Below are 48,995 nucleotides of genomic sequence, written 5' to 3'. Positions count from 1 at the left end.
CCACCAGACGCCGTGGACGAAGGCCGCGATGCCGCTGGTGAAGACGGGTTTGGAGATGTCGGCGGACGCGGCCCACTCCTCCTCGTAGAAGGCGGCCTGGTCCATGTCGAGCCAGCCCAGGGCAGCCCCTTCGTCATCGACCAGCAGGAAGTGTCCGTTGTTCGTCTGCTGGAGGTAGTCCGCGGCCCGGGTGCTCTCCAGCCCCTTCCATTTCTGGCGATGGGTTCCGCTCTTCTCCTCATAGGTGTGCGCCAGCAGCACCTTCCAAGGGCCCTGCCGTGGGTCCAGCACGCGCAGCGAGGAGTCGGCCCGGCCGGGCCAGGCGGTGAGCACCTGGGGCCGCAGGATGAACACCTGCCCGGGGCTGTAGCGGGTGGGCTTGAGCTTCTCGCTCCCCTCGGGGGTCTTCCCCCACACCAGCCCGCCGACGAGCACTCCGCGGCTGTCCAGCTTCACCAGCGCGGCGTCTACACAATCGAGGACTTCCCGGGGTTGTCCCTCGGTGGCCTTCTGGAGTTCGCGGACGGCGGCATCCTGCGCCTCCGCCTCGCTGGCCGATAGGAACGCCTCCACCTTGGGTTGGAGCTCCACGGGCAGCCGGGCGACGCACTCCAGTGCCCTGGCTTCGTGCCGCGCCAGGAAGTCGTTGTAGGTGCCGGGCTTGAGCTTCCGCAGTCTCTTGGCAAGGGACTTGTTGTCTTTGCGAATCTCCGCGGCGTACCAGTCATGGAGCGCTTGGGCGACGGTGGGCACGGCGAGCGCGACCGGGGCCACTTCGGGAGCCAGGGATACCGCTGCCGGACCCGCGTATCTGGCGCTGTAGCTCTTCTGGATGCGCTCCACGAGGGGTGCGCTCCCACTCCCAGAGGCCACGTCCGGAGCTTCCTCCGTGCGCTTGTCCACCTGGAGCCCCTCTGGCCCGAGCTCGGGCTGCTCCCGTTGCGTCTCGGTGGGGTCTGCCGCGGTCGTAGCGAGCACGAGGAGAATCAGAAGCGTTCGCATCTTCGATGGCCCTGACGAAGTGTTGCCAGCGCATCGATGCTCCCATGCACATTCGGCGGCTGTCCAGGCACGGGATTCGTCCTGGCCGTCTGCGCCCACACCTCCTGCCCGTGGGAGAGGGCGCGGGTCGAGGGGCGCGGACTCGCCAGAGGTCCTACGGGTTCTGCTTGGGGATTCTGGGACGGCTCCTGCGCCGGAGGAGGAGCGCTCATCGCGGCGGCGGCGCGCCTGATCATCTCATTCTGGGTGTGGTCCTCCTTGCGGGTGGCGAGCTGCCAGTCGTGGCCGAACAGGTCGACGACACGGCTCGAGTTGCTACTCTTCTCGGTTGATGAAGGGATGGTTGCTGTCGGCCATGGCGCTCTCACGACTCAGCGTATCCGGTAGAGCTTCTTGAGCGTTGTCCTGGCGTTCGCCGCCTTCAGCTCATAGTGGAGTCGGCCTTCGTGGGCCGTGAGGCGGCCAAGCTCTTCGTCGTGGTGCCAGGTGAAGCCATTGTCCTCCCGGGATTCAGCACTCAGACCGAGCTCTTCTTCTGGGCGTAGGGCGCTCGAATAGCGTGGTTTGCCTTGATAAAGCTTGCGGAGTTGGCGAATCCGCAAGAACTCGGGATAGGGCTCGCGGATGGATACGGCCCGCTGGCTCGTCTCCAGCTTGACCAGACGAAGGAAGTCGATGACGTAGATGGGGTTCTGGTAGCGGGTCGTCGTCATGCCTCCGGCGCCACCCGCCTCGGTGAAGCCGTCCGGATCCCACCAGACGCCGTGGACGAAGGCCGCGATGCCGCTGGTGAAGACGGGTTTGGAGATGTCGGCGGACGCGGCCCACTCCTCCTCGTAGAAGGCGGCCTGGTCCATGTCGAGCCAGCCCAGGGCGGCCCCTTCGTCATCGACCAGCAGGAAGTGTCCGTTGTTCGTCTGCTGGAGATAGTCCGCAGCCCGGGTGGTCTCCAGCCCCTTCCATTTCTGGCGATGGGTTCCGCTCTTCTCTTCATAGGTGTGCGCCAGCAGCACCGTCCAGGGGCCTTGGCGTGGGTCCAGCACGCGCAGCGCGGAGTCGGCCCGGCCGGGCCAGGCGGTGAGCACCTGGGGCCGCAGGATGAACACCCGCCCGGGGCTGTAGCGGGTCGGCTTGAGCTTCTCGCTTCCCTCGGGGGTCTTCCCCCACACCAGCCCGCCGACGAGCACTCCGCGGCTGTCCAGCTTCACCAGCGCGGCGTCCATGCAGTCGAGGACTTCCCGGGGTTGTCCCTCGGTGGCCTTCTGGAGTTCGCGGACGGCGGCATCCTGCGCCTCCGCCTCGCTGGCCGATAGGAACGTGTCTATTTTGGGTTGGAGCTCCGCGGGCAGCCGGGCGGCGCACTCCAGTGCCCTGGTTTTGTGCTGTGTCAGGAAGCCGTTGTAGGCGCCGGGCTTGAGCTTCCGCAGTCTCTTGGCAAGGGCCGTGTTGTCCTTGCGAATCTCCGCGGCGTACCAGTCATGGAGCGCTCGGGCGACGGGGGGCACGGCGAGCGCAACAGGCGCCACTTCGGGAGCCAGTGATACCGCTGCCGGACCCGCGTAGCTGGCGCCGTAGCTCTTCTGGATGCGCTCCACGAGGGGTGCGCTCCCATTCCCAGAGGCCGTTTCCGGAGCTTCCTCCGTGCGCTTGTCCACCGGGAGCCCCTCTGGCCCGAGCTCGGGCTGCTCCCGTTGCGTCTCGGTGGGGTCTGCCGCGGTCGTGGCGAGCACGAGGAGAATCAGAAGCGTTCGCATCTTCGATGGCCCTGACGAAGTGCTGGGCGGGCATCGACGAGCCCATGAGCATTGGACGGTTGTCCAGGTGCCGTTCCCCGAGCCAGACCGCAGTATTCCATGGGATGCACGGGCGAGCGCGCCTGGACCCTGACCAGGCGCGAGTATTTGCATCGAGTCCCTCCCTGAGCCCACACCCCCTCCCAGCTCGGGAGAGGGCGGGTGAGGGTCCCGGGGAGCCCGGGTTGTCTACGGGTTCTGCTGGGGATTCTGCGACGGCTTCTGCTGGGAATCCTGGGGAGCGGACTGGCCCGGAGGAGGAGCGCTCATCGCGGCCTGGGCGCGCTTGGCCATCTCCTTCGGGGTGAGGTCCTCCTTGTGGGTGGCGAGCTGCCAGTCGTGGCCGAACGGGTCGGCGACGCGGCCGTAGCGATCGCCCCAGAACATGTCGGAGAGGGGCATGGACACCTTGGCGCCGGCGGCGATGGCCTGGTTGAAGAGCGCGTCCACGTCACGCGTGTAGATCATCAGGCTGGAAGCCCGGCCGTTGAGGGACAGCGGCGAGGTGGCGCCCATCTGGGGGAACTCGTCGCTGAGCATCACGATGGAGTCGCCGATGCGGATCTCCGCGTGCAGCAGCTTGCCGTCGGGCCCGGGCATGCGGTTGAGCTCCTTGGCGCCGAAGGCCTTCTTGTAGAACTCGATGGCCTCGGCCGCGCCGCGCACCACGATGCTCGGCGTCACCACGTGATAGCCCTTGGGAATGGGCAGGGCCTTCTTCGCGCGCGCCGCCTTCCTGGCGGGGACCTTCTTGGCCACCTTCGTCGCCACCTTCTTGGCCGCTGCCTTGACCTTCTGCGCTGCCTTCTTGACCGCCTTCTTCATCGCCATGGTTCACGCCTCCGGAAATTCACGTTGAGTCCCGATCCTCTCGGGCAGGCGCGCTGTCTTTCCCTCGCGCCACCCCGACGCACCGTGAAGGCGCAGCATGAAACGAAGCGCGGCCCGCTGACAACGTGAACCGCACCAGGCTCACGAGCCCGCGGGCGCCACGAGGACATCCAGGGACACCGCGCCGGGGCATCCATCCACGTCCTGGACCTTCCAACGCCCGACGTAGCCCGAGCCCTCGTAGTGGGCCTCGGCCTCTCCCGGCTCCGACTCGCCGCCCGTGAGGCGGAAGCCCGCGGCGGGCAGCTCGCGCTCGAGGAAGCGGGCCACGGCCTTCGCGTCCGAGGGCGCGAGCGTGTGCAGGATGAGGCGCCCGCCGCTGCGGCGCTCCTCGGAGGTCATCACCGCGCCGGGGGGCAGCGGAAAGGCCGCCGGGAAGTCCGGGGGGCGCTCGATGCGTGTGCCAGGCCCGGCGCACCCGGGCAGCGTGCCGGTGCTGGCCTGGGCGGTGGACGCCGCCGGGGGCTCCGCGCCCCGGTTCGCTTGCTGACTGGCACAGCCCGCCGACACGAGCGCGAGCAGGACGAGGTGCATCCGCTTCATCCGAGAACCCTCCCAAGGAGTGTGATGCTTCAAACAAAGACACCGCCCCGGAGGAGCCCGGGGCGGTGCCGCCCTCCACCCGATTCGAGCCGTGTGGCCCTTACGGCACCGGGCGCGGGGTGCGGAACAGGCGCTCGCCGCCCGACTGACGGGCGATGGTGGCGACCTGGCTGAAGGAGTTCGCGCCGCCCTGCACGCACGCGCCGACGCAGCCATCCGCGTAGCCGACCAGCACCCGGCCCTCGCGGTCCACGGTGATGTCCATGAAGTCGAGCAGGTTGCGGTCATTGCCGCACGTGGTGCCGCCCGTGCAGATGGAGCCGCGCTGGACGGGGTCGTTCGGGGTGGTGTCGGTGGTCTTCCACGTCTTCCCGCCGTCGTAGGTATGGGCGACGTAGAGGTGCCACGCGCCCTGGAAGTTGGCGGCGTCCTGGTAGTTGCCGCCCGAGGGCGTGCCGATGAAGGCGAACGCCGCGCGGTCCGCGTCGCCGGCCACCACCGCGGGGAACACGACGTTCTGGATGCCGAGCGCGTAGCCCACGTCCTGGTCATCGCTCCAGGTGAGGCCCTGGTCGCGGGACACGGCCACGCGGGGGTGCCCGTTGGCGTTCTGGTAGCCGAAGTACACCGTGCCATCGGCGCCGATGCCCACCGACGGGTCGCTCTCGCCCGCGAGGCTGCCGGGGACGGTGCGCACGCTCCAGGTCAGGCCGTTGTCGGTGGAGACGGCCACGCCCTGCTGGCCGTTGCAGCCCTTGTTGGGGACGTACACGGTGCCGTCCGGGGCGACCTTCACGTGCCCGTGCAGGCCGCCGCACTGCAGCAGGCTGTACATGGGGACGGCCACGCCGAAGGTGAGGCCGCCGTCACGGCTGAGCGCGCACGAGGCATCCGCGATGTCCTGCGAGCAGTAGTAGACGGCGTGCGGATAGGAGGTGAGGGGGCCCAGGACGCCGAGCGGTCCGTTCTTCGAGAAGGGGCCGCCGCCGACGGTCTGATGGTCCACGCCCGAGTTGATGCCGCTGCCCATGCTCGGCAGCCAGGACTCGCCGTCGCCGTCGCTGTAGGACATGAGGCTGGCCTTGCCGGCGAGCTGCGACTCGAAGGTGCGGCCCGTGACGGAGTCGGTGAAGAGGATGGGGTCGAGGCTCACCACCGCGGTGCTGGAGCTCTTCTCGAGCCAGGTGGCCGTGGCGGGCTGGGAGGTGTCGTTGAAGCTCACCCGGTAGGTGGACAGGTTGGACTGGTAGAGCGCCACGCCCGTCTTCCAGTTGGCGCCGATGGAGGGCTCACCGGCCTGGTCCCGGCGGTTGAGCGCCTCGGGGGCGGTGAAGGTGTCGTAGGCGGCCGCCGGGAACTGGGAGACGGGAGGCGGCGGCGGAAGCGCCTGGAGGGACGCGGTGGCGCTGAGGCTGCTGCCGAGCGGGAGGAAGGGCACCGCCCGGAGGGTGTAGTTGCCCGCGCGCGCCGGCAGCAGGACGGTCTCCGGGTTGCTCTGGGACGCCGCGGTGGACAGCACCGCGCCCGTCGCATCGAGCACGTAGAGGTCGAAGTCGGCGGCGGTGTTGCTCCAGGACACCTTGATGGAGAGGGTGTGGTCCGCCTCGTAACCGGCGGGCACGGAGACGCTCAGCTTGAAGTCGTCGCAGGGGCTGAGCGCGTTGCAGCTCAGGGTGCCCGCGGTCGCGCTGGCGTTGGGCACCAGGAAGGGCCCCGCGGAATAGGTGATGGACGAGGAGGTCGAGCTGACGGTGCCCGAGGACGGAGTGGCCGCCTGCGTCATGGGCGCCGCCAGCGCCGCCGCGAGCATCAGCACCGGGCGCAGCACGGACAGTGACGGGTGCGATTCTCTACGAGGGCGAAGCATCCGGACGGTCATGGGTCGATACCTGTTCTTCCCGAAGGGAGGGAAATCCGAGGGTTTTCCCTGACAATTGCCGCGAGGCGCTCGAATTGGATCGCGTAGTAGCGTGTCCAACACCATGCACATCCACTCCAGGCTCATCGCCGTCCTGCTCGGGCTCGCCGCGGGTACAGCCAGCGCGACGACGGCCGACGAGCTCATCACCCAGAACCTCGAGGCCCGAGGCGGGCTCGCCAACATCAAGGCGCTCCAGGCGCTGCGCACCACCGGGAAGATGCAGATCTCCGGCGACAGCTTCTCCATGGAGATGGCCTGGTCCGCGCTCACCCGGCAGGGCGGAATGCGCCGCACCGAGGTCTCCCTCCAGGGCCTCACCGCCGTCACCGCCTATGACGGCAAGGAGGCCTGGCAGATCCAACCCTTCCAGGGCCGCAAGGAGCCCGAGCGCCTCTCCGCCGATGACGCCAAGCCCCTGGCCCGCGAGGCGGACCTCGAGGGGCCGCTCGTCGACTACGCGCGCAAGGGCCACAAGGTCGAGTACCTCGGCACCGAGGACGTGGATGGCACCGGCGCGCACAAGCTCAAGGTCACGACCCGGGACGGCGACGTCCAATACATCTACCTGGATCCGGACCACTTCCTGGAGATCCGCGTGGTGACCCAGATGCGCCTGCGCGGCGTCGAGTACGTGCAGGAGATCGACCTGGGCAACTACGAGAAGGTGGCCGGCGTGTACGTGCCCTTCTCCATCGAGACCGGGCCCAAGGGGGGCCGCAAGTACCAGAAGATCACCATCTCGTCGGCCGAGCCCAACGTGAAGCTCGACGAGGCGCTGTTCCACCTTCCGGCGAAGCCCGGGAAGCCCACTGAGAAGACGGCCGCGGAGGTGAAGTGATGGGCCGCCAGGAGAAGAGCACGTTCATGCGACGCAGCATGCTGTTCACGGCCCTATGGGCCACCACGTCCCTGGCCGGCACGCCGGCCGCGAGCCCCACTGCGGCGGCCCCGGTGGTGCGCTTCGACTCGGGCACGGTGTCCGGCCTGGGCGCGCGCAACATCGGCTCGGCGGCGATGAGCGGGCGCGTGGCGGCGATCGCCGCGCACCTGGAGGACGGCAAGACGACCGTCTACGTCGGCGCGGCGAGCGGCGGCGTGTGGAAGTCCACCGACGGCGGCACCACCTTCAAGCCCGTCTTCGACAAGCAGCCGGTGCAGGCCATCGGCGCCATCACGCTCGACCCGAGCAACCCCGAGGTGGTGTGGGTGGGCACGGGCGAGTCGTGGACGCGCAACTCGGTGTCGGTGGGCAACGGCCTCTACAAGTCCACCGACGGCGGAGAAACGTGGACGCACATGGGCCTGCCCGAGTCCGAGCGCATCAACCGGATTCTGGTGCACCCGAAGAACCCGGACGTGGTCTACGTCTGCGTGCCGGGCAAGCTGTGGAGCGACTCGGCGGAGCGCGGCCTCTACAAGACGGCCGACGGCGGCAAGAGCTGGTCCCTGGTGCTCAAGGGCAAGAACCTGTCCACGGGCTGCTCGGGCCTCACCATGGACCCGGGCAATCCGGACGTGCTGTTCGCCGGCCTCTGGGACTTCCGCCGCAAGGGCTGGACGTTCCGCTCGGGCGGCGAGGGCCCCGACGCGGCGAGCGGCAGCGGCCTGTTCCGCACCAGCGACGGCGGCAAGACGTGGACGGCGCTGACGCGTGACACCGCGAGTGGCCTCCCGAAGCAGCCCTGGGGCCGCCTCGAGGTGGAGATCGCTCCGTCCAATCCCAACCGCGTGTATGCCTTCATCGAGTCCACCGGCTCCGCGCTCTACGTCTCGGACGACGGCGGCAAGAGCTGGGAGGAGCGGGACAAGAGCCAGATGATGGTCTGGCGGCCGTTCTACTTCGCCAACCTCGTGGTGGATCCGGCGAACCCGGACCGCCTGTTCAAGATGAACCTCGGCCTCATCGTGTCCGAGGACGGGGGCCGGAGCTTCAGCGGCAGCGGCGGCGGCTCGCACGGCGACTGGCACGACCTGTGGATCAACCCCCAGAATCCCAAGCACCTCATCGGCGGCGACGACGGCGGACTCTGGACGTCCTACGACGGGGGCAATCGCTGGTGGAAGAACAGCAACCTGCCCATCTCGCAGTTCTACCACGTGAGCACGGACAACCAGGACCCGTACCAGGTGTACGGCGGCCTGCAGGACAACAGCTCGTGGGTGGGTGACTCGGCGTACCCGGGTGGCATCACCAACAACCGCTGGGAGAACCTGTACGGCGGCGACGGCTTCTGGGTGTTCCCGGACCCCTCGGACCCGGACTACGTCTACGCCGAGTCGCAGGGCGGCTACGTGGGGCGCGTCAACCGCCGCACGCACGCCTCGCGCGACCTCCAGCCCAAGGCGGGCTACGGCGAGAAGCTGCGCTTCAACTGGAACACGCCCCTGCACCTGAGCCCCAATGAGAAGGGCACGCTGTACATCGGCGCGCAGTTCCTGTTCCGCACGCGCGACCACGGCCAGTCCTGGGAGCGCATCTCTCCGGACCTCACCACCAACGACCCGCAGAAGCAGAAGCAGGAGCAGTCCGGCGGAGTCACCGTGGACAACTCGTCCGCGGAGATGCACACCACCATTTACTCCATCAGCGAGTCGCCCCGGAATGGCGGCGTCATCTGGGTGGGCACCGACGACGGCAACGTCCAGCTCACCCGCGACGGCGGCAAGACGTGGACGAATGTGACGGGCAACCTCAAGGGCGTGCCGAAGGCCTCGTGGGTGTCTTGGGTCGAGGCCAGCCGCTTCGACGAGGGCACTGCCTACGTGACGCTCGACCGGCACACCTTCGGGGACGTGGCGCCGTACGTGTTCAAGACCACGGACTTCGGCAAGACGTGGACGCGCATCGCCGGCCCGCAGCAGGGGCTGCGCGGCTACGCCCACGTGGTGAAGGAGGACGTGCTCGAGAAGGACCTGTTGTTCGTCGGCACCGAGTACGGCCTGTGGATCTCCATCGACGGCGGCAAGCGCTGGGCCGAGTTCAAGGGCGGCAACTTCCCGAGCGTCGCGGTGAGGGACCTGGTGGTGCACGGCCGCGAGAACGACGTGGTGCTGGCCACACACGGCCGCGGCATCTGGATCATCGACGACCTCACACCGCTGCGGGAGCTCTCCGACGGGCTGCTGGAGAAGGACGCGGCGTTCCTATCGGCGAGGCCGGTGCAGCAGCGCATGCCGGGCTCGGGCGGCTGGGTGGAGGGCGACGCCAGCTTCTCCGGCGAGAACCCGCCGGGCGGCGCGGTCATCACCTACTACCAGAAGACGCGCCACCTCTTCGGGCCCATCAAGCTGGAGATTCTCGACCCGGAGGGCAAGGTCATCGACACCATCCCCGCGAGCAAGCGCCGGGGCATCAACCGCGTGAGCTGGTCCATGCGGGTGGCGCCTCCTCGCTCGCCCAGGGCGGCCCAGCTGGCGTACAACGCGACCCAGGGGCCTCGCGTGCTCCCGGGCTCGTACACGGTGCGCCTGACCAAGGGCGACAAGGTCTACGAGACGAAGTTGGACATCGGCCTGGATCGCCGCGCGGCGTATACGCTCGAGGATCGCAAGGCCCAGTTCGACGCGGCCATGCGCGTGCACGCGATGTTCGGGGAGATGACGGACCTCACCGAGCGCATCCAGTTCGTGCGCACGAGCGCCGGGCGGCTCGCGGAGAAGCTCCCGGAGAAGGACGCGCTCCGCCGGAAGCTGGAGGGTGTCGAGGCCCGTGGCGACGAGCTGCGCAAGAAGATCGTCGCGACCAAGGAGGGCGGCGCCATCACCGGCGAGGAGCGCCTGCGCGAGCACATGGACTCGCTCTACGGGGCCATCCTGTCCTACGAGGGCCGCCCGGCGAGCTATCAGCTCGAGCGCATCGGCGTGCTCCAGCGCGAGCTGGAGGACGTGACGAAGGCCTTCGCCTCGCTCACCGCGCAACTGCCGGAGCTCAATGCCTCGCTCAAGGCGAAGGGCCTGCCGGAGATTGGCTCTCCGCCCGTGGTCGCTCCCGCGGCGCAGCTCTCCAGCGGTGACGTGGAGACGGCCTTCGGACGCTTCCTCGGCCTGCCCGTCCACGAGGAGGTGCGCTTCGAGGAGCGCGACTGAACGGCGCTGACCTGGCGTGAAGCAAGGCCCCGCGCGCCCTCGGGTGACGCGGGGCTTTCTTTTGCTTCAGCGGCCCTGGGGGCGCGTCTGCTCGTGGAGGCGGCGGAGCGTCTCCACTCCGGGCGTCAGCTCGCGCCGGGTCATGGCGTGGACCGCTCGCAGCAGGTGCTCGTTCACCGGCACCGCGATGCCGTGCGCCTTCCCGCGCTGGACCACCTCACCGTTGAGGAAGTCCACGGGCGGCTCGCGCCCCCGCTCGATGGCCGCCAGCATGGACGAGCGCATCCGCCGGTACTTCGCCCCAATGGCCAGCATCATCGCATGCTTGAGCACGAGCGAGGGCGAGCCCCAGGCCCGCTGCTCCGAGTCGCTCAATGTGAGCCACGCGAGGTCCACCGTGGAGGCCACCTTCTCCAGCTTCACGCCCTCGGCGCGGGCCACCTGGAACACCTCGGTGAAGACCTCCATCGCGAGCCTCCGGACGAAGCCGTGCCGCAGCAGCGGCCCCACCCGGGTGCCCCCCACCGTGCCCAACGTGGAGATGGCGCAGTTGATCGCCAGCTTGCTCCAGCGCGCGCCGCGCAGGTTGTCGGTGAAGGCCACCGGGCACACCGCGCGCAGCACCTCCGCCAGCCGGGGCAGCCTCGGGTCCTCCTCGCCGGAGAGCACCCCGAGCACCATGCCTCCCAGGGCGGTCCGCTCGTAGACACCCGTCTCCGGCGACGACGCGCCCCAGGCCACGATGGCGCCAATCACCTTGTCCTCGCCCACCACCCGGGCCACCAGCTCCTCGCAGAGCCCATTCGGGAGCACCACCATCGCTCCCTCCGGCGCGAGCAGGTGGGCCGTGTCCCGGGCCGCCGCCTCCACCCCGTTGGGCGGCGTGGCGAGCAGGATGAAGTCGTAGGCGCCCGTTGACGGAGGTTGGACGAAGACCTCCAGGCCGCCGCGGACGGTGCGCTCGCCCTTCTCGTCACGGAGGATGGGGCCGCGTGTCCGGAGCACGCTGGCGATCTCCTCGCGGCGCGCCACCACGGCCACCTTCTGGCCCCCCTCCAACAGGCGGGAGAGGAGCACACCACCAATTCCGCCCGCGCCGACGACGAGGACTCGGGGCGCTGTCTGTGCAGAGACCATTGCCCCCGTTGCCTACCACGAGCCGGGCCGGGATACCCGGGTGCTTCCGCTGGCTCGCTCAGCGCCCGCCGCGCTTGCGAGCCGGTGCCGCCTTGCGCACCGGCCGCTTCGCCGCGCTCTTTCCGGCCGGGCGCTTCGCCGCGGTACGCCCTCCCTTCCTCGCCGCGGTCTTGCTCGCGGCGCCCTTCTTGCCGAGCTGCCGGGGCGTGGTCTTCCGGCGTGGAGCGGGCGCGGCCCTGGCTCCGGGCGAGGACAGCAGCGACTCCAGCGCCTTGAGCGCGTCGATCGTGGTGAAGATTCCCTCCACGCGCCCATTGCGGGCGACCACGGCCGAGCCGTACTTGTGCATCGCCATCGTGCGCACCACCTCGAGCAGCTCCGTCCCCGGCGGCACGGCGTACGCCTCCTGCGCCATGGCCTCCTCGACGGCTACCTCCTTGGGGTCCACGCCCTTGAGCGTCTCGATGAGGTGCAGATCTCTCATCGACACCACTCCCACCAGCCGGCCTCCCTCCAGCACCGGCAGGTGGCGGATGGTGTGCTCGTTCATGAGCCGGTGCGCCTCGCTCAGGGGGCTCCGCGTGCCGATGGTGTGCACGGTGCGGGTCATGAAGTCATCGACGACGTGGGTCATGTGCGGTCCTCACAGGTTCTCCGCTTCAAGCTAGCAAGGCTCCGGCCACACCGGGGCGGCGAGGCACTCGCGCGCGAGCCCATCTGTTCGGCGCGCAGCGTCTGCGTCCCGTCCGGCCCGGGGCGCAACGGATGCGCGCGGCCGTGACATGACCTTCGCGGTCATCTACAGTGGGTTGACCGCAGAAGACACCCGAGAGGAGCTGGAGGAATGCAGTCCGCGACCGCGCTGCCCGGCCTGGAGCGCCTGTTGGAAGTGTGCCGCAGCCGCGCTCATCCCTTGAAGTACGAGCCACCCCTCGCACCCGAGCACCCGGTGGCGGCTTCCGTGGCGGGGCAGCCGATGGACCCACAACTGGCGGCCCTCCATTCGCGCGTGGGCTACCTCTGGGTGAGGGACGAGCTCTACGTCTTCCCGGAGCGCCACCCGCATCGGCCCGACCTGCACCAGGTGAACACGCACTGGCGCCAGGACCAGGCCGAGCCGTTCGGCTCGCTGCTCGTCTTCGCCCAGGATGACCGGCTGGCCTACTGCTACGCCACGGTGCCCTCCCTCGTGGACGCGCGCGGTCTCCAGCCCGTGGTGTGGGTCGACGTCTACGAGGCGCTGTATGCCGTCCCCGTCGCCTCGTGCCTCGACGCGTTCTTCGACACCTACGCGCGCTACCTGGAGGGCGCTCCCGCGTTCCACGATGGCGAGGACACGTCCCCGCTCCGCGCCTTCCCCTGGAATGCCTCCCAGGTCATCGCCCGGGACCGCGAGCTGGTGACGCGCCTGCGCGCCGGGCACTTCGATTTCCTGCTGAAGGCCAACGCCCGCGCTCGCGAGTGGGTGGACTCGCTGGCTGGCGCCTCCGTCAGTAGATGAAGTCGAAGTAGTGCACCTCGGTCCACAGTCCCGCGCAGGCCTGGAGGTCCGCCGTCCACTCCTGGGAGGGCAGGGTGCCCTGGGCCTCGAATACCAGCTCCAGCCGGTCATCCCGCGCCAGTTGCGGCACGCTCGCCGCCTCCACCGCGCGCAGGGTGATGCGCGTGGGCGAGAACGCGTCCGAGGGCTGGCGGTACTCCAGCAGCGTCCGGATGATCTCCGCCGAGCCGAGCCTTCTCAGGGACACCTTCGCGGACTGGATTCCGCTCAGGTCCGCGCCACCCGCCGTCACGTCGAGCTGGAACAGCCGCAGCCGGAACTCCGTCTCCAACCGGCCCTCGGGCAGGTCCGAGCCAATCTCCCCCAGCGGGAACTCGACGGTGTGCACGAGCGTCCCCGTGTCCGGCGTGGCGGCGGGGAAGGTGATGTTCCGCTCGGTCTTGCAGATCTCCTCGGTCTCGGCGTTCACCACGAAGAAGGTGTCGGCGATCTTCCGGCAGCCCGAGGTGAGCAGCGCGGTGGTGGTCAGCAGCAGGACGCGGGAAAGGGCGCGCATGGGGAACCCGGTCAGTTGAAGTAGACGATGAGGCCCAGCTTCGCCACCGGGCTGGAGAGGCCGATCGTGAGCGGCCGGGCGGTGACGTCGGGATTGGTTTCCGACTCGTGGAGGAAGGCCTTCGCGTCCGGGACTCCGATGAACCAGTAGCTGATGCCCACGCCCCCGAAGAACGTCACGTAGCGCCAGGGCGAGACCTCCAGGCCCAGGCTCGCGCTGAGCTGGTCGTAGCCCACCTCGCGGGTGCCCGTGGCCGCCGTGGTGGGCTGCCCGTGCAGCTGCGTCAGCAACTCGTTGTAGTCCGCCTTGAAGGTGTGGCCGTACTCCAGCTCCAGCGAGGGCGCGACGAAGAGCTCCAGCGGGATGAGGCTCAGCCCTCCGCGCACCCCGTAGCCCAGGCGGTTGCGCGAGCCGCCCACGTGCGCCCGCAGCCAGTGCCGCGGATGGATGAGCGCCTCGACGCTCACGCCCTCGGGGGCTCCCGCGACGAGCCTCGCGCCGAAGCGCGTCTTCCACGGCGGCGCCGCGTCTGGGTCCGTGGGGGCCGGTGCCGTCACCGTGCCCTCTGTCTCGGACGCGTCCGTGTCCTCCGGCTCCTGCTGGGCCCTCGCTCCCGGTGCGAGCACCAACACCCCCAGACAGGTGAGCACGCGCATGCACCGCACGCTCCTCCTGACGAGGTCCGCCGTGTCCGGGCCGCCCCTCGGGCCGATTGTCGTGCGCATCACTCCGTCCCTTCCGGGGCCACCCCGGCCTGAAGGCGAATCATTCGCGAGCCCGCGCCCGGAGAGAAGCCACGAGCACACGGTTCGCTTCCAGGCAGGGTGGACAGGCGGGCGGGCAGGGCTTCCAGGTGGGACAGGGACACCTGTGTCCGGGAGGGCTCGACCGATCGACGGGGTCTGCTACGGTGCATCATCCGGGTGCATCTGGCCCCTGGAACCGCTCGATGCTCAAGAAGATCCTGATCGCCTTCGCGACCGTGGTGGGGCTCGTGCTCGCCATCGGACTCGTGCTGCCGTCGAAGTACCGCGTCGAGCGCTCGACCGTCCTCCAGGCTCCGCCCGAGGCCATCTACCGCCACGTGGCCAACCTCCAGCGCTGGCAGGAGTGGGCGCCGTGGAACGCGAAGCGCTACCCGGGCAGCCAGTGGACGTTCGGCGGGCCCGCGGAGGGCGTGGGGGCCGTGCGCAGCTGGCGCGGCGAGGACGTGGGCCAGGGCACGCTGTCGCTCACGCAGGCCGACCCGAACACGGGCGTGGCCTATGAGCTGTCGGTGGAGCAGGGGCGCTACCTCGCACAGGGCCGCATCTCCTTCGCGCCCGAGGGCTCCGGCACCCGGGTGACGTGGGTGGACGAGGGCGGCATCGGCGGCAACCCGCTCGCGCACTACCTGGTGCCCCTCATCCGCTCGAGGCTCGGCGCGGACATGGAGGAGGGCCTGGCGCGGCTCGCGAAGGTGGCGCGGGAGCACTCCCTTCCGGGCGCGCCGGTGCCCGAGCCCGAGCCCAAGCCCGAGCCCGCTCCGGTGGAACAGGCCACGGCCGAGACGCCGCCAGCCGCTTCCGAGTCTCCCGCTCCCGCGCCGCAGGCCGCTCCCGCGACGGAGGGGACGACGCAGGTGGCCGCTCCCTCTCCGGCCGCCGAGGGCTCGCCTGGGTCCGCTCCGGCCGAGACGCCTCCCGTGACGGCGGCCACGACGTCTCCCTCGGGTGCGCCCGCTCCGGCCCCGCAGGGCACCGCGGCGCCTCCGGGTGAGCAGTCGGCTCCCGCGCAGACTCCAACGACGGGCGAGACTGCTCCGGCGGCGACAAACGCCACCACCACTCCCAGCCCGCCGTAGCGGAACGCGTTAGCCTCGGCTCCCATGTCCGGACGCGTGCACATGGGGGAGTCGCCGGGTTCCTCCTGGGAGCGTGGCCCCTCCACCGAGGACGTGCGCCGTCAGCTCGAGGGCCGCCTGGAGACGGTGGAGGCCGCGCGCGCCCGCTATGCCTCGCTGGAGTCGCTCCTGTCGGGCTCGGGGTGGAAGCGCCACCTGCGCGAGCACCCCGAGGCCCTCCAGGCCGTGCTGCGCCAGGAGCCCGCGTTCGAGGAGGCCCAGGCCCGCATCCAGCGCCGCACCCAGACGGACCAGTGGCCCGAGGACCTGCCCGTGCTCGCCACCGTCCGCGAGACGCGCGCCCTCCGGGCCCGGCTGGAGGCACTCGTCCACAAACGGCTCCGCTCCCTGTCCCGCGTCTCCAGCACGGCGTCGCTGGTGGAGGCGCTTGCCCGGCTCGAGAGGATCGTCCTCGAGCCCATGCCCCTGGAGCCCATGGCGGGGGAGGTGCGCGTGCTCGAGGGGGACTCGGCGGAGACGAGGGCCCCGTTCATCCTCTTCCCGGCCATCCTCCTGGGGTTGATGGCCACGCATTTCGTGGGGGGACTGGGGGCGTTCGTGATGATGCTGCTGCTCATCGCGAGCGTGTTCTTCACCGTGGCGCGCTCCGGCAGGTTCTGGCTCACCAACGAGCGGTTCGTGTGGAAGCCCCTCGTGGGCGAGCCGGTGCAGATCCCCCTGCGCTCCATCCCGGCGGACGGCATCCGGTCCACCCCCTTCAGCGTGCGCGTGGTGGGGGATCGCACGCTGCACCTGCTGCATCCGAAGAATCAGCAGGTAGACCTCGGGGCCGTGCTGGAGGTGCAGCGCCAGCCGCCGTTGCTCGGCTCGACGGCCGCCGAGCGCCTGGCCGACGTGGCCTGCTACGAGGCGACCCTCTCCCAGGGCAACTCCTCGCGGAAGGGGTTCGCGGTCCTTCGTCCCGGTTACGTCGCGTTCCTTCCGGCGAATCGGGACCTGGAGGTGCTGCGGGCCGTCACGGGCGTGGCGCCTTCCCCGGGCGTGACGTCCATCCACATTCCGTCCCTCATCGGGCAGCTGCGGTACCTGCCCTCGGAGGCCACCTTCGACGCGTGCATGGAGCGCGCGGCGTCCGTCGTGGGCGCCGTGCGCTGGAACGCCTGGGAGGTGCACTACGACGCTCGCGTGCCGGTGTGGACGGAGATCCGCATCCAGACCGACTACCAGCGCCCGCTGGTGTTGAGCGGCAAGGTGGACTGGAGCCAGCAGGCCGCGGCCGAGCGCATCCTGGCCGACTGGCCCAGGCGCTGAGCCGCGCGCTCCGGCGCACCCCGAGTGTCGGCGCACGGACGCCGCTCCCTCCCCGGGGCACACTTCCCTGGCCTTTGGCACGTGCCCAGTCTCGCGGCACTCCGAGAAAGGGTGCGAGAGCCAACTCTCGAAATCCCCGATATCTCGGCGAAGGGGCCTATGATCGATGAAGTCGATCAACGTCTGAAGACGTGGGTGGGGCGGGTGCTCGGCGACGCGCCCGTCTCCCTGGCCGTGCCGCAGCGCGAGAGCGTGGAGCGGGGCGTGGGCCTCTATCTGCTGGAGCTCGCCCCGGCGCCGCCGCCGCGCCCGGCCCATTCGTCCCGGCGGCCGCCGCTCCGGGTGTCGCTGTGCTACCTCGTCACCGCCGGTGGGGAATCCCCCGAGCGCTCGCACCACCTGCTGGGCGAGCTCGTCTTCGCGGCCCTGGAAGAGCCCGGCTTCGAGGTGGACCTCTCGCCACTCCCGGTGCCGCTGTGGGCCGCGCTGGGCCTGGCGCCCCGGCCCGCCTTCCGCCTGCGCGTGCCGCTCGAGCGCGAGCGTCCCGTGTCGGCCGTGCCTCGCGTGAAGGTGCCGCTCATCACCCGGACCGTGCCCGCGGTAGCGCTGCTGGGCCGCGTGGTGGGGCCCGGAGACATCCCCATTCCGGAGGCGCTGGTGGAACTGCCGTCCATGGGCCTGAGCGCGCGCACCGACGCGAAGGGCCTCTTCCGGTTTGCCTCGGTGCCCTCCGCCACGCCGCTCGGTCGGTTGGAGGTGCGTGCGAAGGGAAAAGTGCTCGCGGTGCGTGCCGAGGAGCTCCCCACCGAGGAGGGAGCGCTGGTGGTGCGCCTGCCGTTGAAGGAGGGCTGACGTGGCGACGAGTTATCTGACACCCGGCATCTACGTGGAAGAAGTGTCCACCGGGCCGAAACCGCTGGAAGCAGGGGGGACGAGCACGGCGGCCTTCGTGGGCAAGGCCCCCAATGCTGGCGCGCGTCTCAACGAGCCGGTGGCCATCAACAACTGGACGCAGTTCGTGAAGGAGTTCTGTCAGGGCAAGGACGTGAAGAGCACGCCCCTGTCCCTGGCCGTCTACGGCTTCTTCGAGAACGGCGGGCGGCGCTGCTTCGTGGTCAATATCGGGGACAGTCCCAGCCTGCTGGGCAGCGGTGGGCCTGGCCGGCAGGGGTTGGACTTGCTGCGCGAGGTGGACGAGGTGGCCATCGTCGCCGCGCCCGGCTACACGGACCCGGGCTCCTACAACGCGCTGCTCACGCACGCCGAGCAGATGCAGGACCGCGTGGCCGTGCTGGATGCGCCCGAGGACGCCACCGTCGAGAATCTGTGCGAGGTGGGCACGGTGTCCGCCGCACCGGGCAGGGAGGGGGCTCCCCCCGAGGGACCGCGCCGCTCGAAGGGCCAGCGGGCCCGGGCCTCGAAGTACGGCGCGTACTACTACCCTTGGGTTTCCCTGTACGACCCGTTCAATCCCAGGCAACTGGTGAACGCGCCGCCCTCCGGACACATCGCGGGCATCTACGCGCGGGTGGATGGGACGCGCGGGGTGCACAAGCCGCCAGCCAATGAGATCGTCCGCGCCGCCGAGGGCCTCGCCACTCCGCTCACGCGCGAGGAGCTGGGCGTGCTCAACCAGTGCGGCGTCAACTGCATCCGCTTCTTCCCTCGCGATGGCATCAAGGTGTGGGGCGCGCGGACGCTGTCGGACGACCCCGAGTGGCGCTACGTCAACGTGCGCCGGCTCTTCTGCATGATTGAAGAGGCCATCGCCGCGGGCACGCGCTGGGTGGTGTTCGAGCCGAACGACCTGACGCTCCAGCGCTCGGTGGTGCGCGACGTGAGCGCCTTCCTGCGGCGGCTGTGGCGGGACGGGGCACTGGTGGGCCGCACCGAGCAGGAGGCGTTCTACGTGAAGTGTGACGCCGAGACGAACCCGCCCGAGGTGGTGGACGCGGGCCAGTTGGTCTGCGTCATCGGAATCGCGCCGGTGAAGCCGGCGGAGTTCATCATCTTCCGCATCGGCCAGCACGCGGGCGGTGTGGAGCAGACGGAGGAGGCGGCCCGTGGCTGAGCCGAAACAGGCGGAGAATCCACCCCCGCAGGAAGGGGGAGCGCAGCCGGGAACCCAGCCGGAGCTGCTGCGTGGGTACAACTTCCGGATGGACATCAACGGGGTGAGCGAGGGGCGCTTCACCGCGTGCGATGGGCTCGAGGTGCAGGTGAACGCGCTGCGCTACCGCGAGGGCGGCGCGGGCCCGGTGGTGCGGCGGCTGCCCGGGCCAGTGTCCTACGGGGACGTCACCCTGCGCTATGGGCTGACCACGTCGCGCGAGCTGTGGAACTGGTTCATGGAGTCGGTGAATGGCACGCCGACGCGCAAGAACGTCTCCATCATCATGACGGGGCCGGACGGCATCACGGAGGTGTTCCGCTGGAACCTGGTGGATGCCTGGCCCTCGGCGTGGAAGGGGGCGGCGCTGGATGCGCTCGGGCAGATGGTGGCCATCGAGTCCGTCACGCTCGTCTTCGAGTCCATCAACCGTGGCGGATGAGCATGCCAACAAGAGCCGTGGCCTCGTGCGAGCGGTGGCCCGGTGGGTGAAGGGCTGGGCGGAGTCCGTCCTGGGGGAGAGGGTATTCGTCCCGCCGTCTTCCCACCTGGAGAACCCAGACCTGGGGAACCCAGACTCGGGAAGCGTGGATACGGGAGGCCCCCCCGAGCACTGGCTGCGGCTGGTGGAGTCGACTCGGGGAGGACCGCCCGAGCACTGGGTGGAGCTCGTCCGCCGTGGGGCACCGCACCTGCTCGAGGGCCTGGGGTTGGAGGACTCGAGGCCGCGTCCACCCGCGGTGCCTCGCGTGCCCGCGCCGCCGAGGTCCGTGATGCCACCGGCGGCTCCCCGGCGGGAGCCCGCGCCCGTTCGTGGTGAGGTGTCTGTGCCTCGGGAGCGGCCTCGTGTCCGTTTGATGATGCCGTCGCACCCGGCGCCCTCCGAGCCTCCGGAGGTGGAGCGCGAGGACTCGTCCATGGAGCACTCCGCGCCCGTGCCCGTGCCTGTTCCGCCTACGGGGACGCGAGCGGGTGAGCCTCCCGTGCGTCCACTTGTGGGCGAGCCTCCCGCGCGTCCATCGCTGGCGCGAGGGGGAGGGGCTCCTGTTTCCGATTCCAGGCGCGGAGACGCACGGAAGGATCCTCTGTTCTCTCGCGAGACGGAGCCCACTCCGGTTCCAGTGCCCGGTACGGCCGGGTCTGCTCCCACGCACCACCGCACGGAGACACGGGAGCGCACGCACTCCCCACGGACACGAGGGCTCTCGCTTCGCCCGCTTCCCGAGAGCTCCCGCTCCACGGAGAGCTCGAGGCCCGTGACTGTTGTCGAGACTCGTATGAACGGGAGGGGGAACCCGGGGCCTTCGATACCCTCACCCCGTCCCTCTCCCGGAGGGCGAGGGGTGATTGCTCCACGGGTCCACGTACCGAATGTGCTCACAGCTCCGGGTGTGAGCTCGTCTTCGGCCTCGCGCTCCTCTTCGTTCCCGATTCCGGAGTCCTCTTTCCCGCGGACTCCACGCTTCCGTGGGACAGCCCGGGCCGAGCCGTCCTCGGCGCCCGGCGGGGTGTTCTCCTCCGACGCTCCGCACTCGTGGCCCGAGCCACCGGAGCTTCCTTCCATCGAATCCAGCGACCCACTGGCCGTGCTCCGTGACTTCGAGCGGTTGCGCCGGTTGGAGCGCGAGCAGCGAGGTGAGTGATGGAGCGCGTGGCCTTCCTCATCGAGCCCGAGGGCATCCGGTTGGGCGCCCTGCTCAACCCCGAGTCGCTCGTGATGCGCCGGACGTCGGGCGTGCGGCCCCGGCGCTCGCTGGGCGTGCCGCTCACGGGCTCGAAGCTCATGGATGACCCGCTCCTCTTCACCGGAGGTGGTACCACCGAGCTCACCCTGGAGCTGCTCTTCGACGTGACGTTGGCGGGCTCCTCGGTGACCTCCGAGGACGTGAGGGACCTGACGCGTCCCCTGTGGCAGCTCGCGGAGAACGCGCACGCGGACGAGGGCTACGGCAGGCCCTCGTTGCTGCGCGTGGTGTGGGGCAAGGTCCTCAACCTGGCGTGCGTGGTGGCCTCGGTCGCCGAGCGCCTGGAGCACTTCACGGACACGGGTGCGCCCCGCCGCTCGTGGCTCTCCCTGCGCCTGCTGCGCGTGGAGGAGGACGTCGCCCAGCAGGTGGAAGCCACGCGTGTGCCCTCGGGCGGCATCGACGCCGAGCAGGTCGCCGCGAGCCTTCCTCCCGAATCCTTCGACACCCAATCCGTGCTCAGCGGAGGACCGGAGCCGGGCTCGGGCCAGCGCCTGGATGAGATCGCCTGGGAGCGCTACCGGGACCCGTCGATGTGGCGGCTCATCGCCTCGCTCAACGGAATCGATGACCCGATGCACCTGGACACGGGCACGGTGCTGCGCCTGCCTCCCGCTTCCGCGCTCCGGGGGACGTCATGAGGTCCGTCCGGGGTCTGCCCGAGCTGCGCGTGGAGGTGGGCGGGACGCCGCTGGCTCCCGAGGAGGTGCGCACGCTCGAGTCGCTGCGCGTCCATCAACACCTCTCCCTGCCTACGCTGTGCGAGCTCACCTTCACGGACCCTCGAGGGCCCCTGGCCACGCGGGGCCTGCCTCCGGGCAGTGCGCTGCGCATCTCGGTGGCCGCCCGGCGCGAGCCGCTCTTCGTGGGCGAGGTGACGGCGGTGGAGTACGTGCACGGGGCCTCGGGCTCGCGGCAGGTGCGCGTGCGCGGCTATGACCTGCTCCACCGCTTGCGCAAACGCCAGCCGGTGCGCGCACACGTGCAGGTGACGCCGAGGGACCTGGCCCGCGAGCTGGTAGCGGACCTCGGGTTGTCCGTCGAGGCCTCCGAGCCCGGACCGCTCTCGCGCCACCTCATCCAGCACGGGCAGTCGGACCTGGACTTCCTCGTCGAGCAGGCCGAGCGCTGTGGCCTGTGGCTCGTGCTGGAGGAGGGCGTGCTGCGCCTCCTGTCACTCGAGGGCCAGGGGGACGCCGTGCCGCTGGTGCTCGGCGAGTCCCTGCTGGAGGCCAACGTGGAGGTGAATGGGGATCCGGCGTGCCGCTCGGTGTCCTCGGCGGGGTGGAACGCCCTGCAGGCCGAGGTCTACAAGGCCGACCTCTCGAGCGGCCGCGTGGGCCGGCGCGTGGAGGCCTCCGTCCCGCCGGAGCGCGTGGGCGGTAGCGGTGAGCGCGCGCTCGTCACGGAGAACACCGAGGCCACCGAGCACGCCGAGGCCCTGGCCCGTGCGGAGCTGGACCACCGGCTGGCCCGGGAGGTGGTGCTCACCGGAGTGGCGGAAGGAGACCCACGCCTGCGCCCCGGAGCGCGCGTGGACGTGCGAGGCGTGGTGCCGGTGGTGGCGGGCCAGTACGTGCTGACGTCCGTCACCCATACGCTGGATGCGCGGCACGGCTTCATCTCCGAGCTGTCCTCCGCGCCGCCGCCGCGCCGCTCGCGCCCGCATGCGTCCTCGGTGGTGCCGGGCGTGGTGAGCCGGGTGGATGACCCGGACGGCAAGGGCCGCGTCCGCGTCTCGCTGCCCACGTGCGGCGATGTGGAGACGGACTGGATGCAGGTGCTCTGCGTAGGTGCCGGAGTGGGCAAGGGTCTGGTGATGCTGCCGGACGTGGGCGATACGGTGCTGCTCGCGCTCTCGGGGGAGGACCCGGCGCGAGGCGTGGTGCTCGGGGGCCTCTACGGGACGAACGGGCCACCGGACGCGGGCGTCTCCGGGGCCTCGACCCGCCGCTTCACCCTGCTCACCCCCGGTGGGCTCAAACTGCGCTTCAACGACGAGAACCAGACGCTACGCCTGGAGGATCAGCAGGGAAGCTACCTGCAGTTCTCCCCTCACGTGGTCCGCCTGCACTCCGAGACGGCGCTGGAGATCGAAGCGCCCGGCAAGTCCATTGCCATCGAAGCCGCCACCATCGACTTCCGGAGGAGGAGCTGAATGCTTTGGGTGACCCTGGATGGCCTGATGCAGTGCGCGCACCTGGGCAAGGTCGGCCTCACCGCCGTGCAGTCGTGGGTGACCATCGGCGGGCGCCCGGTGCTCGTCCAGGCGGACCCCGAGGGCCGGCCCATCACCGGCTGTCCCAACATCGGGCCCACCATCAAACCCTGCACCACCACGCTCAAGGTGCAGGCGGGCTACTCCTCCTGGATTCGCGTGGACGGCAAGCCCGTGGTGCTCGACATCGTCACCGGGCTCACCGACGGCACTCCGCCGGGCGTGGTGAAGTACCGCGACACCACGCCGGGCCAGACGTTCGTGTCGGAGGCCGGATGACCGCTCCCCGCTACCGTGCCTGGCGCTTCCTCCACCCGGATCTCGACATGGTGGGTGTCGGGCCCGCGGGCCTGCGCCTGTCGCCCTCGGGCGGCATCTCCATGGTGCAGGAGGAGGCCGCGGTGCGTCAGGCCATCCTCCTGCTGCTGTCCACCGTGCCCGGCGAGCGCGTCATGCGCCCGGACTACGGCTGCGAATTGCACCGGCTCGTCTTCGCGCCCAACGACAACACCACCGCGGGCCTCGCCATCCACTACGTGCGCCGGGCCCTCGAGCGCTGGGAGCCGCGCATCGACATCCTCGCGCTGGACGCCAACCGGAGCGCCGATGAGCCCTTCCGGCTCGACATCTCGCTCGAGTACCGCGTGCGCACCACCCAACGCCCCGGCCGGTTGCTCTTCGGCCTCGACCTCGTGGGAGGGCCCGTCTGATGTCACTTCCCTCGCCGAACCTGGATGACCGCAGCTTCCAGCAACTGCTGGAGGAAGCGCGTAACCGCATCGCCCGCTCCAGTCCCGAGTGGACGGACCTCACCCCGCATGACCCGGGCATGGTGCTGCTGGAGGTCTTCGCGCACCTCACGGAGACGATGCTCTACCGGCTCAACCGGCTGCCGGAGAAGGCGTACGTGGAGTTCCTCCGCCTCATCGGCGTGCGCCTGCAGCCGCCGAGCGCCGCCACGGTGCGGTTGCGCTTCAGCCTCACGCGCCCGAGCGAGCGGCCGGTGGAGATTCCGCGCGGCACGGGCGTCACCACCGCGCGCACCGAGGCCGGCGCCGAGCCCGTCATCTTCCTCACCGCCGAGGCCGTGCGCATTCCCGCGGGGAGCACGGACGTGGAGGTGCTCGCCTACCACGGCGAGCAGGTGGAGGCGGAGCTGGCGGGCGTGGGCACCGGCCAGCCGGGCCTCACCGTGACGGCCCGCCGGCCGCCCATCGTGGCGCCGACGGGAGACGGGCGGGACTTGATGGTGGGCGTGGAGGCCGAGCCCGCGGAGCTGGACGGGCGCGTGCCGGCGCGCAAGATCGGAGACAAGACGTTCCGCATCTGGCGCGAGGTGGAGAGCTTCTCCAACCTGCCCCCCGACGAGCCCGCCTACGTGGTGGACCGGATGACGGGCACCATCACCTTCGCGCCCGCGGTGCGGATGACGGGAGAGGACGGCACGCTGTCCTCGGAGCCTCGCGCCCTGGCGGCCACCCCGAAGGCGGGGCGGGCCATCGTCCTGTCATACCTGCGCGGCGGAGGGCTCTCGGGCAACGTGGCCGCGGGCGCGCTGGACACCCTCAAGGTGGCACTGCCCGGGGTGAAGGTGACCAACCCCTCGCCGGCCGTGGGAGGCCGCGCGGCGGAGACGCTGGAGAACGCCCTCGTGCGAGGCCCGCAGGAGCTGCACTCGCTGGGGCGCGCCATCACCGCACAGGACTACGAGCGGCTGGCGCTGCGCAGCTCGGGCGCGGTGGCCCGGGCCAAGGCCTTCACCCAGGCGCAGCTGTGGGCACACGCGTTGCCCGGAGCGGTGGAGGTGCTGCTGGTGCCGTACCTGCCGCCCAACGTGCAGGGGCCCTCGGGCGAGGGCGTCACCCAGGAGTCGCTGCGGCAGCACGAGACGGAGGAGGCACGGGCCCGCATCGAGGCGGCGCTCAACGAGCGGCGTCCCCTGGGCACCACGTGCCAGGTGACGTGGGCCCGGTACAAGACGGTGCGCGTGCGGGCGCGCGTGGTGGTGCACCGGGCCGAGGACCAGGCCGCGCTCAAGCGGCGCTCGCTGGAGCGGCTGCACCTGGCCCTCAATCCGTTGCCCACGCGGCTGCAGCCGGGCGGCTGGCGCTTCGGCCAGTCGCTGCGGGCCTCGCACGTCTACGACACGCTGCTCGCCGAGCCCGGCGTCAGCTACGTGGATCAGGTGCGCCTGCTCGTGGACGAGGTGCCGCAGGACGTGCGGACCCTCTCCGAGGACGTCTTCCAGCAGCGCACCTTCTACGCGGGCGGAGGGGATGCGCTCTTCCGCACCGTCACCGACGCGGACGGCTGGGAGCGCGTGGGCCGCTTCCCCGGCGAGCAGGTGGAGATCGTGGAGGCGCATCCGCAGCGCGCGGGCCTGGTGGCCGTGTCCGCGCGGCTGGCGGCCGAGCTCCAGCGCTCGCGCATCCACATCTCGCTGGACAGCGGCGAGACGTGGACGCCCACCACGCACACGCTGGACCACGTGGAGGACCTGGCGTGGATGGTGCGCGACGGCGTGCCCGTGCTGCTGATGGCCACGCGCGTGGGCCTCTTCGAGCTCGCGGTGGAGGAGGGTGCCACGCCCCTACAGGTGCTGGTGGACCCGTCGGACCATGACCTCGGCTTCTTCGCCGTGGCCGCCGCTACCGACTCGCGCGGCGGAGTGAGCGTGGCGGTGGCGGGGATGAGCCTGCGTGGCGTCTACCTCTCCAGCGCGGGCGGGCGCGGCAACAGCTTCCGCCCCATCGGCCTGCGCAACCAGGACGTGCGCGTGCTCGAGGTGCAGCGCGACGGGCCTCGCTCCTTCCTCTGGGCGGGGCTGGCCGCCGCCAGTGGCGCGGACCCGGGCAAGGGGTGCCTGAGCTGGGAGCTGCTCGGCTTGGCGGATCCGCCGGACGGGTGGCGCGCCTATGACAAGAATTGGGACGGAGGCAGCTGCCTCGCGCTCGCCTTCAATGGCTCCACGGCCTATGCCGCCACGCACCGGGCGGGCGTGCTGTGGCTGGACGCGAGCCGGCGCGATGCCACCTGGGGCCGCCCCGGCGTGGACAGCGGCCTGCCCTTGCGCGAGCGCGAGCGCCTCTTCCAACCCGTGTTCGCCCTGGCGGGAGCGCCCGGCGGCGGGTTGCTGCTCGCGGGAGGGCCCGCGGGCGTCTACCGCCAGCACCAGGCCGGAGGCCAGTACGACCATTGCTCGACGCAGGAGTTCACGGAGAAGGTGACGCTGCCGCCCACCTGGCTCCTGGTGTCGGGCCCGCATGAGCTCGAGGTGGTGACCGTCGATGAAGCGGAATGAGATTGCCCGGCTGTTGCCCGGTGTCTTCCAGCGAGCCCTCGATGGGGGCCCGCTGCTCGCGCTGCTGGACGTGATGGAGGCCCTGCATGCGCCCTCCGAGGCCGCGCTGGCCGACCTGTCCGCGCTCTTCCACCCGCTGCGAGCCCCGGAGCGCTTCGTGCCCTTCCTGGCGCGCTGGGTGGACCTGGGCGTGCCCGTCACCACGGGCCTGGGCCGCACACGCGAGCTGGTGGCCGCGGCGGTGGAGCTGTCGCGCTGGCGGGGCACGGCGCGAGGGCTGCTGCTCTTCCTGCGCACGGCCACGGGCCGCGAGGACTTCGTCATCGAGGAGCAGGTACCCGGCGCCAACGGACGTCCCCGGCCCTTCCACCTGCGCGTGCGCGCCCCGGCCGAGCTGGCCGCGCACCGGCCCATGGTGGAGGCCATCATCGAGCGGGAGAAGCCCGCCTATGTCACCTACGAGCTGCTCTTCGAGCAGCCCACACCAGGAGCGAGCTGATGCCGCGCGCCTTCGACATCACCGCCACGACGAGCGATGTGAAGCTGAATGCCACGGGGCAGGGCGAGGTGTCCTTCACCGTTTCCAACAAGCTGGGGACGGGCGTGAGTGCCCGGGCCTCGGTGGAGCCGGCCGGCAACGCCCGCGCCGAGTGGATGAGCTTCCCGGGTGGCGCTGAGCGCACGCTCTCGCCGGACGGGACGGCCGTCATTCCGGTGCGGATTTCGGTGCCTCCGGGCACGCCTCCGGGCTCGTATGGCTTCGGCCTGGTGGTGACGGACGTCGCCAACCCGGACGAGCACTATGACCGGGGGCCCTCGGTGGCCTTCACCGTGGCGGCGGCTCCGGTGGCCGTGAAGAAACCCTTTCCGTGGTGGATCGTCGCGCTCGCCGCCGGAGTGCTCGTCATCGTGGTCGGCGTGGTGGCCGTCCTCTCCTCGCGCGGCGGGGAAGGGCCGGGGCTCGGCGCGGCCTGCGCGAAGAAGGATCCGAAGTGTGGCAAGGACCTTACCTGCGGCACGGGCAATGTCTGCCTCGGGGACAAGGGCTTCAAGTGCGACAAGCCCGAGCAGTGCGCCAATGGCCGCTGCGAGGCGGGCACCTGTGAAAAGCTCGCGGCCCTCGGGGACACGTGCGACAGCGCCGACGACTGCACCCAGCCCCTGGCTTGCGACAAGGCCGCCTGCCGTGGGCTCGCGGGCTTCTCTCCGTGCGACAAGCCCGAGCAGTGCGTCACGGGCCGCTGCCAGGGAAACGCATGCCAGGAGCAGATCTCGCTGGGCGACACCTGCGACAGCGAAGACGACTGCCGCTCGCCGCTGACGTGCTCCTCGGGCTTCTGCCTCATCCCCGTGGGGCAGAAGTGCACCCATCCCTCGCAGTGCGTCACCGGGAGCTGTGAGTCACAGCTCTGCGCGAGACCCGCCGTGCGGTGCCCCATCTGTCCGGTCGGCACCCTGTGCGTCGACGGCGCGTGCGTGAGGCAGGGTATCTTCGTCGACCCGAGGCTCATGAGGGAGCTCCAGATTCAACCGCGGCGCACCCTCCCCAGTCCCTGAACCCGCCGCACCGCTCGCAGGAACGCACCGATGCCAGACACCCCCGGAAGCACCCCGAGAGCCAGTACCCCGAGGCCCCCCTTTCCCTGGTGGCTGGTGGGAATCCTCGGCGGAGGGCTGCTCCTCGTGGTGGGTGTCGTGTCCGCCTTCTTCCTGCGCGGCAATCCGCTGCCCGGGCCCGGCGCGTTCTGCGCGCAGCAGGAGCCGCGCTGTGCCCCGGGGCTCGACTGCTCCGAGGACAACCTGTGCCTGCGCGCGGAAGGCACCACGTGCTCGCGAGACGAGGAGTGCGCGAGCCACCAGTGTCTCCAGGACGCCTGTCAGGCGATGCGTCCCGCGCCCCGGAGGCCGGATGGAGACTCCTGCGCGAAGGACGCGCAGTGCCTCTCCGGGAGCTGCGTGGACGGGAGGTGCCGGTAGATCATGTCCCAGCCCAAGCCCTCCACCATCCTCCTCATCCTGGCCATCTTCGCCTGCGTGGCGCTGTACGTCATGGGCGTGGGCCTGGGCGCGCAGGACCGCTCCTCCAAGGGGGGCGGCAACCCGGTATCGAAGGAAGAGCGCCAGCGGTGGCGCGAGCGCTTCATCAAGCCCAAGCCGGTGGCGGACGAGGACCTGAAGGCCACGGGCTGCGTGCTGTCCGAAGGCACCGCGCGAGTGGGGCGCGGGCTCACGTGCCAGGTGGACATCGCGAAGGCGGGCGCGCGGGTGCGCACGGTGAACGTGGAGCCGCTGGCGGGGAGCCGGGTGGACGTGAGGCTCGAGCCGAAGGGCGGACCGTCGGTGAAGACGAAGCTCGACAACCTCGGGGAGCGCAAGGGACTGGACGTACCCGAGGAGGGCGCCACGCTCTCGCTCCAATGCACGCAGACGGTGGGCAACACCCCCGAGTGCCAGGTGAAGCTGCGCTGAGCCTCACGTCGCGGTGCGCTTGAGCTTGAGCACGCGGAAGATGGAGACGAGCGCGCCGATGAGCAGCACCACGGCCCAGATGAGGCCGAGGATGGCGACGACGATGGCGCCGATGGCGTCGGTGATGCTCACGAGGATGCCGGGCACCCACCCGTGCAGGACGCTGACGATGGCGCCGGCCAGCAGCGAGGTGAGCACGAGCAGCACCAGGCCCTTGTTCTGGAGGAAGCGCGGGTGGGCGAGCGCCAGGCAGATGCAGGCGGCCACCTTGAAGGTCATCAGCAGGCCGAGCGTGGCGGAGGCGCCCCCGCGGTTGAAGAAGCCCCAGATGGCCAGGTAGGCGATGGTGCCGAAGGGCACGGCGGTGAACAGGGACACCATGAGCAGCAGCAGGCTGATGGCGCCAAAGAGCATGCCGATACCGGAGAGCAGCGCCACGATGGCGCCCACGAGCGACACCACGCCCTGGAGCTGTCCGGTGACGCGCTCGGGGATGAGGAGGCTGGCGCCCATGAGTCCGAGCGTGAGCAGCAGCAACCCGTCCACGAGTGCGAGGTAGGGAATGCCCAGGCCCGGGGTGGGCGGGTTCTCGCCCTGCATGGCGACGACGTCCTGGACGCTGACGTCGTCCTGGGCGCCCTCGCTCTTCAGGCTGGCCGCGATGTCCGCGCCGCTGGCGACGGGGCGGGGCAGGAAGATGGAGGCCCCCACCTCGACGAGGACACACAGGCCGAGCAACACCAGTGCCGCGATGAACAGAGGTTTGCGCAGCTCCATGGGCCACTCCCCCCGGCGCGCGGTCTGCCGCCACGAGCCGCGCGGAGCATAAGCACGGGGACCCGGACTGGCTGGGAACGGGGGCCGCGTCTGTCCAGGCGCGGACGGGGCGCCAGGGTGGGGGAGCGCTCTCTGTCTCGCATGCGGGCTTGCGGCGGGCGGGCCCCTGCACTAGTGCTCCCCGTATGGCCGACGTGCTCCCCGAAGCCTTCCTCCGTGCCGTTGCCGAGGGCTTTCCCTCGGACTTCCTCACCCGCGAGCCCAGCGAGCTCCAGGAGTACGGGCGTGACTGGACGCGCGTCTATTCACCCGCTCCGAGCGCGGTGGCCTTTCCGCGCACCACGGATGAGGTGGCGCGCCTGCTGGCCCTGTGCAACCAGTACCGGGTGCCGGTGGTGCCTTCCGGTGGGCGCACGGGCCTGGCGGCCGGCGCGGTGGCCTCGCGCGGCGAGCTGGTGCTGTCGCTGCGGCGGATGACCCGGATGGAGCCGATTGATCTGCTCGGCAACTCGGTGCGCGTGCAGGCGGGTGCCATCACCGAGGCCGTGCACCACCACTGCGCCGAGCACGGCCTGACGTGGCCGGTGGACTTCGCCTCGAAGGGCTCGAGCCAGGTGGGCGGCAACATCGCCACCAACGCGGGCGGGGTGAAGGTCATCCGCTACGGGCTCACCCGCCAGTGGGTGCTCGGCCTGCAGGTGGTGACGGCCCAGGGGCAGGTGCTGGAGCTCAACGGCGCGCTGGAGAAGAACAACACGGGGACGGACCTGCGCCAGCTCTTCATCGGCAGCGAGGGCACGCTGGGCATCATCACCGAGGCCACGCTCAAGCTGGCGCCGCTGCCGGGCAAGCAGGACGTGTTCCTCTTCGCGGTGCCGGACGTGGCCGCCGTGCTGCGGCTGTTCCGCGAGGCCCGCCGCGCGCCGCTGCTGTTGAGCGCCTACGAGTTCTTCACCGACAAGTGCCTGGCGCGGGTGCAGCGCCACCGCAAGCTGCGCTCGCCCTTCGAGGCCCCGAGTGGCTGCTACGTGTTGATGGAGGCCGAGGGCAAGGACGCCACCGAGGTGGAGGGCTGGCTGGGCTCGCTCTTCGAGCGGGGGCTGGTGACGGACGGCACGATGGCGCAGAGCCCCTCGCAGGCCAGCGAGCTGTGGGCGCTGCGCGAGGGCATCAGCGAGAGCCTGTCGGCCACGGGACTGCCGCACAAGAACGACGTGTCGCTGCCGGTGGCGAACCTCGAGGCCTTCTGCTCCGAGCTGGATGCGATCTTCAGCACGCGCTATCCGGGCTGGGAGATCGACCTGTTCGGTCACATCGGCGACGGCAATCTCCACATCAACATCATGAAGCCGGACGACATGGAGAAGGCCGAGTTCCTCGCGCATACGAAGAAGGCCGACCCCACGATGTTCGAGCTGGTGCGCAAGCACGGCGGGAGCATCTCGGCGGAGCACGGCATCGGCCTGCTCAAGAAGGACTACCTGTCCTTCTCGCGCTCGCCCGCGGAGCTGGAGATGCTGCGCACGCTCAAGCGGGCGCTGGATCCGAACAACATCCTCAACCCGGGGAAGATCCTCGACGTGTGAGCCGGGCGGGGAGCCGCTACGCCAGGAGGAGAAGTCCTGTCAGGGGTGCTTTCGCGGCCAGGAACGAGGCACCTTCCGGTCGCGTTTCGTCCCGACTGGTACGACCATCGGACCAGTTGCGGGAAAACGCGCCCGGAGCCCCCCCTGATAGGACCTACCCGGCCTGACTTCGCTATTCCGCTTCCCTGACACCGCCTCGGCTGCTCGATGCCTGTCACGGCCGCGGGACGCATGTTGCCGGAGGGTTACTCCTGAAGTAGTGTAACCGGAGACAACGTTTCTGGATCGGGGAGTACACGCTGAATGACGGAGGAGAACCAGCCCCCTCATGGTGAGGCCACCTACGAGGATCTCGTTGCCCTCCCATCGCATCTGGTGGGAGAGATCCTCGGCGGAAAGCTCTTCGCCTCACCCTGGCCTGGAAGCGCTCAATCGGCCGCCAAAATCGCGCTCGTGGGGCTGCTCGGAGGCCCCTTCCAACGTGGCCGTGAGGGCCCGGGTGGCTGGTGGTTCTTCAATGGGCTGGAGCTGCACTTCGGCAAGGACGTGCTGGTGCCGGATCTCGCGGGCTGGCGGCGCTCGCGCATGCCCGTGCGTCCCAATGCTCCCCACCTCACCCTTGCCCCGGACTGGGTCTGCGAGGTGCTGTCTCCCTCGACAGCCCGCATCGACCGGACCCTCAAGAAGCAGATCTACGCCCGCGAAGGCGTGGAGCACTTGTGGCTCGTGGATCCGGTGCTCCGCATCCTCGAGGTCCTGCGGCTCCACGGGGGCGAATGGCTGGAGCGCGGCTTCTGGAGTGGCAACGCCCACGTCCGGGCCGAGCCCTTCGAGGCCCTCGAGCTGGAGTTGGAGGCCCTCTGGTTCTCCGAGTCGCCCGAGGAGCCCGGCTGAATCACCGGGCTCCGAGCGGCGCGCGGCTCAGGACACGATGCGCGTCTTGATGTCCGTGTGCAGGCCCGCGATGGCCTGGCACACCGGGTTGGCCACGTCCTGGTCCAGGTCCATCACCAGGTAGCCGATGTTCGCGTCCGTGCTCAGCACCTGCGCGTGGATGTTGGCGTTGAGGTCCGAGACGATCTTGTTGATGTCGCGGAGCACGCCCGGCGTGTTGCGGTGCACGTTGAGGATGCGGTGCGTTCTCGGAATCAGCGGCGTCTCCACCTGCGGGAAGTTCACCGCGCCCGTCGTCGCCCCGCTCCTCACGAACTTGATGAGCGAGGTGGCCACCTCCTTGCCGATCGCCGCCTGCGCCTCCTCCGTCGAGCCGCCGATGTGCGGCGTCAGCACCACGTTGGGCAGGTTCTGCAGCTCGGTGACGAAGCCGTCGCTGTTCGTCTCCGGCTCCTCCGGGTACACGTCCACCGCCGCGCCCCCGAGGTGCCCGGACTTGAGTGCCTGCGCCAGCGCCTTGATGTCCACCACCGTGCCGCGGCTCGCGTTGATGAGGCACGCGCCCTTGCGCATCCGCGCCAGCTGCCTCTCGCCCATCATCCACTCGGTGGACGGCGTGGCCGGCACGTGCAGCGTCACGAAGTCCGAGGACTCCAGCAGCTCGTCCAGCGTGGCCGTGGGACGCGAGTTGCCCAGCGGCAGCTTCGTCATCACGTCGTAGAAGACGACGCGCATTCCCATGGACTCGGCCAGCACGCCCACCTGCGTGCCGATGTGCCCGTAGCCCACGATGCCCAGCGTCTTGCCGCGCACCTCGTGGCTCCCCGTGGCCACCTTGCGCCACTGGCCCAGGTGCACCTCGCGGTTGCGGTCCCCCAGCTGGCGCGTGAGCATGACGATCTCCGCGATCACCAGCTCCGCCACGCTGCGCGTGTTGCTGAACGGTGCGTTGAAGACGGGCACGCCGTGCAGGTTGGCCGACTTCAAGTCCACCTGGTTGGTGCCGATGCAGAACGCTCCCACCGCCAGCAGGTTGGGCGCCTTGGCCAGGGCCGGCTCGTAGACGTTCGTCTTGCTGCGGATGCCCAGCAGGTGGACGCCCTGGATGCGCTCCTCCAGCTCCTCGGGCTTGAACGCTCCCTTGAGCCGCTCCACCGAGAATCCCTCCGCCTTGAGCATCTCCTCGGCGGACACGTGGATGTTCTCCAGCAGCAGGACCTTCAGGGGACCTTCGATGGATACCGGGGTCGACGGCGACGGGATGCGGAGCGTGCTCATATGACTCTCCGCGTTAAATCCCGCCCCCCGAGCTGTCAAGCGCCACCTGCTCTCAGGGAACGGTTGCCCACCATGTAGGTGAGCGGCCGTAGCGGGCCTCGGGCTGGCGGGCTACTCGTCGTCGGGGTTGCGCAGCCAGGCGAGGGCGTCCTCGCGCGTCTCGAAGGTGCGCGTGGGGATGGTGAGCATGGCCTTCTTCGTCATGCGCCAGGCCTGCAGGCCCGAGGCGGCATCGCTCACCACGCGCGCCGAGCGCTTCATGCCGTGCAGCTGCGCGAAGGCGTTGAGGTTGGCCATGATGGCCACCATCTCCGGCGGCATCACGCGCAGCCGGCCCTGGTCCACCAGCGCGCTCCAGGGGCCGTTCAGGCGGATGATCGTCTCGCGGATGCGCTTGAGGTAGTCCGACACGTCCTCCGCCGTGGGCTGCGGGGGGTAGACGACGTCGATGATGCGGTCCGCCTCGTAGACGTTGATCTGAAAGGGCATGGGGTGTGGCTCGGTGTTCCCGGACGCGTGGCGGGGGGGCCGCGCGTTCCGACGCACTCTAGCCTCAGAAGGGCCCTGATCGAAAAGCCCTGTCAGGCCCGCAAGCCCCCAGCGTCCCTGGCGCAGGACCCGAACCGGTGCGTCACAGGGGCGCGGCGGTGCTCTCCAACGGAAAGGAGGGTCTCTCCATGAACACGAAACTGTATGTGCTGGGCGTGGTGTTGGGAGCGGTGCCCGCCTGCCACGAGTGGGACGAGGAGCCTCGGGACGGGCTGTCGCGGCAGGTGGTACAGCCCCCCGCGGGCCACGGGGCCGAGGTCCCGCCGCCCAAGGCCCCGGGCCTGGAGCCCGGCGTGCCCACGCACCCGTGCGAGCTCATCACGGTGATGCAGGTGCCGTGTGACCCCGCGGCGGCCACGTGCGAGTACACCTACTGGGAGTGCCCGAAGAGCGTGAACCCGCTCCGGGCGTGAGCTCGCAAGCCCGCCTGCCCGGCGTTCCGGAGAACGGGCGCCGGGCCTCGGAGGCGGGTGCTTCTTGGCGCCCTTCTTCGCGGGTTCCTAGCTTCGCACAGGCTCCGAGCAGGGCCCGTGGTCTGCCCGGAGCCCGTCACCGAGGAGGTCGCTGATGAAGACGCGCGTGAAGGTGCTGGGTGCGGTGGTGCTGGCGGCGGTGCTGGGCGGCGCGGGCTGTGCGGGGTCGAAGGAGGCCCAGCGCGACGTGGAGGCCGCGGTGCCGGGGCTCTCGCAGAAGCGCGAGGGCCTGGTGTCGAACGTGGACAAGGACCACAGCCGCATCGAGGTGAAGGACGTGAACAACCCGAACGCGCCGGAGGCGTGGTTCGCGCTCACCCCGGACACGAAGATGGAGCGCGACGGGCAGCTGGTGACGTGGGACGACCTCCACGAGGGCACGCCGGTGCGCGTGAGCTTCGAGCCGGCCGCGGGCGACGAGAAGACGTACAAGGTGGAGATCCTCACCGGTGAGAAGGCCGGCGAGGTGAAGGCCAGGGCCGAGATGCAGGGCAAGTAGTGCCGCGGGCGAGGGGCGGGAGGATGGGGACACGGGTGGGGTGGGTGCTCCTCGCGCTCTGCGTGGGGAGCACCGGCGCGCACGCGGCGCCCTGGTCCCACCTGCGTGAGCTGTCCGTGATGGCCGGTGGCGGCGTGGAGGGCTACACGCTGGCCCTGGCGCCGCGTGTCGATCCCGGTGTCACCTATGGGGTGGCGGTGGGGGTGCGGCCGCAGCGGCTGCTGGGCCTGGATGTGGGCCTGGAGGTCGGCTATGCGCATGCGCGCAACGGGCTCGACACGCGGCGGCCGCGGGACGTGGGCACCGGGGACTTCGACCTGGTGCGCGACGGGGCCTATGCGGCGGCCTCCGTGGGGCTGCGCTCCTCGACGGTGCAGCCCTACGTGCTGGGGGGCCTGGGCTTCAGCGTCTACAACGTCCGGGGCACCGTGCAGGGCTTCGGCGACAACATCGTGGGCAGCGTCCCGGTGGGTGGGGGGCTGCGCGCGTCGTTCGGCTCCCTCACCGCCGAGGCGCGCCTCCAGTACGACGTCCTCTTCGATCAGCGCTACCCCACCGGGGCACCCGTCCAGCATGTCGGTGGGCGCACCCCCCTCACCATTGGCAGGGGGGGCCGTTACGCGGGCCGGCTCAACCTCGGCGTGGCGTGGTGAGGCGCCGGGACGGGTGCACCTCCGCACGGTGACGGACACCCTCCGAATCACCGTCCCCCCATTTGCCGCCGCGTCCCCCTGAAATTCTTCCCGCCTCCGGGCCCTACCCGAGGGGGCGGGTGCTCCAACCCCTTGGAATCCATGAAGGGGCTGCTGGCACGCGACGCGCAATGGGGAGCGCCCGGGTTGGGGTTGGGGTGGGCGGGGACGGGGTCGGGAGCGCTCGGGCGAAGGGTGGCGTGGGGGGCGGGGGATCGCCCGGGCGCGTGCGGTTGGGCGAGCGGTGTGTCGGCGGGGGGTCGGGCGTGCGGCGGATGCGGCTGGGCGAGCTCTGGGTGGCGAGCGGGCTGTTGGCATCGGCGCAGGTGGAGTCGGCGCTCGCGCTGCAGGCCCGGTGGCGGTGCAGGTTGGGAGAGGCCGCGGTGCGGATGGGACTGCTCGGGCCGGAGCAGCTCCTCGTGTCGTTGTCCCGGCAGCTCCAGGTGCCCTTCGTCCGCCGCGAGGCGATGGAGAAGGTGCCCACGGGCATGGTGCGCTGCGTGCCGGAGCGCGTGCTCGAGCGGCTGCGTGTCTGTCCGTTGCGCGTCGAGTGGCGTGACGAGGTGCGGGGCACCGTCTTCGTGGCCACCAGCGAGCCGGGCAACCTGAACGTGCTCGACGACATGGCGTTCGCCACGGGCTGCGCGGTGCGCCCGGTGCTCGCGCTCGCCGAGGACATCGAGCACCTGCTGCGGCGCCACGGCATCCTCAAGACGCGCGCGCGCTCCATCGAGTTGGACCCGGAGGACGCCAACGTGCGGCTGCGCATCTCGCGGGACTACTTCGCGCTCTGAGCTCAGGGGCCCACGTGCCGCTCGAGGCCGCGCGCGTCCTGCGCCGGGCCGCACAGCCGGCGCAGCACCGGCACCAGCACGTTCATCATCAGCGCCAGCCCCACGCCCGCCACCAGGTCCACCACGTAGTGGAAGGACAGGTAGACGGTGGTGAAGACGATGGCGCCCACGTGCAGCGTGAGGGGCACCCGCAGCCGGGGGAAGGCGCGCCAGCCGAGCCCCAGCAGCACCAGTGACACGGCCGTGTGCGCGCTGGGGAAGGCATTGAGCAGGTTGCGCTCGCCGTAGAGGAGGAAGGCGCGGATGGCACGGCTGATGGCACCGCCGCCCAACGCCTCGTCCGCGAGCTCTGGAGGAATGCGCGGGCCCAGCGTGGGGAAGAGGAAGTAGCCCACGTAGGAAAGCAGGAAGGTGGCCACCGTGGTGAAGACGAGCCGCTCGAACTCCTCCCGGCGGTGCTGCGCGTAGAGGGCCGCGGCCAGTACCACCGGCAGCACGTAGTAGCTCACGTAGAGCAGGTAGGCGAGGTCGGTGAGCCAGGTGGGCCGGCCCAGGGCGTGGTGCCAGTACCAGGCGAGGTTCCCGAAGATGCCCCGGTCCAACGCCTGCCACAGCGCGTCCCAGCGCCAGGGATTGATGATGGCGATGAGTGGCCCGATGACGGTGAAGAGGATGCCGACCACGGGCAGCGCGATGAAGGCATGAAGGACGCGTCCCACGCGCGAGCGCTCGCTCCACGTGGCCGCGCCGATGAGCAGCGCCGCGGTGGCCACGAGGATTCCGAGGAAGGGCAGGGGGCCCGGGAGGAAGCACGCGCCGAGCACCAGCAGCAGCGCGATGGAGCCGAGCAGCAGACGGTCCACGGGCAACAGGCGACCCTCGGGGCCCCACCACCTGCGGGCGAGTGTTCCTCGAGTGTCCGTCACGGGCTCCTTCCCGGCCTGGAGCGTGGGAGCCATGCGGAGGGGATGCAATGTCGAACGGGAGCCCTGTCGGGTTCCCATCACGTCACCGCTTCCGGTTGCGCCGAACGAGACACTGTGCCTCGCGCGGGCATGGAGCGGACGCACGGCGATTCCCATCTTTGCCTCGCACCAGGAGATGACATGCACCTGCCGAGAGTCCGGATCTTCCCACCCCTCGTCGCGGGGTTGCTTGCCTGTAGCGGCCATTCGTCCGCGCCGGAAGCGGCCCCGGCGGTGGCGGCGTCCCCGGTGGCGCTCACGCCCCTGGAGCAGCTCGGCAGGCAGCTCTTCTTCGACGCCAACCTGTCCGAACCGGCGGGACAGGCGTGTGCCTCGTGTCATGACCCCGGGGCGGGTTGGACGGGGCCGGCCTCCCACGTCAACGCGCGGGGCGCCGTGTATGAGGGCGCCGTGGAAGGACGCTTCGGCAACCGCAAGCCGCCCTCGGCCGCGTACGCCACGCAGTCCCCGCTCTTCCACCTGATGGATCGTCAGGGCACCTTCGAGGGCGGTGCCTTCTGGGATGGCCGCGCCACCGGAGAGAAGCTGGGCACTCCCGCCGCGGGCCAGGCCCAGGGGCCCTTCCTCAATCCCCTCGAGCAGAACAACCCGGACGCCGCGGCCGTCGTGGCCAAGGTGTGCCATGCGGCGTATACGCCCCTCTTCCGCTCGCTCCACGGGGAGGACATCTGTGACGGCGCCCACGTGGAGCGGGCCTATGACGGCATCGCCCGGGCGATCGCCGCCTTCGAGGCCTCTGGCGAGGTGAATGCCTTCTCCTCCCGGTACGACGCATACCTGGCGGGCAAGACGCAGCTCTCGGAGCAGGAACAGGAGGGCCTGCGGCTCTTCGAGGGCAAGGCCAGGTGCGCCCGGTGTCACCCGAGCCAGCCGGGCCCCAAGGGCGAGCCGCCGCTCTTCACCGACTTCACGTATGACAACGTCGGCGTGCCGCGCAACCCGGACAACCCCTGGTACGCGCTGACGGAGTTCAACCCGCTCGGTGCCGCCTGGGCGGACAACGGACTGGGGGGCTTCCTGGCGACGCGCGCGGACTTCCGGCTGTACGCGCGGGCCAACCTCGGGCTGCACAAGGTGCCCAGCCTGCGCAACGTGGACAAACGGCCCCGGACCGACTTCGTGAAGGCCTACGGGCACAACGGCTACTTCAAGAGCCTCGAGGAGGTCGTCCACTTCTACAACACGCGCGACGTGCTGCCCGTGTGCCTGCCGGGGACTCCCAGCACCCCCGGCGCCGACTGCTGGCCGCCGCCGGAGGTGGGGCTGAACGTCAACGCGGAGGAACTGGGCAACCTCGGGCTGTCGGAGGAGGAGGAAGCCGCGCTCGTCGCCTTCCTCCGGACGCTCTCGGATGGATACGCCACTCCCTGAGCGCCTACGCGCCGAGCACCTGAAGGGCCCGCGCGTAGTAGGCGTCGCGGCTGGCCTTGCCGTTGTAGCCGCCGTTCACCCGGTAGGTGATGGCGTCGAAGTTGCCCGCGTCCGCGTAGCTGTTGAGGTTGCGGCTGTTCCAGAACCAGGCGGCGGTGCGGAAGCCCACGTCGGGGTCCGCGGCGCGCGTCGGGTTGTTCTCCAGGTCGATGCCCAGCGCGCGTCCCGCGGCGCGGTAGTTGTTGCGGCCGGTGAGCTGGATGGGGCCGCGGCCCTTGAAGCGCACGCCGTCACCCGGCTGCGTGTTGCCCAGGTCCGCCCGGCCCTCGTAGGCGGCGCCCGAGGCGATCTCCTCCATGTAGCGGAACTGGCCGCTCTCGTGCGCCAGCTGCGCGAGGAAGGCCGCCTGGCGGCGCGGGGTGTTGATGCCCGCCTCGGCCATGGCCGAGTTGAGGTAGGGCAGGTACTGCGCGGCCTTGTCCTGCGACAGGTTGGGCATGATGGCGCGCAGCTGCTGCAGGCTCACGCCGCCCGAGGTGCCCCCGCCCGGACCCGTCACGGGCCCGGGGCCGCTCACCGGGCCCGGCTGGGGCGCCGAGCCACCGGGGATGGTGAGGCGCTGGCCCACCTGGATGAGGTTGGGATTGGAGATGCCGTTGGCCTGGGCGATGGCGCCCACGCTGGTGCCGTAGCGCGAGGCGATGCCGCTGAGCGTGTCGCCCGGCTGCACCGTGTAGCTCTGCGAGCCCTGCGACGGCGCCGGAGTCGGAGGCGGAGCGCTGGGGCCCGAGCCGCCGGGGATGGTGAGGCGCTGGCCCACCTGGATGAGGTTGGGATTGGAGATGCCGTTGGCCTGGGCGATGGCGCCCACGCTGGTGCCGTAGCGCGAGGCGATGCCACTGAGCGTGTCACCCGGCTTCACCGTGTAGCTCTGCGCGCCCTGCGACGGCGCCGGAGTCGGAGGCGGAGCGCTGGGCGCCGAGCCGCCGGGGATGGTGAGCCGCTGGCCCACCTGGATGAGGTTGGGGTTGGAGATGCCGTTGGCCTGGGCGATGGCTCCCACGCTGGTGCCGAAGCGCGAGGCGATGCCACTGAGCGTGTCACCCGACTTCACCGTGTAGCTCTGCCCCCCACGGGTGGTCGCCGGCGACGCCCGCGGCGCATCGAAGCCGTCGGGGATGGTGAGGCTCTGTCCCGCGATGATGCGGTTCGGGTCCTGGAGGTTGTTGGCCTTCGCGAGCGCGTCGACCGAGGTGTTGTACCTGCGGGCCAGCGAGCCCAGCGTGTCGCCCGGGCGGATGGTGTGCACGGCCATGGAGAACCCCGTGATGGAAAATCGTCCGGAGGCATTATCGGACCCACCCCCCCGGAAGTTGCGTCCCTTTCTCCCACCCGGGCGCACCTTTATTCCGCTCATTCCCCTGCCCTTCGGCCAAGCGCCGGGCCGGTGGCCCCGTCCATGGGAAGGGAGTGGGAAGGCTCTTCGTTTTGGTGGCGATGGAAGGACCTCCCTCCTCTTCGAGCGATGCAGCTTCTCCTGGCGATGTCCAACCCCTACGCAATGAATTGGCCGCACCTGTGATGGAGTGGGTCGATTGGAGTGATGCATTCGTTCGGGCGACCTCGTGGCTGGATGACATCCACGCGCAGATCACCCAGGGTGGAGATGTGCAAATGGGCATGGAGTGCCTGCACCAGGGCCTCCGGACCTTGCGGCGCAAATGGGACCGCGAGGAGTGGCGCCGCTTCTGCCTGGAAGCCGTCCGCTCGCACCCGTTGCGCGGGGTCATCCACAAGTGTCCCTTCACGCGCCACGCCTTCGAGCGGCCGCGAGGGTACGCGGGGGATGCCGCGCTCATCGACTACCTCTACGACGACCACTCGCACGTGGAGGGGTTGGATCACGAGGGCCGCGAAATCTACCGCTACATGCATGATCAGCCGAGCGCGCGCAGTGTGCGCGAGCGGCGGGAGCTGCTGGCGCGGGAAATCGACGCCACGGCCGAGCGCGTGCACCTGCCCCGCATCCTCTCCGTGGCGTGCGGGCACCTGCGCGAGGCCGAGCTGTCCCACGCCGTGCGCGAGGAGCGGGTGGGCGAGCTGCTCGCCTTCGATCAGGACCCCCTGTGCCTGGCGGAGATTTCGCGCGAGTTCCCCACGGGCCCGGTGCGCACGGTGTGCGGCTCGGTGCGCTCGATGCTGCTGGGGAAGACCGTCTTCCGGGACATGGACTTCGTGTACTCGGCGGGGCTGTACGACTACCTCGCCGAGGGCACCGCGGCCCGGCTCACCCGGCTGCTCTTCCACATGCTGCGCTCGGGGGGCAAGCTGCTGGTGGCCAACTTCGCCGCCCTCCCGCCCGAAACCGGCTACATGGAAGCCTTCATGGACTGGTGGCTCGTCTACCGCGAGGAGAGCCAGATGCGGGCCCTCACCTCGGAGATCGACCCGTCGGAGCTGGCCGAGGTGAAGCTGTTCCGCGACAGCGTGAACAACGTCATCTACCTGTCGCTCACGCGTCGCTGAGGTCGCTCGTGCCGTTGCTGCTCCGCGGCTCCTCGGGGCCGCGGCGCGGCAGGGTGACGGTGAAGGTGGAGCCCTTGCCCGGGGCGCTCTCCACCTCGATGGTGCCGCCGAGCGCCTGGACGATCTCCCGGACAATCCACAGCCCGATGCCGAAGCCGCCGTAGTGGCGCACGGACACGGCGCGCTCGAAGCGCTCGAAGATGCGGGCCGCGTCCTCCTCGGCGATGCCGATGCCCTCGTCGCGCACGCGCAGCCGGGCCTGCTGCTCGTCGCCATCCAGGAGGACGCTGATGGGCCGGCCGGCGCCGTACTTCGTCGCGTTGGTGAGCAGGTTGAGGACCACCTGCTCCAGCCGCATGGCGTCCCAGTGGCCCACCAGGCTGGGAGGCAGGTCCAACCGCAGGTCGCACTCGGCGCGGGACAGCGCCTCGCGCGAGCGCTCCACCACGCCGCGCACCACCTGCACCAGGTCCACGTCCTCGAGCTTGCCCAGCATCTGTCCCTGGGCGATGCGCGAAATATCCAGCAACTCGTTCACCAGCTTGCCCAGGCGCTGCGTCTGGAGGTTGGCCGACTCGAGCTTGGCGCCGAGCCGCTCGGGTGGCAGCCGCTCGAGGCCCTGGCGCAGCTGGGACATGAGGCCCTGGATGTGGAGCTGCAGCGAGGTGAGGGGCGTCTTGAGCTCGTGCGCGGCGATGGAGAGGAAGTCGTCGCGGCGGCGCACCGCCTCCTGCTCCTCCCGGTAGAGCCGGCCCCTCTCCTCGGAGAGGGCGGCCATCTGCTCGAAGCCCTCGGCGTTCTCCAGCGCGGCGCCGGCGAGGATGCAGACGAAGGAGGCCAGCCGCTCCTCGTCCTCGCCGAAGAGCTCGCCCACCTGCCGGTGGCTGACGCACACGCACGCCACCGTCTTGCCGCGCACCTGGATGGGAGCGCACAGGAGCGAGCGCACGCCGAGCAGCTCCATGCTCTCGCTCACCCCGCCCGGCATGCCCTGGCCCATCACCGCCGGGCGCCCCGTCTCCAGGGCCCGGCCGATGGCGGTGCGGCCCACACCCGCCGCGGCCAGCTCGTCCTCGGGCAGCAGGGCCTCGGGCTCGAACACCACGCAGTGCTCGGGGCGCAGCAGCTCCATCATCGACTGGCGCGCGGCCTCGAAGACGGCCTGGCGCGAGAGCGCGGAGGCGATGCGGCGCCCCGCCTCCAGCACGCGGGGGAAGCGATCCGCGAGCGACAGCGTGTCCGAGCGCTCCGAGTCCACGGGCCCTTCCTGGCCCAGGCCCTGCTCCAGCTCCTGCAGCTCGCGCGTGGCCGATTCGATATCCGCCGCGGCGCCGGGCCAGCCGAGTGCCCTGCCCACCTCACCGCGCGCCAGCAGGGACTGGGCGCGCTCGTGGCGCATGCCCAGCGTACTGGCCACGCTCAGGCTCTGCTCCAGCCAGCGGCGGGCGCGGCGCGCGTTTCCGGTCATGGCGGCCAGCAGGGCCCGCTCGCGCAGGGCGTGGGGGAGGTTGTTGCGGTAGGTGCTCGCCACGTCGTGGGCCTTCCGGGCCACGTGCTCGGCGCGCTTGAGCAACGCCTTGCGCTCATGCGGGGATAGCGGCGACACCTGCTCGGCGCGCTGGCGCAGGGCGGTGGCGAGCCACCCCGGAATGGGCGCCACGTACTCCGAATGCAGGTGGGCCGCCTCGGCGATGCGCGCCGCCTCCTCCAGCGTGGCCACCGCGCCCTCGGCGTCTCCCTCGCGCAACTGGCGGATGGCCTCGGCCTGGAGCACGCCCGCGTGCGACTGCGGGTCCGCCTCGGGGTTGGCGATCTCCGCCTCCAGCAGGCCGCGCGGGATGCGGCCCCCCGAGGCCTTGCCCCACGCCTCCAGCGCCAGGCGCACCGCGTACCGGTCCCCAATGGCGAGCGCGTCTCCGTGCAGCCGCTGGCTGGTTTCGAGCGCCTCCTTCAACTTCCCCTGCCGGTAGAGGCTCATGATGGTGTTGAAGGTCGCGTTGTTGACCTCCCAGCGGTCACCCGTCCTGTCCAGCAACCGCACGGCCTCGCGGCATTTCTCGATGCTCTCGTCGAAGCGGCTCTCCGCGTAGAGGGCCAGGGCGTAGAAGTGCAACGTCTGTCCTTGTCCCCACACGTCGCCCATCTCCCGGCGCATGGCCAGGGACTTCTCCGCGTAGGCATTGGCCCTGCGGAACCAGGGCAGGGTGGTCATCGCCGGCGAGTGCTCCGAGTAGGCCTGGGCCAGCTCGGGCGTGGGCGGGTAGCGCTCGGCGATGTTCAGGTCTCTCAGGTGGGCCCAGATGACGGCCATGCGCCCGCGCAGGTACCAGTAGTTGTAGGCCAGGCGGCTGTAGATGTGGACGGCCAGGAGATCCTCTTCACTCTTGTCGAGCGGCCGGCGCGCCAGCCACAGCCCTGGCAGCAGGGTATGTCCCGCCTGCACGCCTACTTCCCAGAGGGCCGCCAGGCTGAGGGCCGCGGACGTGCGGGGCACGAAGCGGCCGAGCAACCGGAGGGCCCGCTCCATGGCGGCATTGCCCTCGTCCACGTTGCCGCGCCGGAACGCCAGCTCGCCCAGCTTGGCGAGCGTGCGCGCCTGCTCCAACCGGTCATGGGCGAGCGACTGGGCGAGCGCGAACTGGGGCTGGGCGGCGTCGTAGCGGCCGCGCAGCATGAGCACGTCCCCGAGGCCGGCGGCGATGCGGAAGCGGGTGCCCGGGCTGGCCCCGCCGGCGCCGCGCTCGGCGATGCGGTAGTTGTGCTCGGCCGTCTCGAGGGCGAACTGCTGCCGGGCGCGCTCGGCGGCGAGCAGCGCGTGGGGCAGGGCCTGGGTGTACTCGCCCGCGGCGTCGAAGTGGTAGGCGAGCTCGAAGGGGTCCGCCGGCGGGTTGGCGGCGATGGCGCGCGCGGCCAGCCGGTGCAGCTCCCGGCGCTCCTCGGGCTTGAGGAGGCTCAGCAGGGCCTCGCGCAGCTTGTCGTGGACGAAGGTGTAGCGGCCGCCCGAGCCCTCCCACAGCATGTGCCGGCGCCGCGGCTCCACGAGGGCCGCCGCCACGCGCTCGCGCGGGGTGCCGGACAGCGAGGTCACGCGCTCCTGGTCGAAGTTCTTGCCCAGCACCGCGCCCACGGAGAGCAGCCGCAGGGACTCGGGAGGCAGCAGCTTGAGGCGGCGCACGAGGAAGGAGGCCGCCTGGCGCGAGGAGCGCACGTGCGCCATGGCCTCGGGCTCCACCTGCCAGCCGCGCGGGCCCGGCACCAGCGCGCCGTCCTCCACCAGCCCGTGCAGCACCGCCGAGGCCATGAAGGGGTTGCCCTCCGACAGGCGCACCACCAGCTCCATGGCCTCGCGCGGTAGGGTGCCGGCCATCGACTCCAGCATGCGCGCCACGTCCGCGGGCCCGAAGGCCGTCAGCCGCAGGTGCGCCGCGGGGTTGAGCCGGCGCAGCACATGCCCGGGGCCCACCTCCTCGCTGCGGAAGGACACGATGATCATCACGTGCCCGCCCACGTTGCGGCGCGCCTGTTGCCATGTCTCCAGGGAGCGAAGCGTGGGCTCGTCGGCCCACTGGCAGTCCTCGAGCAGCACCACCGCCGGCTCCGCCACGGTGCCCAGCGCCCCCAGCAGCGTGGTGAGGGCCCAGATGCCGCGGCTCTCGCCCAGGGACTCGGGGCCCAGGCCCTGCTGCTGCGCCGGACGCAGCACCGGCTGCAACTGCGGCAGCACCGTGCACACCGCCGCCGCCTGCTCCTGGAGCCGCTCGCGCAACAGCTCCGCCAGCGCGGGCCGCTCCTTCGCCGCCGCGGCGATGCCCGAGGCCACGTCCGCGAAGAGCTGGAAGGGCCGCTGCGCGGACTGGGCCACGGCCTGACCCTGCAACAGCCAGGCGCGGTGCTGGCGGGCGCGCGTGGCGAACTCCTCCAGCAGCCGGCTCTTGCCGCCGCCGCTCTCGGCCTCCACCACCAGCAGGCGCCCCGGCTCGGTACGCGCCCGCTCCAGCTCACGCTCCAGCAGCGCCAGCTCCTCGTGGCGGCCCACGAAGGAGGGCTCCGTGAGGCTGTGGCGCATGTCGTGCGCGCCCGCCACCAGCTCCGGGTCCTGCTCGCCGCGCGCCAGCGCCGCCTCGATGGCGCGCAGGTCCTCGCGCGCGGATTCGGCCGACTGGTAGCGGTCCTGGGGGTCCGTCTGCAAGAGGCGCGCGACGACCTCCTCCAGGGCGCGGGGCACCTCGATGCCCACGCTGCGCAGCCGGGGCCGGGTGGTGAGGTGCTGGCGCAACACCTCGCCCACGGAGGCCCCGTCGAAGGCGGGGTGGCCCGCGAGTGTCTCGAAGAGCACGGCGCCCAGTGCGTACAGGTCCGAGGTGGTCTCCACCGGGCGGTTGAGGAGCCCGGCCTGCTCGGGCGACAGGTAGCGCGCGGTGCCCACCGGGAGGTCTCTCAGGGAGGGATCCAACCGTTCACTGCGCGCCAGCCCGAAGTCCACCAGGGTGGCCCGAGCGAGCGTGGGGCGGCCCTCGACGATGATGTTGGAGGGCTTGACGTCGCGGTGGAGGATGCCGTGCGAGTGGGCCTCGGCGAGCGCGGCCAGCACGCACTGGCCGACGATGAGGGCCTCGGGCACGGACAGGGTGCCGCTGGCGAGCCGCTCCTGGAGGGACGCCCCGGGCACGAAGGGCGTCACCAGGTAGAGCAGGTCGCCCCCTGACCCGAAGTACAGGACGGGGACGAGGTAGGGGCTCTGCAGCGAGCGCAGTACGCCCGCCTCGTGCTCCAGGCGCTGGCGGGTGGTGGGCACGAGGGAGACGGCGGATGTCGTCTTGATGACGAGCCGGGAGCCGGTATGGAGGTCCACCCCGAGCCACGTGGTGATGCCACGGCCCTGCTTGATGCGCTGGGTCAGCTCGAAGCGATTGCCCAGTCGCCTGCCGGGGTGCGCCCCTTCCAGAGAGGGTCCAGCCTGTTCGTAGCCCTCCGCCATCAATGCCCTCCCCCTCTGGTCGCACCACCTACGCGTGGTGGGGTCGGCGCGTCATCGACAAGCTTGGGACCGCGGGGTGCGGTGCCAAGGGGGGCGAGGCGGCCTCGTGCGCCAGTGGGTAGGGTGCTTCAAATGGAGAGGGGTGCCCGCCCGCGCATCCCCTCGGGCACGGGCGCGAGGGCTCGTGCCACCGTCCGGAGGGCAGGCGGGCGGGCGGGCGGCGCCCTGGCGCGTCATGCGTCGGCGGCGGGGGGCTCGGGGATTTCGATGAGGCCCGCGCGATCGAGCAAGTCACGCACACGCGCGGTGAAGGCCACGTGCTCCGGGTTGCTCGCCGTCATGCGTTCGGGGGAGAGGACGAGGAGCCAGCCCAGGGTGCCCACCGGCTCGATGCGCCCGGGCGCGGGCAGCGGCGGCAGCTTCCCCAACCGCCGCGACAGGTACGTCAACCAGCCCACCCGCACCTCCCCTTTGCGCTTTTCCACGAGGTCCAGCATGGCGTCCGAGGTGGCCATCGCGAAGTCGGGGTCCCAGGCTGTGGCCATGCTGGTGAGCACTTCGGTCAGAACGGGTGCACTCAGAATCCGCTCCCGTACCGGGCCTTCACGGGGTGGCTCGAACAGGCACGAGTTGTGCGCTCCCATGCCGTACGCACCGCCATGGAATTCGAGGCGGGTTCGTTCCTTCTTCGCATTCCACACGTACTGGCTGAACCCGAAGCCCTCCAGGATCTTCTTACCCTCGTCCGTGCGGAGCCTCCCGCGAAGGAAGAATTGCTCCAGTTCCTGCACGTCTGGGCGTACGGGGTGGCCCGGCAGCCCGGTGGGGGCTCCACGTCCTCCCCGGTACCACTGGGTGAACGTCGGGTCACACCGCGCCAGCATGTGAAAGAAGAGCTCCGCGCGCCGGGCCGCCTCCAGTGCCGTCTCCTTGCGCGGTCCCCAGTAGGCCCCGACGTAGTAGTCCTCTTTCATTCGAACTCCTCACCGCTTCAAGGAAGTGTCGCGGACATCGATGTTGTCCCATCCTTCTCGTCTGAAGCGTTGGCGAAGGAAACTCGCGAACTCCGGCTCCGCCACGTGCCAGATCAACGGCAGCTTCAGTGTCTTGGCAATTCGCGACTGTTTTCTCGCCTGTTCCATCAACCCCTGGAACCCCTTTCCACCTTCGAACCAGGGCTTCAGGGTCCCGTCCTTCTCCAGGAACTGCTTGTAGCCGGGGCCCTTGGCCTCCAGCAGCTCCTTGCCGGTGAAGCTGTCGAACTCCATGCCATCAATCAGGTACACCCGCCAGGCGGGCTGTCCCGTCACCTGCTCCTGGTAGTCGAGTGCGTCCTCGGACTCGGTGGTGGGCGTCTTGTACGTCCATCTGCCGGGCCCCGGGCGCGGGGGCGTCTGGCTCGACTGCCCCTCCTTGGCATCTCCGCCGCCGCTGTTGCCCTGGCCGCTGCTCGCCATGTGGAGGATGGAGAGGGCACCCAGCTCCACGCCCAGCGTGGTCGTCACCGTGCCCCCGGACACCACCACCCTGCTCAGTGCCAGCTCTCCCCTGGCCGTGAGTGACACCACCGGCAGCTCCGCCCCCAGCCCGCCCATGCGGCCCACCGTGACCTCCGCGCCTCCGAGCAGCATGAGCACGTGCGTGGACAGGCGTGCCGCCTCGCGGAGCTGGTCCCCGTGGGACATGGCGCCGTAGCGCGCGAAGTACTCGGGGGAGGAGGCGATGAGGAGCGCCACCGTGGTGGGCAGTTGCCCGAGGTCCTCCACGGTGCGGATGGGATGGAGGACGGTCCTGGCCAGAGCCACCGCCATCTCCCCCATCGCATCCTGGGCCCCATCCAGCGCGGCGTTGAGCCAGTCGCGTTTCAGGCCCAGCTCGGCCCACGGCGGGGTGTCGGCGCGCCGCAAGACATCGTTCACCGGGTAGAGGACGCCACCGCGCGAGAAGTAGAACTCACCCACGGCGAGGCGGCCCACCTTCCATTGGCCTTCCTCGAGCGTCACCTGCCCCATGCGCTGGAGGGGCTCTCCGGTGAGCGCGGCCACCAGGTACCCATCCGGGCGTACCAACACCAGGGACGCGAAGCGCCGGGTGCGCCGCCGCAGTTCCGCGTACTCCACGCGCTCGCCGCCCTCGAGCACCTCACCCAGCAGCCAGAAGAGCACCCGGCGCGGGGCGAAGCTCTTCGTCGTCACGCGCGTCTTCGCCACGCGGCCCAGGAGTTCACGCGCCTGCTCCAGGTAGAGCGCCGCGCCCACCGGGTGACGCGCTTCTTCCCCGAGGCCACTCGCTTCCTGAACGATTTGGAAGGGGTCTTCCGTCCGCTCGGGGAACCCGCCCGCGCCTCCCGGGATGGAGCCGCTCGCCGGATTCCCGAGGGAATGGCCCGTGGCGCATCCGCCCAGCAGCACGAGCGTGGCCAGAGCCAGGACAACGGGGCCGATGCGGCTTCGTATTCCGGGGTGCATGGGAGACCTCTCTGGAATCACGAAGCCTGGCCACGGAAGCCGGAGCGCATGAGGCCCCGGCTCCCGCGGCCCGGGACTACTTGTACTCCACCGTCAGGACGGCGCCGGTGCCCTCGGTGAGGAAGAGGTAGGTCATGGCGGCCTGGTTCTGGGCGAACTGGAGCCGGGCCTGCGTCTTGCCCGTCGTGTTGATGGCGGCGAGGCCCGCGGCGTTGAAGTCCGTGGAGCTCTGCGCGCCGGTGGTGAACTTGATGAGCTGGGCCACCGCCGGGGCCGTGGCGGCCGCGGTGTAGTCGGTGGTCTCCGTGGCGGCGGTGCCAAACGTCCCGTTCTTCAGGTCGATGGTGAGGGTGTTGGCGGTGGGGTCGGCCCACGGGTCACCCGACGCGGAGGACAGCGTCACCTTGAGCGAGGCGCGCACGATGGTGGCGGTGTCCGGGAGCGTGGAGGTGTCGAACGAGAAGAGGGAGCGGTTGTACTTGCCGTCCGAGCCCTTGCCGAGCGCCGGCGTGGTGATGGTGCCCACCGCGGGCGAGGTGCCATCCGCGTTGGCCTTCACGTACCCGTCATCCGCGGCGATGCTGCCGAAGGTGACGGTCGTCGTCCCGGCGGTGCTGTTGCTCACCGTCACCGAGGTGTCGTTGTCCGAGCTCACGTTGTTGGCGGCGTCATACGCCTTGGCCATGAGCGCGTGGCT

General features: G+C 70.5%; 42 protein-coding genes and 1 pseudogene. 25 read left to right on the top strand and 18 right to left on the bottom strand.

Going from position 1 to position 48,995, the window contains the following annotated elements:
• The 5 genes from ACJ8AN_RS32080 to ACJ8AN_RS32060 form a co-directional block, all read right to left on the bottom strand.
• A partial coding sequence (locus ACJ8AN_RS32080) for a hypothetical protein (protein WP_407759343.1) occupies positions 1-1,002 on the bottom strand: 1,002 nt, incomplete at its 3' end.
• Between the two features lie 371 nt (positions 1,003-1,373).
• Entirely contained in the window at positions 1,374-2,597 is a 1,224-nt protein-coding gene (locus ACJ8AN_RS32075; protein WP_407759342.1) for a hypothetical protein, read from the bottom strand.
• A gap of 387 nt (positions 2,598-2,984) precedes the next feature.
• Entirely contained in the window at positions 2,985-3,626 is a 642-nt protein-coding gene (locus tag ACJ8AN_RS32070; RefSeq protein ID WP_407759341.1) for a VOC family protein, read from the bottom strand.
• 141 nt (positions 3,627-3,767) lie between these two features.
• Entirely contained in the window at positions 3,768-4,229 is a 462-nt protein-coding gene (locus ACJ8AN_RS32065; protein ID WP_407759340.1) for a hypothetical protein, read from the bottom strand.
• A 100-nt stretch (positions 4,230-4,329) separates the two neighbouring features.
• Positions 4,330-6,096 carry a hypothetical protein gene (locus tag ACJ8AN_RS32060; protein WP_407759339.1) on the bottom strand — a complete coding sequence of 589 codons (1,767 nt, stop codon included), beginning with the start codon at positions 6,094-6,096 and terminating at the stop codon, positions 4,330-4,332.
• Positions 6,097-6,199: 103 nt separating this feature from the next.
• Here ACJ8AN_RS32060 and ACJ8AN_RS32055 point away from each other — a divergent pair, with 103 nt between their 5' ends.
• Together ACJ8AN_RS32055 and ACJ8AN_RS32050 are read left to right on the top strand one after the other, a co-directional pair.
• Positions 6,200-6,988 carry a hypothetical protein gene (locus ACJ8AN_RS32055; RefSeq protein ID WP_407759338.1) on the top strand — a complete coding sequence of 263 codons (789 nt, stop codon included), beginning with the start codon at positions 6,200-6,202 and terminating at the stop codon, positions 6,986-6,988.
• A gap of 26 nt (positions 6,989-7,014) precedes the next feature.
• Positions 7,015-10,236 (top strand): VPS10 domain-containing protein, encoded by a 3,222-nt coding sequence (locus ACJ8AN_RS32050; protein ID WP_407759337.1) that lies wholly within the window; start codon positions 7,015-7,017, stop codon positions 10,234-10,236.
• Between the two features lie 66 nt (positions 10,237-10,302).
• Here ACJ8AN_RS32050 and ACJ8AN_RS32045 read toward each other — a convergent pair whose 3' ends face one another.
• Together ACJ8AN_RS32045 and ACJ8AN_RS32040 are read right to left on the bottom strand one after the other, a co-directional pair.
• Positions 10,303-11,373 (bottom strand): ketopantoate reductase family protein, encoded by a 1,071-nt coding sequence (locus tag ACJ8AN_RS32045; RefSeq protein WP_407759336.1) that lies wholly within the window; start codon positions 11,371-11,373, stop codon positions 10,303-10,305.
• Positions 11,374-11,431: 58 nt separating this feature from the next.
• Positions 11,432-12,007, bottom strand: coding sequence for a CBS domain-containing protein (locus ACJ8AN_RS32040; protein ID WP_407759335.1), 576 nt, complete (start codon positions 12,005-12,007; stop codon positions 11,432-11,434).
• Positions 12,008-12,217: 210 nt separating this feature from the next.
• On the opposite strand from ACJ8AN_RS32040, the gene ACJ8AN_RS32035 reads away from it, so the two are divergent.
• On the top strand, positions 12,218-12,874 hold the full coding sequence (locus ACJ8AN_RS32035; RefSeq protein WP_407759334.1) for a hypothetical protein: 657 nt from the start codon (positions 12,218-12,220) through the stop codon (positions 12,872-12,874).
• Here ACJ8AN_RS32035 and ACJ8AN_RS32030 read toward each other — a convergent pair.
• Together ACJ8AN_RS32030 and ACJ8AN_RS32025 are read right to left on the bottom strand one after the other, a co-directional pair.
• Positions 12,864-13,430, bottom strand: a complete 567-nt coding sequence (locus tag ACJ8AN_RS32030) for a hypothetical protein (RefSeq protein ID WP_407759333.1) — start codon at positions 13,428-13,430, stop codon at positions 12,864-12,866. The two genes, ACJ8AN_RS32035 and ACJ8AN_RS32030, sit on opposite strands and share 11 nt — an antisense overlap.
• 11 nt (positions 13,431-13,441) lie before the next feature.
• Complete coding sequence (locus ACJ8AN_RS32025; protein WP_407759332.1) at positions 13,442-14,086, bottom strand: hypothetical protein; 645 nt, start codon at positions 14,084-14,086, stop codon at positions 13,442-13,444.
• Between the two features lie 293 nt (positions 14,087-14,379).
• Between ACJ8AN_RS32025 and ACJ8AN_RS32020 the strand changes: the two genes are divergently transcribed.
• From ACJ8AN_RS32020 to ACJ8AN_RS31955, 14 genes are all read left to right on the top strand, one after another.
• Positions 14,380-15,273, top strand: coding sequence for an SRPBCC family protein (locus tag ACJ8AN_RS32020; protein WP_407759331.1), 894 nt, complete (start codon positions 14,380-14,382; stop codon positions 15,271-15,273).
• Positions 15,274-15,297: 24 nt separating this feature from the next.
• Positions 15,298-16,584, top strand: coding sequence for a hypothetical protein (locus ACJ8AN_RS32015; RefSeq protein ID WP_407759330.1), 1,287 nt, complete (start codon positions 15,298-15,300; stop codon positions 16,582-16,584).
• Positions 16,585-16,743: 159 nt separating this feature from the next.
• Complete coding sequence (locus ACJ8AN_RS32010; RefSeq protein WP_407759329.1) at positions 16,744-17,436, top strand: carboxypeptidase regulatory-like domain-containing protein; 693 nt, start codon at positions 16,744-16,746, stop codon at positions 17,434-17,436.
• 1 nt (position 17,437) lies between these two features.
• Positions 17,438-18,655 carry a phage tail sheath family protein gene (locus ACJ8AN_RS32005; protein WP_407759328.1) on the top strand — a complete coding sequence of 406 codons (1,218 nt, stop codon included), beginning with the start codon at positions 17,438-17,440 and terminating at the stop codon, positions 18,653-18,655.
• The gene (locus tag ACJ8AN_RS32000) at positions 18,648-19,136 is read left to right on the top strand and encodes a phage tail protein (protein ID WP_407759327.1); all 489 of its coding nucleotides are present in this window, start codon (positions 18,648-18,650) and stop codon (positions 19,134-19,136) included. Before ACJ8AN_RS32005 ends, ACJ8AN_RS32000 begins: the two co-directional genes overlap by 8 nt.
• Positions 19,137-20,336: 1,200 nt before the next feature.
• On the top strand, positions 20,337-21,080 hold the full coding sequence (locus ACJ8AN_RS31995; RefSeq protein ID WP_407759326.1) for a hypothetical protein: 744 nt from the start codon (positions 20,337-20,339) through the stop codon (positions 21,078-21,080).
• Positions 21,077-22,597, top strand: coding sequence for a phage baseplate assembly protein V (locus ACJ8AN_RS31990; RefSeq protein ID WP_407759325.1), 1,521 nt, complete (start codon positions 21,077-21,079; stop codon positions 22,595-22,597). The genes ACJ8AN_RS31995 and ACJ8AN_RS31990 overlap by 4 nt, the downstream gene beginning before the upstream one ends.
• Positions 22,598-22,936 (top strand): hypothetical protein, encoded by a 339-nt coding sequence (locus ACJ8AN_RS31985; protein WP_407759324.1) that lies wholly within the window; start codon positions 22,598-22,600, stop codon positions 22,934-22,936.
• Positions 22,933-23,367, top strand: a complete 435-nt coding sequence (locus tag ACJ8AN_RS31980) for a GPW/gp25 family protein (RefSeq protein ID WP_407759323.1) — start codon at positions 22,933-22,935, stop codon at positions 23,365-23,367. Before ACJ8AN_RS31985 ends, ACJ8AN_RS31980 begins: the two co-directional genes overlap by 4 nt.
• The gene (locus ACJ8AN_RS31975) at positions 23,367-25,958 is read left to right on the top strand and encodes a putative baseplate assembly protein (protein ID WP_407759322.1); all 2,592 of its coding nucleotides are present in this window, start codon (positions 23,367-23,369) and stop codon (positions 25,956-25,958) included. The genes ACJ8AN_RS31980 and ACJ8AN_RS31975 overlap by 1 nt, the downstream gene beginning before the upstream one ends.
• On the top strand, positions 25,945-26,457 hold the full coding sequence (locus ACJ8AN_RS31970) for a phage tail protein (protein WP_407759321.1): 513 nt from the start codon (positions 25,945-25,947) through the stop codon (positions 26,455-26,457). Before ACJ8AN_RS31975 ends, ACJ8AN_RS31970 begins: the two co-directional genes overlap by 14 nt.
• Complete coding sequence (locus ACJ8AN_RS31965) at positions 26,457-27,515, top strand: hypothetical protein (protein WP_407759320.1); 1,059 nt, start codon at positions 26,457-26,459, stop codon at positions 27,513-27,515. Before ACJ8AN_RS31970 ends, ACJ8AN_RS31965 begins: the two co-directional genes overlap by 1 nt.
• A gap of 96 nt (positions 27,516-27,611) precedes the next feature.
• The gene (locus ACJ8AN_RS31960) at positions 27,612-27,935 is read left to right on the top strand and encodes a hypothetical protein (protein WP_407759319.1); all 324 of its coding nucleotides are present in this window, start codon (positions 27,612-27,614) and stop codon (positions 27,933-27,935) included.
• Between the two features lie 3 nt (positions 27,936-27,938).
• Positions 27,939-28,427, top strand: a complete 489-nt coding sequence (locus ACJ8AN_RS31955) for a hypothetical protein (protein ID WP_407759318.1) — start codon at positions 27,939-27,941, stop codon at positions 28,425-28,427.
• A gap of 3 nt (positions 28,428-28,430) precedes the next feature.
• On the opposite strand, the gene ACJ8AN_RS31950 is transcribed toward ACJ8AN_RS31955, so the two are convergent.
• Entirely contained in the window at positions 28,431-29,204 is a 774-nt protein-coding gene (locus tag ACJ8AN_RS31950; protein ID WP_407759317.1) for a hypothetical protein, read from the bottom strand.
• Positions 29,205-29,389: 185 nt separating this feature from the next.
• On the opposite strand from ACJ8AN_RS31950, the gene ACJ8AN_RS31945 reads away from it, so the two are divergent.
• Positions 29,390-30,790, top strand: coding sequence for an FAD-binding oxidoreductase (locus ACJ8AN_RS31945; protein ID WP_407759316.1), 1,401 nt, complete (start codon positions 29,390-29,392; stop codon positions 30,788-30,790).
• 303 nt (positions 30,791-31,093) lie between these two features.
• Positions 31,094-31,684 carry a Uma2 family endonuclease gene (locus ACJ8AN_RS31940; protein ID WP_407759315.1) on the top strand — a complete coding sequence of 197 codons (591 nt, stop codon included), beginning with the start codon at positions 31,094-31,096 and terminating at the stop codon, positions 31,682-31,684.
• Positions 31,685-31,711: 27 nt separating this feature from the next.
• Here ACJ8AN_RS31940 and serA read toward each other — a convergent pair whose 3' ends face one another.
• Both serA and ACJ8AN_RS31930 read right to left on the bottom strand, forming a co-directional pair.
• Positions 31,712-32,962, bottom strand: a complete 1,251-nt coding sequence (gene serA / locus ACJ8AN_RS31935; RefSeq protein WP_407759314.1) for a phosphoglycerate dehydrogenase — start codon at positions 32,960-32,962, stop codon at positions 31,712-31,714.
• A 111-nt stretch (positions 32,963-33,073) separates the two neighbouring features.
• On the bottom strand, positions 33,074-33,451 hold the full coding sequence (locus tag ACJ8AN_RS31930) for an STAS/SEC14 domain-containing protein (RefSeq protein ID WP_407759313.1): 378 nt from the start codon (positions 33,449-33,451) through the stop codon (positions 33,074-33,076).
• A gap of 188 nt (positions 33,452-33,639) precedes the next feature.
• Here ACJ8AN_RS31930 and ACJ8AN_RS31925 point away from each other — a divergent pair, with 188 nt between their 5' ends.
• The 4 genes from ACJ8AN_RS31925 (at position 33,640) to ACJ8AN_RS31910 (ending at position 35,969) form a co-directional block, all read left to right on the top strand.
• Positions 33,640-33,924, top strand: coding sequence for a hypothetical protein (locus ACJ8AN_RS31925; protein ID WP_407759312.1), 285 nt, complete (start codon positions 33,640-33,642; stop codon positions 33,922-33,924).
• A 154-nt stretch (positions 33,925-34,078) separates the two neighbouring features.
• Positions 34,079-34,483, top strand: a complete 405-nt coding sequence (locus ACJ8AN_RS31920) for a hypothetical protein (RefSeq protein ID WP_407759311.1) — start codon at positions 34,079-34,081, stop codon at positions 34,481-34,483.
• 35 nt (positions 34,484-34,518) lie between these two features.
• Positions 34,519-35,136, top strand: coding sequence for a hypothetical protein (locus ACJ8AN_RS31915; protein WP_407759310.1), 618 nt, complete (start codon positions 34,519-34,521; stop codon positions 35,134-35,136).
• Positions 35,137-35,450: 314 nt separating this feature from the next.
• Positions 35,451-35,969, top strand: a complete 519-nt coding sequence (locus ACJ8AN_RS31910) for a pilus assembly protein PilB (protein WP_407759344.1) — start codon at positions 35,451-35,453, stop codon at positions 35,967-35,969.
• 2 nt (positions 35,970-35,971) lie between these two features.
• Here ACJ8AN_RS31910 and ACJ8AN_RS31905 read toward each other — a convergent pair whose 3' ends face one another.
• Positions 35,972-36,895, bottom strand: a complete 924-nt coding sequence (locus ACJ8AN_RS31905) for a phosphatase PAP2 family protein (protein ID WP_407759309.1) — start codon at positions 36,893-36,895, stop codon at positions 35,972-35,974.
• 180 nt (positions 36,896-37,075) lie between these two features.
• Between ACJ8AN_RS31905 and ACJ8AN_RS31900 the strand changes: the two genes are divergently transcribed.
• Positions 37,076-38,326 carry a cytochrome-c peroxidase gene (locus ACJ8AN_RS31900; RefSeq protein ID WP_407759308.1) on the top strand — a complete coding sequence of 417 codons (1,251 nt, stop codon included), beginning with the start codon at positions 37,076-37,078 and terminating at the stop codon, positions 38,324-38,326.
• A gap of 4 nt (positions 38,327-38,330) precedes the next feature.
• On the opposite strand, the gene ACJ8AN_RS31895 is transcribed toward ACJ8AN_RS31900, so the two are convergent.
• The gene (locus tag ACJ8AN_RS31895) at positions 38,331-39,641 is read right to left on the bottom strand and encodes a LysM peptidoglycan-binding domain-containing protein (RefSeq protein WP_407759307.1); all 1,311 of its coding nucleotides are present in this window, start codon (positions 39,639-39,641) and stop codon (positions 38,331-38,333) included.
• 266 nt (positions 39,642-39,907) lie between these two features.
• Between ACJ8AN_RS31895 and ACJ8AN_RS31890 the strand changes: the two genes are divergently transcribed.
• Positions 39,908-40,852, top strand: a complete 945-nt coding sequence (locus tag ACJ8AN_RS31890) for a class I SAM-dependent methyltransferase (RefSeq protein WP_407759306.1) — start codon at positions 39,908-39,910, stop codon at positions 40,850-40,852.
• Here the strand turns inward: ACJ8AN_RS31890 and ACJ8AN_RS31885 are convergent.
• The 4 genes and pseudogenes from ACJ8AN_RS31885 to ACJ8AN_RS31870 form a co-directional block, all read right to left on the bottom strand.
• Positions 40,839-45,830: a protein kinase domain-containing protein gene (locus ACJ8AN_RS31885; protein WP_407759305.1), complete on the bottom strand. Its 4,992-nt coding sequence runs from the start codon at positions 45,828-45,830 to the stop codon at positions 40,839-40,841. The genes ACJ8AN_RS31890 and ACJ8AN_RS31885 overlap by 14 nt on opposite strands.
• A gap of 233 nt (positions 45,831-46,063) precedes the next feature.
• On the bottom strand, positions 46,064-46,804 hold the full coding sequence (locus ACJ8AN_RS31880; protein WP_407759304.1) for an Imm52 family immunity protein: 741 nt from the start codon (positions 46,802-46,804) through the stop codon (positions 46,064-46,066).
• Positions 46,805-46,813: 9 nt separating this feature from the next.
• On the bottom strand, positions 46,814-48,298 hold the full coding sequence (locus ACJ8AN_RS31875) for a Tox-REase-5 domain-containing protein (RefSeq protein WP_407759303.1): 1,485 nt from the start codon (positions 48,296-48,298) through the stop codon (positions 46,814-46,816).
• Positions 48,299-48,374: 76 nt separating this feature from the next.
• Positions 48,375-48,995, bottom strand: a pseudogene (locus tag ACJ8AN_RS31870) (esterase); the annotation flags it as partial.

This window comes from Archangium sp., from assembly GCF_045802675.1.
GTDB lineage: Bacteria > Myxococcota > Myxococcia > Myxococcales > Myxococcaceae > Archangium.
This window is presented reverse-complemented; position numbering and strand designations above follow the sequence as displayed.

What these genes read in the sequence shown, in the direction of transcription:
- ACJ8AN_RS32070 (WP_407759341.1), bottom strand. Translation starts at nt 3,626, where the DNA reads ATGGCGATGAAGAAGGCGGTCAAGAAGGCAGCGCAGAAGGTCAAGGCA.
- ACJ8AN_RS32065 (WP_407759340.1), bottom strand. Translation starts at nt 4,229, where the DNA reads ATGAAGCGGATGCACCTCGTCCTGCTCGCGCTCGTGTCGGCGGGCTGT.
- ACJ8AN_RS32060 (WP_407759339.1), bottom strand. Translation starts at nt 6,096, where the DNA reads ATGCTTCGCCCTCGTAGAGAATCGCACCCGTCACTGTCCGTGCTGCGC.
- ACJ8AN_RS32050 (WP_407759337.1), top strand. Translation starts at nt 7,015, where the DNA reads ATGCGACGCAGCATGCTGTTCACGGCCCTATGGGCCACCACGTCCCTG.
- ACJ8AN_RS32045 (WP_407759336.1), bottom strand. Translation starts at nt 11,373, where the DNA reads ATGGTCTCTGCACAGACAGCGCCCCGAGTCCTCGTCGTCGGCGCGGGC.
- ACJ8AN_RS32040 (WP_407759335.1), bottom strand. Translation starts at nt 12,007, where the DNA reads ATGACCCACGTCGTCGATGACTTCATGACCCGCACCGTGCACACCATC.
- ACJ8AN_RS32035 (WP_407759334.1), top strand. Translation starts at nt 12,218, where the DNA reads ATGCAGTCCGCGACCGCGCTGCCCGGCCTGGAGCGCCTGTTGGAAGTG.
- ACJ8AN_RS32030 (WP_407759333.1), bottom strand. Translation starts at nt 13,430, where the DNA reads ATGCGCGCCCTTTCCCGCGTCCTGCTGCTGACCACCACCGCGCTGCTC.
- ACJ8AN_RS32025 (WP_407759332.1), bottom strand. Translation starts at nt 14,086, where the DNA reads ATGCGCGTGCTCACCTGTCTGGGGGTGTTGGTGCTCGCACCGGGAGCG.
- ACJ8AN_RS32020 (WP_407759331.1), top strand. Translation starts at nt 14,380, where the DNA reads ATGCTCAAGAAGATCCTGATCGCCTTCGCGACCGTGGTGGGGCTCGTG.
- ACJ8AN_RS32015 (WP_407759330.1), top strand. Translation starts at nt 15,298, where the DNA reads ATGTCCGGACGCGTGCACATGGGGGAGTCGCCGGGTTCCTCCTGGGAG.
- ACJ8AN_RS32010 (WP_407759329.1), top strand. Translation starts at nt 16,744, where the DNA reads ATGATCGATGAAGTCGATCAACGTCTGAAGACGTGGGTGGGGCGGGTG.
- ACJ8AN_RS31995 (WP_407759326.1), top strand. Translation starts at nt 20,337, where the DNA reads ATGGAGCGCGTGGCCTTCCTCATCGAGCCCGAGGGCATCCGGTTGGGC.
- ACJ8AN_RS31990 (WP_407759325.1), top strand. Translation starts at nt 21,077, where the DNA reads ATGAGGTCCGTCCGGGGTCTGCCCGAGCTGCGCGTGGAGGTGGGCGGG.
- ACJ8AN_RS31985 (WP_407759324.1), top strand. Translation starts at nt 22,598, where the DNA reads ATGCTTTGGGTGACCCTGGATGGCCTGATGCAGTGCGCGCACCTGGGC.
- ACJ8AN_RS31980 (WP_407759323.1), top strand. Translation starts at nt 22,933, where the DNA reads ATGACCGCTCCCCGCTACCGTGCCTGGCGCTTCCTCCACCCGGATCTC.
- ACJ8AN_RS31975 (WP_407759322.1), top strand. Translation starts at nt 23,367, where the DNA reads ATGTCACTTCCCTCGCCGAACCTGGATGACCGCAGCTTCCAGCAACTG.
- ACJ8AN_RS31970 (WP_407759321.1), top strand. Translation starts at nt 25,945, where the DNA reads ATGAAGCGGAATGAGATTGCCCGGCTGTTGCCCGGTGTCTTCCAGCGA.
- ACJ8AN_RS31965 (WP_407759320.1), top strand. Translation starts at nt 26,457, where the DNA reads ATGCCGCGCGCCTTCGACATCACCGCCACGACGAGCGATGTGAAGCTG.
- ACJ8AN_RS31955 (WP_407759318.1), top strand. Translation starts at nt 27,939, where the DNA reads ATGTCCCAGCCCAAGCCCTCCACCATCCTCCTCATCCTGGCCATCTTC.
- ACJ8AN_RS31950 (WP_407759317.1), bottom strand. Translation starts at nt 29,204, where the DNA reads ATGGAGCTGCGCAAACCTCTGTTCATCGCGGCACTGGTGTTGCTCGGC.
- ACJ8AN_RS31945 (WP_407759316.1), top strand. Translation starts at nt 29,390, where the DNA reads ATGGCCGACGTGCTCCCCGAAGCCTTCCTCCGTGCCGTTGCCGAGGGC.
- ACJ8AN_RS31940 (WP_407759315.1), top strand. Translation starts at nt 31,094, where the DNA reads ATGACGGAGGAGAACCAGCCCCCTCATGGTGAGGCCACCTACGAGGAT.
- serA (WP_407759314.1), bottom strand. Translation starts at nt 32,962, where the DNA reads ATGAGCACGCTCCGCATCCCGTCGCCGTCGACCCCGGTATCCATCGAA.
- ACJ8AN_RS31930 (WP_407759313.1), bottom strand. Translation starts at nt 33,451, where the DNA reads ATGCCCTTTCAGATCAACGTCTACGAGGCGGACCGCATCATCGACGTC.
- ACJ8AN_RS31925 (WP_407759312.1), top strand. Translation starts at nt 33,640, where the DNA reads ATGAACACGAAACTGTATGTGCTGGGCGTGGTGTTGGGAGCGGTGCCC.
- ACJ8AN_RS31920 (WP_407759311.1), top strand. Translation starts at nt 34,079, where the DNA reads ATGAAGACGCGCGTGAAGGTGCTGGGTGCGGTGGTGCTGGCGGCGGTG.
- ACJ8AN_RS31910 (WP_407759344.1), top strand. Translation starts at nt 35,451, where the DNA reads ATGCGGCTGGGCGAGCTCTGGGTGGCGAGCGGGCTGTTGGCATCGGCG.
- ACJ8AN_RS31900 (WP_407759308.1), top strand. Translation starts at nt 37,076, where the DNA reads ATGCACCTGCCGAGAGTCCGGATCTTCCCACCCCTCGTCGCGGGGTTG.
- ACJ8AN_RS31895 (WP_407759307.1), bottom strand. Translation starts at nt 39,641, where the DNA reads ATGGCCGTGCACACCATCCGCCCGGGCGACACGCTGGGCTCGCTGGCC.
- ACJ8AN_RS31890 (WP_407759306.1), top strand. Translation starts at nt 39,908, where the DNA reads ATGGAGTGGGTCGATTGGAGTGATGCATTCGTTCGGGCGACCTCGTGG.
- ACJ8AN_RS31885 (WP_407759305.1), bottom strand. Translation starts at nt 45,830, where the DNA reads ATGGCGGAGGGCTACGAACAGGCTGGACCCTCTCTGGAAGGGGCGCAC.
- ACJ8AN_RS31880 (WP_407759304.1), bottom strand. Translation starts at nt 46,804, where the DNA reads ATGAAAGAGGACTACTACGTCGGGGCCTACTGGGGACCGCGCAAGGAG.
- ACJ8AN_RS31875 (WP_407759303.1), bottom strand. Translation starts at nt 48,298, where the DNA reads ATGCACCCCGGAATACGAAGCCGCATCGGCCCCGTTGTCCTGGCTCTG.